The 40,582-nt window shown below is 54.2% G+C and carries 49 protein-coding genes and 3 pseudogenes; 3 read left to right on the forward strand and 49 right to left on the reverse strand.

Annotation, left to right across the window (positions count from 1 at the left end; all coding sequences use genetic code 11):
- From OCV64_RS06680 to OCV64_RS06745, 14 genes and pseudogenes are all read right to left on the reverse strand, one after another.
- A pseudogene (locus OCV64_RS06680) lies at nucleotides 1-531 on the reverse strand (DKNYY domain-containing protein); the annotation flags it as partial.
- Nucleotides 528-1,082, reverse strand: coding sequence for an SUKH-3 domain-containing protein (locus OCV64_RS06685; RefSeq protein WP_006876749.1), 555 nt, complete (start codon nucleotides 1,080-1,082; stop codon nucleotides 528-530). The gene OCV64_RS06685 and the pseudogene OCV64_RS06680, both read right to left, overlap by 4 nt.
- A gap of 22 nt (nucleotides 1,083-1,104) precedes the next feature.
- Nucleotides 1,105-1,701: a hypothetical protein gene (locus OCV64_RS06690; RefSeq protein ID WP_006876750.1), complete on the reverse strand. Its 597-nt coding sequence runs from the start codon at nucleotides 1,699-1,701 to the stop codon at nucleotides 1,105-1,107.
- 55 nt (nucleotides 1,702-1,756) lie between these two features.
- Nucleotides 1,757-2,167, reverse strand: coding sequence for a hypothetical protein (locus OCV64_RS06695; protein ID WP_155817720.1), 411 nt, complete (start codon nucleotides 2,165-2,167; stop codon nucleotides 1,757-1,759).
- A 16-nt stretch (nucleotides 2,168-2,183) separates the two neighbouring features.
- Entirely contained in the window at nucleotides 2,184-2,687 is a 504-nt protein-coding gene (locus tag OCV64_RS06700; protein ID WP_040343324.1) for a DUF2004 domain-containing protein, read from the reverse strand.
- Between the two features lie 13 nt (nucleotides 2,688-2,700).
- On the reverse strand, nucleotides 2,701-3,540 hold the full coding sequence (locus tag OCV64_RS06705; RefSeq protein WP_262669632.1) for a DUF2262 domain-containing protein: 840 nt from the start codon (nucleotides 3,538-3,540) through the stop codon (nucleotides 2,701-2,703).
- Between the two features lie 12 nt (nucleotides 3,541-3,552).
- Nucleotides 3,553-4,173, reverse strand: a complete 621-nt coding sequence (locus tag OCV64_RS06710; RefSeq protein WP_262669633.1) for a hypothetical protein — start codon at nucleotides 4,171-4,173, stop codon at nucleotides 3,553-3,555.
- Nucleotides 4,174-4,177: 4 nt separating this feature from the next.
- Nucleotides 4,178-5,257: an ankyrin repeat domain-containing protein gene (locus tag OCV64_RS06715; protein WP_262669634.1), complete on the reverse strand. Its 1,080-nt coding sequence runs from the start codon at nucleotides 5,255-5,257 to the stop codon at nucleotides 4,178-4,180.
- A 16-nt stretch (nucleotides 5,258-5,273) separates the two neighbouring features.
- Nucleotides 5,274-5,861 (reverse strand): hypothetical protein, encoded by a 588-nt coding sequence (locus OCV64_RS06720; RefSeq protein WP_262669635.1) that lies wholly within the window; start codon nucleotides 5,859-5,861, stop codon nucleotides 5,274-5,276.
- A gap of 40 nt (nucleotides 5,862-5,901) precedes the next feature.
- On the reverse strand, nucleotides 5,902-6,102 hold the full coding sequence (locus OCV64_RS06725; RefSeq protein ID WP_262669636.1) for a hypothetical protein: 201 nt from the start codon (nucleotides 6,100-6,102) through the stop codon (nucleotides 5,902-5,904).
- Nucleotides 6,103-6,115: 13 nt separating this feature from the next.
- On the reverse strand, nucleotides 6,116-6,349 hold the full coding sequence (locus OCV64_RS06730; RefSeq protein ID WP_262669637.1) for a cytochrome D ubiquinol oxidase subunit II: 234 nt from the start codon (nucleotides 6,347-6,349) through the stop codon (nucleotides 6,116-6,118).
- 12 nt (nucleotides 6,350-6,361) lie between these two features.
- Nucleotides 6,362-7,744 (reverse strand): DUF6138 family protein, encoded by a 1,383-nt coding sequence (locus OCV64_RS06735; RefSeq protein ID WP_262669638.1) that lies wholly within the window; start codon nucleotides 7,742-7,744, stop codon nucleotides 6,362-6,364.
- Between the two features lie 16 nt (nucleotides 7,745-7,760).
- Nucleotides 7,761-7,934, reverse strand: coding sequence for a hypothetical protein (locus OCV64_RS06740; protein ID WP_262669639.1), 174 nt, complete (start codon nucleotides 7,932-7,934; stop codon nucleotides 7,761-7,763).
- 50 nt (nucleotides 7,935-7,984) lie between these two features.
- On the reverse strand, nucleotides 7,985-8,473 hold the full coding sequence (locus tag OCV64_RS06745; protein ID WP_262669640.1) for a hypothetical protein: 489 nt from the start codon (nucleotides 8,471-8,473) through the stop codon (nucleotides 7,985-7,987).
- A 193-nt stretch (nucleotides 8,474-8,666) separates the two neighbouring features.
- On the opposite strand from OCV64_RS06745, the gene OCV64_RS06750 reads away from it, so the two are divergent.
- Together OCV64_RS06750 and OCV64_RS06755 are read left to right on the forward strand one after the other, a co-directional pair.
- Nucleotides 8,667-8,990 carry a helix-turn-helix domain-containing protein gene (locus OCV64_RS06750; RefSeq protein ID WP_087303449.1) on the forward strand — a complete coding sequence of 108 codons (324 nt, stop codon included), beginning with the start codon at nucleotides 8,667-8,669 and terminating at the stop codon, nucleotides 8,988-8,990.
- 192 nt (nucleotides 8,991-9,182) lie between these two features.
- Nucleotides 9,183-10,325: a DUF4317 domain-containing protein gene (locus tag OCV64_RS06755; RefSeq protein ID WP_262669641.1), complete on the forward strand. Its 1,143-nt coding sequence runs from the start codon at nucleotides 9,183-9,185 to the stop codon at nucleotides 10,323-10,325.
- Between the two features lie 180 nt (nucleotides 10,326-10,505).
- Here the strand turns inward: OCV64_RS06755 and OCV64_RS06760 are convergent, their stop codons facing one another.
- The 3 genes from OCV64_RS06760 to OCV64_RS06770 are packed head-to-tail and all read right to left on the reverse strand — an operon-like array spanning nucleotide 10,506 to nucleotide 12,823.
- A complete protein-coding gene (locus OCV64_RS06760) occupies nucleotides 10,506-10,727 on the reverse strand; it encodes a hypothetical protein (protein WP_006876437.1) in 222 nt (73 codons plus the stop codon).
- Nucleotides 10,728-10,739: 12 nt separating this feature from the next.
- Entirely contained in the window at nucleotides 10,740-10,994 is a 255-nt protein-coding gene (locus OCV64_RS06765; RefSeq protein WP_040343177.1) for a helix-turn-helix domain-containing protein, read from the reverse strand.
- Nucleotides 10,995-11,008: 14 nt separating this feature from the next.
- Complete coding sequence (locus OCV64_RS06770; protein WP_394803820.1) at nucleotides 11,009-12,823, reverse strand: type IV secretory system conjugative DNA transfer family protein; 1,815 nt, start codon at nucleotides 12,821-12,823, stop codon at nucleotides 11,009-11,011.
- Nucleotides 12,824-12,917: 94 nt separating this feature from the next.
- Between OCV64_RS06770 and OCV64_RS06775 the strand changes: the two genes are divergently transcribed.
- Complete coding sequence (locus tag OCV64_RS06775) at nucleotides 12,918-13,085, forward strand: hypothetical protein (protein ID WP_006876434.1); 168 nt, start codon at nucleotides 12,918-12,920, stop codon at nucleotides 13,083-13,085.
- A 28-nt stretch (nucleotides 13,086-13,113) separates the two neighbouring features.
- On the opposite strand, the gene OCV64_RS06780 is transcribed toward OCV64_RS06775, so the two are convergent.
- The 32 genes and pseudogenes from OCV64_RS06780 to OCV64_RS06930 all read right to left on the reverse strand — a co-directional run.
- Nucleotides 13,114-14,559 carry a DUF3991 and toprim domain-containing protein gene (locus OCV64_RS06780; RefSeq protein WP_006876433.1) on the reverse strand — a complete coding sequence of 482 codons (1,446 nt, stop codon included), beginning with the start codon at nucleotides 14,557-14,559 and terminating at the stop codon, nucleotides 13,114-13,116.
- A gap of 200 nt (nucleotides 14,560-14,759) precedes the next feature.
- Entirely contained in the window at nucleotides 14,760-17,528 is a 2,769-nt protein-coding gene (mobP3, locus tag OCV64_RS06785; RefSeq protein ID WP_262669642.1) for a MobP3 family relaxase, read from the reverse strand.
- Nucleotides 17,529-17,541: 13 nt separating this feature from the next.
- A complete protein-coding gene (locus tag OCV64_RS06790) occupies nucleotides 17,542-17,949 on the reverse strand; it encodes a hypothetical protein (RefSeq protein WP_006876430.1) in 408 nt (135 codons plus the stop codon).
- Between the two features lie 449 nt (nucleotides 17,950-18,398).
- Entirely contained in the window at nucleotides 18,399-19,442 is a 1,044-nt protein-coding gene (locus OCV64_RS06795; protein WP_262669643.1) for a hypothetical protein, read from the reverse strand.
- On the reverse strand, nucleotides 19,442-19,702 hold the full coding sequence (locus OCV64_RS06800; protein ID WP_262669644.1) for a DUF6103 family protein: 261 nt from the start codon (nucleotides 19,700-19,702) through the stop codon (nucleotides 19,442-19,444). Before OCV64_RS06800 ends, OCV64_RS06795 begins: the two co-directional genes overlap by 1 nt.
- 11 nt (nucleotides 19,703-19,713) lie before the next feature.
- Nucleotides 19,714-20,415, reverse strand: coding sequence for a hypothetical protein (locus OCV64_RS06805; RefSeq protein ID WP_262669645.1), 702 nt, complete (start codon nucleotides 20,413-20,415; stop codon nucleotides 19,714-19,716).
- Nucleotides 20,416-20,432: 17 nt separating this feature from the next.
- Nucleotides 20,433-20,969 (reverse strand): hypothetical protein, encoded by a 537-nt coding sequence (locus tag OCV64_RS06810; protein WP_262669646.1) that lies wholly within the window; start codon nucleotides 20,967-20,969, stop codon nucleotides 20,433-20,435.
- Nucleotides 20,970-20,973: 4 nt separating this feature from the next.
- Nucleotides 20,974-22,059 carry a M23 family metallopeptidase gene (locus tag OCV64_RS06815; RefSeq protein WP_262669647.1) on the reverse strand — a complete coding sequence of 362 codons (1,086 nt, stop codon included), beginning with the start codon at nucleotides 22,057-22,059 and terminating at the stop codon, nucleotides 20,974-20,976.
- 12 nt (nucleotides 22,060-22,071) lie between these two features.
- Complete coding sequence (locus OCV64_RS06820; protein WP_262669648.1) at nucleotides 22,072-23,922, reverse strand: VirB4 family type IV secretion system protein; 1,851 nt, start codon at nucleotides 23,920-23,922, stop codon at nucleotides 22,072-22,074.
- 96 nt (nucleotides 23,923-24,018) lie between these two features.
- Nucleotides 24,019-24,609 (reverse strand): hypothetical protein, encoded by a 591-nt coding sequence (locus tag OCV64_RS06825; protein WP_262669744.1) that lies wholly within the window; start codon nucleotides 24,607-24,609, stop codon nucleotides 24,019-24,021.
- Nucleotides 24,610-24,613: 4 nt separating this feature from the next.
- Nucleotides 24,614-24,895, reverse strand: a complete 282-nt coding sequence (locus tag OCV64_RS06830; RefSeq protein WP_262669649.1) for a hypothetical protein — start codon at nucleotides 24,893-24,895, stop codon at nucleotides 24,614-24,616.
- Between the two features lie 11 nt (nucleotides 24,896-24,906).
- A complete protein-coding gene (locus OCV64_RS06835) occupies nucleotides 24,907-25,473 on the reverse strand; it encodes a hypothetical protein (RefSeq protein ID WP_262669650.1) in 567 nt (188 codons plus the stop codon).
- A gap of 24 nt (nucleotides 25,474-25,497) precedes the next feature.
- Entirely contained in the window at nucleotides 25,498-27,048 is a 1,551-nt protein-coding gene (locus tag OCV64_RS06840; RefSeq protein ID WP_394803821.1) for a DNA cytosine methyltransferase, read from the reverse strand.
- Nucleotides 26,984-27,358, reverse strand: a pseudogene (locus OCV64_RS16175) (DNA cytosine methyltransferase); the annotation flags it as partial. The pseudogene OCV64_RS16175 and the gene OCV64_RS06840, both read right to left, overlap by 65 nt.
- Nucleotides 27,358-27,747, reverse strand: coding sequence for a DUF7768 domain-containing protein (locus OCV64_RS06845; RefSeq protein WP_262669651.1), 390 nt, complete (start codon nucleotides 27,745-27,747; stop codon nucleotides 27,358-27,360). The gene OCV64_RS06845 and the pseudogene OCV64_RS16175, both read right to left, overlap by 1 nt.
- The gene (locus tag OCV64_RS06850) at nucleotides 27,744-28,652 is read right to left on the reverse strand and encodes a conjugal transfer protein TrbL family protein (protein WP_262669652.1); all 909 of its coding nucleotides are present in this window, start codon (nucleotides 28,650-28,652) and stop codon (nucleotides 27,744-27,746) included. Before OCV64_RS06850 ends, OCV64_RS06845 begins: the two co-directional genes overlap by 4 nt.
- A 129-nt stretch (nucleotides 28,653-28,781) precedes the next feature.
- Complete coding sequence (locus OCV64_RS06855) at nucleotides 28,782-29,210, reverse strand: hypothetical protein (protein WP_262669653.1); 429 nt, start codon at nucleotides 29,208-29,210, stop codon at nucleotides 28,782-28,784.
- Between the two features lie 18 nt (nucleotides 29,211-29,228).
- Complete coding sequence (locus OCV64_RS06860; RefSeq protein WP_262669654.1) at nucleotides 29,229-29,747, reverse strand: hypothetical protein; 519 nt, start codon at nucleotides 29,745-29,747, stop codon at nucleotides 29,229-29,231.
- A 36-nt stretch (nucleotides 29,748-29,783) separates the two neighbouring features.
- On the reverse strand, nucleotides 29,784-30,125 hold the full coding sequence (locus OCV64_RS06865) for a DUF3852 domain-containing protein (RefSeq protein ID WP_262669655.1): 342 nt from the start codon (nucleotides 30,123-30,125) through the stop codon (nucleotides 29,784-29,786).
- 103 nt (nucleotides 30,126-30,228) lie between these two features.
- Nucleotides 30,229-30,765 (reverse strand): hypothetical protein, encoded by a 537-nt coding sequence (locus OCV64_RS06870; RefSeq protein WP_262669656.1) that lies wholly within the window; start codon nucleotides 30,763-30,765, stop codon nucleotides 30,229-30,231.
- A 93-nt stretch (nucleotides 30,766-30,858) separates the two neighbouring features.
- Nucleotides 30,859-32,556, reverse strand: a complete 1,698-nt coding sequence (locus OCV64_RS06875) for a hypothetical protein (protein ID WP_262669657.1) — start codon at nucleotides 32,554-32,556, stop codon at nucleotides 30,859-30,861.
- A gap of 65 nt (nucleotides 32,557-32,621) precedes the next feature.
- Entirely contained in the window at nucleotides 32,622-33,179 is a 558-nt protein-coding gene (locus OCV64_RS06880) for a DUF6550 family protein (RefSeq protein ID WP_262669658.1), read from the reverse strand.
- Between the two features lie 194 nt (nucleotides 33,180-33,373).
- The gene (locus OCV64_RS06885; protein ID WP_262669659.1) at nucleotides 33,374-33,919 is read right to left on the reverse strand and encodes a hypothetical protein; all 546 of its coding nucleotides are present in this window, start codon (nucleotides 33,917-33,919) and stop codon (nucleotides 33,374-33,376) included.
- Nucleotides 33,916-34,311, reverse strand: coding sequence for a DUF4320 family protein (locus tag OCV64_RS06890; protein WP_394803826.1), 396 nt, complete (start codon nucleotides 34,309-34,311; stop codon nucleotides 33,916-33,918). The genes OCV64_RS06885 and OCV64_RS06890 overlap by 4 nt, the downstream gene beginning before the upstream one ends.
- Nucleotides 34,308-34,904 carry a DUF3848 domain-containing protein gene (locus OCV64_RS06895; protein ID WP_262669661.1) on the reverse strand — a complete coding sequence of 199 codons (597 nt, stop codon included), beginning with the start codon at nucleotides 34,902-34,904 and terminating at the stop codon, nucleotides 34,308-34,310. The genes OCV64_RS06890 and OCV64_RS06895 overlap by 4 nt, the downstream gene beginning before the upstream one ends.
- Nucleotides 34,905-34,916: 12 nt before the next feature.
- Nucleotides 34,917-35,789: a secretion protein F gene (locus OCV64_RS06900; RefSeq protein WP_262669662.1), complete on the reverse strand. Its 873-nt coding sequence runs from the start codon at nucleotides 35,787-35,789 to the stop codon at nucleotides 34,917-34,919.
- Nucleotides 35,790-35,793: 4 nt separating this feature from the next.
- Nucleotides 35,794-36,723, reverse strand: a complete 930-nt coding sequence (locus tag OCV64_RS06905; protein ID WP_262669663.1) for a type II secretion system F family protein — start codon at nucleotides 36,721-36,723, stop codon at nucleotides 35,794-35,796.
- Nucleotides 36,720-38,144, reverse strand: coding sequence for an ATPase, T2SS/T4P/T4SS family (locus OCV64_RS06910; protein WP_455429793.1), 1,425 nt, complete (start codon nucleotides 38,142-38,144; stop codon nucleotides 36,720-36,722). The genes OCV64_RS06905 and OCV64_RS06910 overlap by 4 nt, the downstream gene beginning before the upstream one ends.
- Before the next feature lie 287 nt (nucleotides 38,145-38,431).
- Entirely contained in the window at nucleotides 38,432-39,253 is an 822-nt protein-coding gene (locus OCV64_RS06915; RefSeq protein ID WP_262669664.1) for a P-loop NTPase family protein, read from the reverse strand.
- Nucleotides 39,253-40,107, reverse strand: a complete 855-nt coding sequence (gene cpaB / locus OCV64_RS06920) for a Flp pilus assembly protein CpaB (protein ID WP_262669665.1) — start codon at nucleotides 40,105-40,107, stop codon at nucleotides 39,253-39,255. The genes OCV64_RS06915 and cpaB overlap by 1 nt, the downstream gene beginning before the upstream one ends.
- Before the next feature lie 37 nt (nucleotides 40,108-40,144).
- Nucleotides 40,145-40,267: a hypothetical protein gene (locus tag OCV64_RS06925; protein ID WP_262669666.1), complete on the reverse strand. Its 123-nt coding sequence runs from the start codon at nucleotides 40,265-40,267 to the stop codon at nucleotides 40,145-40,147.
- Nucleotides 40,264-40,582, reverse strand: a pseudogene (locus OCV64_RS06930) (prepilin peptidase); the annotation flags it as partial. The gene OCV64_RS06925 and the pseudogene OCV64_RS06930, both read right to left, overlap by 4 nt.

Raw genomic sequence — 40,582 nt, forward strand, 5'->3', positions numbered from 1 at the left:
CCCGCTGGTGGTGTAGACGGCTGTTTTGTCCATGGCATAGGCATAGTTTAACACCCGAAACGATGCCGGGTCTGCTCCACGAAGGCGAATCCCGCCGAGAAAGCAGGCCGTAGAGGATTTACCCCAGTAATGCCAGCAGCAGAAGTCTTTGGGCGCAACACCCTTCAACAAGCCGTTTTCATATAGGCCGGAGAAATAGACCGCTCCATCCCGAAGGAAAAATTCGTTGTCCACCGGCTCTGTGTTGGTGAGCGGTTGGAGCATTTCTCCGTGCTCGGCTGTGATGCTCAACTCGATCTCATCGTCGCTGTAAACTAAGTAGAGTTCATGAGGGTCCTTTCTATCGAAATGCAGTTCAATGTCACAGTATTTGAGGATCAAAGGTTTCCCGTCGCTTCTCATGGTGGAAACGGCATCGGGATTCCCGAAGATCTCTATGACCTCATCCTGCGACATTCCAAATTTTAGCGGTAAAATGTCCCGCGGATTCTGCAATATTTGATTGCGCCAAATAGTAAAGTCCTGTTTCATAGTTTTCCGTCCAGTGCCTCCACAGTTTTCATGGCAGCGGAATCAAATTTGCACTGCCGCAGTTCCCGTTCGATTAGGGCAAACACATCGGGGAAGCACTCGATCTCGTCCTGATACTCATATTTCGCATACAGTTTCCCGTACTCCGAGATCCAGACCTCTGCCGGGTAGTAGTAGCCGATGTGACCGATGGGCTGGCACTTCTGACCGGCAGCCTGTTCGATCTCCGCCAGCTCACAGCCGGACATATCCCGGAAATAGGCTTCTTCCAAATGGTTTTTGATCCCGTTGACCAGGTAAGGGAACAGAGCAAACTCAAAGTCAGCCGCCCATTTCAGCTTTTTCTGCGCCAAGTACCACTCGCAGCACAGGCCGAAATACTTGCGGTAAAATCGTTGGGTGGTCTTCATCATCGGGACGCCATGATCGGCGTAATACTTCTCCGCAATGGAAATATCCACACTGCGGCCTTCGTACCATCCGGCGTACTCCATCAGCTGCTTGACCTTGCTGCCCAGATCGCCGGAGATGGGGATGCGTTCTTTCATCATGGTAGTATCCTCCTGTTTTTCATCACCACAGCCGGTCGATCTGGGTATATATCTTATTCGGTTCTCTGTCCATAAAACTGGTCAATGAGTCGGTGGACTCCGTAAGCGGCATCACATTCAAAATGTCCAGCACATAATACCAGATCCCGGTGTCCCAGTCTCGGAACCTCCCATTGCAGACAGCCCGACCATAATCACCAGGAATCAAATCCAGTGCCAGCTCATTGAGGGGCTGTTTTTGCCCGGTCTTATCGTAGGTATATCGCTCCGGCATCGCACCAATATGCCAATCATAGCGGTAACGCATCTGGATTCCGGACTCCTGCTGAATCAGTTCAAAAGGATGAAGCCGCATTGTGCCATTAGGTTTCCATTCCATCAGCCTGCGACAGTCCTTATCGATCTGAAATCCATCGGGCCTCTGTAAGATAGATACAAAGTGTGTAGGCAGGCCAAAGGAATAATAAGAGAAGAAGTCTTTCGGCAGCCGCATGGCTTTGGGATACTGGTTCCGTTGTGCGGCGGCGTTTCCGCCCCGACAGTCTTTATACCATTGCAGGCGGATCTGCTGGATCAGAAGCGTGGGCAGATATTGTGGCCAATTGCTATTCTGTTTCATCGCCGCATCTCCTTCCTGGCTTAATCCTTCCAATGATGGTTCATGTTTCAGGCATTTACAACTCTGCCGCAAACTCATAGGAAACCGCAATGATGTTGTAAACATCATCGTATGTAAACAGCCGATAGTGCCGATAGATGTTTTTATTAAAATCCTCCCGCACTGGCAAGGACTTTAGCCAGGTGCTATCCTCGATCAAGTCAAAAGAACTGCCATCCAGACGCCCCGTCCCAGCCAGATTTTCATAGGTGTCCAATTCACAGGCAAAATAGGCCAGTACTCGCCGGAAGGTAAGCGTGTAGGGAAACCAGTCTTTTTCGTCCCTGTGCTGGGAAATCAGATGGCCATTGATGTCCCCCATAAAGGTCAGATTGTTCAGATCATCCTGTTTCACCTGATCCAGATAGATGCAGTCCCGTCCCTTCAAAACACCTAAACAGGTATTAACAGCGGTCGTTTTTTCCATAGGTAACGCTCTTTCCTCAGCTCTCATGAGTAATACAAAAAATCTCCTTCTTCAAATCAAAGTAGATCACCATCAGCTCATCGGTGATCTCCGGGTTGAAGGACAGATCCAGAATGAAAACTTGCTGGTTCATCTCGCTATCCACCAGGCTGCCAAACCGCTTGAGCCGCAAAAAGTCCACCATCTCGGCAAAGGACAGCTTGGCTGGGTCGGTTCCCGGAAAGAGTTCCGCCGCAATATCCGGGCCTACATCGTCTCGGTGGAACTCCATGAAAAATGTCACAACGCTATGGTAGCGGCTGTCCTCGTCCGCCAGCGCCGCTTTGATGGCAGTTTTGGCCTTTTCTGCCAATTTCTCCGCCTCATCCAGCATTTCTCCCACCGCATCCATAGCGGCAGGATCAGCCGTCAGTTCTTCCTCTACATCGAAAAGAAAGGGCAGTCCCGATTCATCGGGAAAGCTGAAGATTTCCTCGCCGGGTGTATATGTAAAATCAATGCGTTTACAGTTCAGTTTCATAATATTATCCTCCTTACCCCTCAATGTTGGCAGTTTTGAGGCCCTTTTTCAAGGAGCCGTAGACCGTCACCGCATGGTCGGTGAACATCTCGTCGCAGTCAAACCAGGCCGTGAAGCTGCCACCGGAGGTGACGGACAGGCTCGTCATGCTGATCCGCCGGGCCAGTTCTTCCTCTGTGATGGGGTCGGTTTCCGGGTTACGGGGATTTTCTTCATCTTGGGAGAGCCAGTTGTTGGCCAGCTCGGTCAGGTTCTTGGCCGCAAGCTCCCGCATGGCTTTGTCCCAGGTGTCACAGTCGGCCAGCAGCTTCTTGGCGGCGCTGCGGGCGCGGGTCCAGGAGGGCTTGCTCTCGGCGTTGACCTCCAGAGAAAGGCTCACATCCTTTCCGCACCATGGAATCTCCCCCTCAAAGGAACCGTAGTCCTTGTCCAGTGTTGGTTCTCCCAGAATCTGGTCCTGGATCACCACCGGCTTGTGGTATTCCTCCAGAACGGCCCCGAGTTCCGGGCAGTCCTCATGGACCTTGACCACCTCGGAGATACACCAGGGCCACGCCACCAGATCTTTTGCCCATTCTTCTTTCATCCGGCGGATCTTCAGGCGGCAGATCTGCTCGTTATGAAAGCGTCCCCAGCCCTTTTCACTGTTGCGCTCCTCGTCGGTGACCGGCCACTCCAGCCGCTCCTCTTTGGTGCTGACTTTGCCGGTGTCACAGAACACCATGCCCAGCGTCACAACGGTCATTTGCCAAAAGTTGCCCCTGTTGTTATATCCGCCCCCGATACAGCGATTGATCAGAGCGACTACTTCCTGCTCCTCGGGCTCGTACATCTCATAGAATTCTTCAAACATAGATCATTCTCCTCATCCCTCTATATGATTGCGGTATTCATTTTCAAGCTGGGTGTACCACCGTTTCAGCATGGTTTCCAGACTGGTCTTTCCGTTGCGATCTGTAAAAACAAGAAACTTTTGCAGCAGTCTGGGGAACAGATATTTGCCCGCTTTTGTTAGGTCCTGATTGAGATAGACCATCCGCAGGATACGGCCCTGTCGGTCCAGAGGGTCCTTTTTCAGCAGCTCCTTTTCAAAGCAGAAGCGCAGGAATACCACATTCTCGTCGTAGAAGTCCTCCACCACAGCCGCGCCAATGCTGGTGTAGGTGATGTCGTACACTAAACGGCTCCAGTCGAATTTCTCGGCATAGAGCAGTTTCAGTGCCTTCTCCCAGTGTTCCTCCGGGATCACCAGCATCCTGTGCTGGGCGGTGCTGGAGTAGCCGCGGTAGACGGGTTCCGGCTGCCCCAGCAGTTCGCTCACACTGTCGGCATAGACGAAGCACAACTCCTCATCGAACAGGCCGCCGATAAAGTTGCCGTTGCAGTACAACATATAATTCTTGGACTTAGCCGGAGAATAAGAGAGGTTATATTCCTGCGAGTCCAGGCTTTTATGTACCTTATTCAAAAAGTCTATTGATGTCATGGCTTTACTCCTCAAACTCGCCCTCGATCATTCCGTTCAAATACCGGCCAGGGTCTGCGATGAAGTCATCCCATTTGGCCAGAGGGTGGAATTCCTCATGCTCGATGTCCAGATACCACAGTTTCTTGTCCCTGGGGCTCCACAGCAGCAGATAGTCGCTGTAATTGTCCATCTGCACCATCAGGGAGAGCAGCTTCTTCCGTTTCCAGGTCATCTCCTGCACATCCATGTAGGAATACAACTCTGCCCACTTCACCCACTCCTGCTCCGGGAACTCCAGCCGCAGGGGGCCGGTCTTCAAGTATTCCACCAGCTTGGCGGGCAGCTTGTAGGGCATGAGCTGCCGGACTTTTTCCTGTTCGTTGTGCCAGTCCTCCGGTTCCAGGGCTTTTAAGTAGTCGGCCAGCTCCTGATTTTTGTTCTGCACCGCCACGGTGTAAGGCCGGTCACCGTATTTGTCAGCAATGGTGATGTCGGCTCCTTGCTCAATGAGCCAGCGCACCATGGGGAGATTCTTATGCCGAGCCGCTTCGGTGACAGCGGTAGAGGCGTTCGGAAACACCATGTCCGGCTTGTGGTAATTGATGTCTGCCCCTTTTTCCAGAAGCAGTCGGGCAAGTTTGGTATTGCCCTCGGACACAGCGGCCCGGAATGCCTCGCCGCCAAACTTGTCCACTGTGATACCGGCTTGCTCCAGCACCTGGATGTTCTCCGGGCGCTTGCCCCAGCGCACTTCCTGGAAGGCCCGCTCTTTCTGCTTCGGGGAGAGTATTGCGGCCTGTTCAGCAAAGAGCGCCACCACCTCCGGCCCACAACAGCGGGCGGCGGTGAGCAGCAGGGGCTGTTCCTCTGCCAGACCGGGATCAGCTCCATGCTCCAGCAGGAAGTGGATCATGGGCACATCATTCCGAAAAACCGCAATCTCCAATGGCATCAGCTTGATGTATTCGCTGAGCTGGATGGGAACATCTAAATCCAGACCGCCTTGAAGCAGCGCCTCCAGCTTGGGAGTGTCATGGTCACAGATGGCGGCAGCCGTTTCCGGGATTGTCTCCCAGCGGCCAATATATGCAATTTGGTACATAAGGCACCTACTTTCTCTATCCTACAATAGTAGTTTCCTTTATAGACAGATTGTCGTAATCCATGGCGATCAGTTTCCCGGCGGCCTCTGTGGTACACATGAACCAGGTGCTCACGCCCCAGGCGTCCATCCTTGTAACGGTGAAAAAGTCGGTTTGGGCAGAAGTAGGTTCTCTTGCGTCAATATAGTAGTCGGAGTAGAGATACACCAGATCCACCTCCCGGTCCGGCAGCCACTTGGCCCGGCGCGCACGGGGCTTTCCGCTTTTCAGAGTCTTTTCTCTGGGGGTCTCAAACCACGCCAACTCCTTGAGCTTGAGACCAGTGAAGGTATCCATCAGCCGCTGGGCGATCTCCCGGTGGGTAAACACGCCGCAGTTCCAGGAGCCCATCAGCCATGTCTGTATAAAATCCCCCACCTTGCTGCCGGGGGCAGGAGGTCCATAGACGCTCTCATCCGCCCACATGACTTCCATCTTTTCGCACTGATCCGGTCGGGGGCAAGATTGCTTGTTGCCATAACGATACATGATATTCACATAGCCGAAGTCCTTGCCGGTTCGGTCGTGGCCGACGGCTTCTATTTTATAAGCAGTGATCGACATTGTAGTTCCACCTCCTGAGCCAGTACAAAGTCATTGGGCGTTAATCTGCTTCAAGTTGTTCCTGCACCTCTTTGGGCAGGTCATTCCACAAAATATCGTATGTAAACTCCCGAATCTCCGGGTAACACTCCCGTGCGGTCTGTTCCGCAATATCTCTATCCAGGTAGTACATCTCCTGGTGAAAAAACCAGTTGAGCTTTTCCATCAGTCGATAGAGTCGGATCTGTTCTTCTTGGGTCATGAGATTGCTCCTCCTACTTCAATTTCAGCACAAATCCCCAGATACTCACTATAATCAGGAGGACGCCCAGCAGGAAGAAAACCACCTGCCGGTATCCTCTGCCGTGGCGGTGGGCATCCCGCGTACCAGTGGGGTCGCAGAGCCAGTTCCAGTTGCGGATCGCCCCAATTAAAATCACAGCCCCGATGAGCACCGAGGCAATGTACCAATGCTCTTGCAAAAATGCTGTGATCTGTTCGCTGTTCATTCTACTTCCTCCTCACGCAAATACCTGCTGATATTTCTCTTTCAGTTCCTTCGGTGCTGTCTTGATGACCTTGCTACCACCATTTTCGGAATTCTTTCCCCAGATGGCCCAGAGCAGGCTTTGCCAAGCGATGGCCCGGAATTTCGGGTCTTTGTTTTCTTCCAGCAGGAGATAAGCGGAAAAGCGGCGCTTGACTGTCAGCAGCGCATCCAGGCTTTCCGCATTGGCAATCAGGCTGCGAAATTCCTTGGCAGGCTCCAACCACTGCATAGACAATGCGCCCCGCACCAATACCCCCAGCGTCCATGGTTGAAAACCAAACTTCCGGATCAGGGCATGGAGGAATTTCCCTTGCAGGGAGGAGTGCTCGTCGTCGCAGAGGTCGAGATACTCCGCCACCAGTGGTGCCCACGGTTCTCCCTCCAGCCCCAGGGCGAACACGGCGAAAGAGCCGGGCATGGCACTGGCTTCGTCTGTGAGGTTTTGGTACCACTCAAACTCCCGCATAGCCAGACGAGCGTATTGCTCCATAGCCGGATGAAGATTGGGGTGCTGCACCGCACAGGCAAAGAGCTGATGGACGCCCTTTTTAGGAAGTCCAGGAATGGGCAGATAGAGTTTTTCCTTTCCACGGAACTCGATGGAGTAGCTGCGGGGAAATTCCGGCTGCTCCAGCACCGCACACAGGTAGTCCAGGATTTCCGCATAGCACGCCTCGGTGGCGTCCTTAGCTGTGATGCGGATGGTGGCAAAGGCGTCATTGGCCGTTGCGGTGAAATGCTCCGTCTTACGGCGCTGGATGTCCTTTGGCAATTTGCCGCTGCCGGCTGTTTTCAACTGCTTCACCAGATCCGGGCGAAGCTGGGAAACCAGGCCGAGGATGTGTTCGGTGGTAAGGGATTCAAAGCTCTGCCCGTACACCGTATAACAAACAGCCACATAGCAGGCAAAGCGCAACAGCCCTTCGTCCACATTCTCCGGGCGCAATTCCGGCCACACCGTGCAGGGGGGAAAGACAGTAAACCCATCGTCCCGCTCTCCCACAAGGAAGAACCGCTCCTGCACCTGCTTTTCTATGTACTTCTCCAATGTATAGCGGATCTCTTCCCAGCCCACCAGCCGCCGCAGGGCATCGCAGAAGATGACCGCTTCCTCGTAGGGGAAGCCCTGCAAAGGCAGTTTGGACAGATACCGCTCCAGCAGCTGGCTGGGAAGAAAGGGGGTTCCGTTGTGGTTTCGCACCACGGTCGGGTAGGCAGAGTGATTTTCACGGGCAGTGCCGTTCAGCACATCCTGAATGCAGAGATCTGCCTCCGCCAGTACCTCCGGCGAAGTGTCCGGCTTGTGGATCAGATAGTAGCGGTCATGCACGCCGTCGCGTTTTGGCAAACTCATGCTTGATCACCTCTTTTCAGACAATAAAAAAGCCCCGCGACACCCTGTCACTTGGACAGGCTGACGCAGGGCGTGAAAAGGCCGCAAGAGAGACGCCACATCCACCAGCGGATGTGGTTTCTTCTTCAGCCAAAATCAATTTTTCATATTTGAACAGAACAGCCGTGGACTGTCCCAGTTTTTCTTCCATAGCAAGACCTCGGGTTACAAATTTCTAAATGGGTAAACTTCTTTATTTTATTATATCACATCATCTGTTTTCTTTGGAAGAGAGATTTGCTCCTCAGCCAAATTTGTGATGTGGATTTTTCCTTTTCTCTTTCCCGTACCAGCATACTCCAGCAGTTCTCTGGCGTTGCTGGCCGGATGCCACACATAGGCGATGAGAAAATCGCTGCGCTCCACCATATATCGGTTTGCGCGGACGATGGCAAGCCGTTTGGGGACCGTTTCCAGATTCGGCGGATAGAACAGGGCGTCGAACGCCTTTGGCAGATCCACCTTTCTGTTGACTGGGTAATATGGGGTCATCAGCATCAGCGTAATATCCGGGTGCGCTCGCTTAACCTGCGACAGTGCCCGGATCACCAGACGGTCGAAGTTTCCATACTGCCCCACCACAAATTCAGATACGCCATATTCCGCGATATGGCGCTCTATGGTTTCAATCAGGGTTGGGTACACCCGATCCGGCGTCTCCCTATGCCCTATAAAAAAGCAGCTTCCCATCTGACAGCCCTCATACACAGTCGCAGTCATATTTTATTGATTGTGATTCATAATAGAAATATAAAGCTCGCGCCCATTTTAATAATTATATCACTAATTATTCGTTGTGTGAAGCGAAAGTTGATGATTTAAGTGCGAACCCGCAACACTCCCTTATATTAAAATAATAAGCAGAGATTGGAGGGAGAGGATCATGGACGACAACCGCCGCTATGAAGCGTTTGTGCGGAACCGCATCACAGAGCTGCGGGAACAGAAGGGTATTTCTGAGCATCGGATGAGCCTGGAGCTTGGAAAGAGCGGCTCCTACATCAGAAGCATCACCAATGGAATTTCTATGCCCTCTCTCCGAGAACTGTTCAACATCATGGAATACTTTGATTTGACGCCAACTCTTTTCTTTGCTCCTATGGACGATCCGGATTCCCTGCGTGGGATCATAGGCAAGAAGCTGCTTGCCCTGCCGGATGAAGACTTGGAGAAAGTAGCTGTTTTTCTGGACTGGATCAGAAAATAACCGCTCCTACTGGCGTTTGACATGAAAAATATGCCGCTCAGTCAGTTTCTGATAGTTTCTGACATGGGCGGTTTCTTTTTTGCGCTCTTTGGGGAAAGAACTTCCAGCTATTGAAATTTCAAGCTCTTTCCACTAAAATGGAATTCATCGTCTGTTACCAACCGTTCCAATTACAAAGCGAGGTAGGAAAAAATGAACCAAAAAGAAATCAATGAGCTGCGGCGCCGTTTTCGCCCGGAAAAAAGCGCCATCAGCCGTGTTTATGGATGCTATGTCAACAGCAGTAAAGAGATCGTTTCCGATCTGGACGAATCCCTGGGCATGATGCCGCAGGAGGAGTCCGAGAAGTATTTGAGCCTTTTGAAGAAGGGACTGTCCGGCTCTCTTGGGAAAAACCTCATTGATATCGTATTCTCCACTCAGCAGGTAGTGGACAGTGAGGAACACCGCCTGCTCACCACACTGCGGGATTCCCAGCTGAAGGACAACGAGGCTCGTCAGACCTTTTACCGCAAGGTGATCGATAGTCTGGACATGGGGGACAGCAGTTACCTGTTGCTCCTGGTCTGTGACAGCTACGATGTTACCCATCGGGGTAAGGATGATTCCTTGCAAGCGGATGCCTCAGATGAGGTGTTCACCTATATCGTCTGTGTGGTGTGCCCCATCAAGGAGGGCAAGGTAGAGTTGGGATATTTTCCCGGTGACAATGAATTCCACTGTGCTGCCGGGCAAACCGTCGCTCCTCCTGAGCTGGGTTTTCTGTTCCCGGCATTCGATGACCGGGCAGCAAATATCTATAATGCTCTCTTTTACAGCAGGAAGGCCAATGAAATTCACCAGGAGTTTATTGACGCGATCTTCCATGTGGAAGCGCCGATGTCTGCCGTTGAGCAGAAGGAAGCATTCCAGTCAGCTCTGAGCGATGCGTTTGACTGCAGTCTGGAAGTGATGCAGACTGTTCATGAACAGCTGCGTGAGAAAATCAAGGAGCACAGGGAGAGCAGGAGTTCGGAACCTCTGGAGATGAGTGCCTCAGAAATAGGGCAAATCCTTCAAAGCTGCGGGATTGCGGATGAACAGGTGGCAGCATTCCAGGAAAACTGCGGCGAGCAGTTTGGTTCGGGGGTTGTCCTGAATCCGGCAAACCTGATCGACAGCAGCCGCTTTGAGATCAAGACACCTGAGATCACCATTTCTGCTGATCCAGAGTATAGTTACCTGGTGGAAACTCAAATTATCAACGGGCGCAAGTACCTCCTGATCCCCGCAGAAGATGGCGTGGAGGTCAACGGTTTTGCTGTCGGCATTACAGCTGCACAGAAAGACGATTAAATTTCAAAAGCCGGACACAACGCAAGGCGGTATAACCTTTAAGGCCAGATGTTGTTTGTTATTTTCTGTCTTAAATAAAATCCTTAGAGTGGGCGCTTCTGGTTGGTTCATTATGAACCGGGACTCGGTTCACATGATATGTAGACCCTCCCCTTGGCGGGAGGGTTTGCTTTTTACAGGCTATCTCACCAGACGGTTCCTTGCTTCCAGTGCTGATGCGCAGTCATGGCCTGTCAAATACTGTGCCGCATCCAGCCATTCCCGTTCGCTGCATGCACCTAAAGGGATCGCGGCAGTGAGCCTGTGCAGCCGTTCACTTTGCTGGGACAGCCGAAGATCAGAAAGAACTCCGCATCCCATTTGATAAGCCAAATAATCCAGCAGATCGATCTCAACCAGCATTGGACACCTCCGTCATACCACATGATACAGATTGGAAGTAAGACTCCCGTTTTCCCGCCAGCGTGGGTCCTTTTGCAGCAGACCGGTTTTACAGAGGTCATTCAGCGCCCGCTTGACCGTAGAGCGGGAAAGCCCCAACTCCAGAGCAATTGTTCTGATGGCCGGCCAGCAGCGTCCCTCGCTGTCTGCCCGATCCTTGAGGTACATATAGACGCTCCTGGCTCTGTGGCTTAGATTGGAATTATAGATATTTCTAAAGCTGTTCATTCTGTTTCCCTCCGTCAAGGCCGAAATACCGTTTTGCGGGAATCCGGTGCGGCCTGAATTCCCTGAGCTATACCGCCAGCGGATGTGCCGCCTCCCTGCGGCTGCTCACTATCCATTACAATCGTCCCATAGTGGCGGCGGATGATGGACTCCTCCAACTCCTGCTTGTCAGCATAGGCAACGGACCGCTGGGCCTTCTCCGGCACTTCATAGGGCTTGCGGAACCGGATGCCCCAGTCGAGGAACAGCCGCAGCTTGACCTTCATGGGGTGGACGCCGGTCTTGGCCACAATGAAGCTGCCCTTGGGCATGGACTTGAGTTCATCCGGGGTCATGAGGGGACGCTCCATCATCTGAAGGGACTGGCTGGGATCGTTTTTTCCGCGGGAGATACTGCCGCTCATCACCGTCCGGCTGCCCAAAGATTTGGACAGTTCCACCGCGGTCTGACTGGCCGGGGCGAAGCCGCCGTAAAGGTTGACCTGGCAGTTGTCCACGATGATCTCAGAGCCCTCTTTTCCATAGTTTTTCTGCAGCTGTCCCGTAATACTCTGGACGATAGGCACCAGCATGAGTCCTCTGGACCGGGAGGCGGAAAACATCAGCTCCAGCGACTGGATGGGCGGGCATGTCCCAAGCTCATCTGCAAAGAAGACCACCCGGTTCTTGAGCCGCCCGCCGTTCTCATCGGCCACGGTGAGGATCTCCCGGTACAGGTTTTGGAGGATCAGGCTGACCATGAAATACTTGGTCTGATCCTCCTCGGGCAGTACGATAAAGATGGCGGATTTCTCATTGCAAAACTTCTCCGCGTCAATGGCGGTGTCAAAGCAGAGGATCTGCTCCATCTCCGAGTCGAGGAAGGCGTTTAGGCGGGACAGTACCGTTGAGATCACGGAGGCCATGGCCTGCTCCGCCGTGTTGAGGGCGGACCCGGCAAACCAGCGGGCCTTATGATTAGGCGGGAGCTTTTCCAGCAGAAGCTGGAACTGATTCTTTCCCTTCACCCGGCTGGGAGCCAGCAGTTCCTGCACCAGCTTGAACACCGACACGATGTGGCGCTTTTCAATGGGATTGCCGTCCGCGTCCTCGGTGGGCAGATACTCGGCCACCAGCAAGAACATGGCAGTCAGCAGGCCCTCGGCGGAATCGTAGAAAAAAGCATTCTGCCCATACTGGGCGCTTTCGCCGCCGCTGGTGTTGATGAGGGTCTTGGCGAGGATCTTGGAGTATTTCTCCGCCTTAGCCTTTGCTGCCAAGTTTTTGGGGTCGGCCTTATAGATATCCATGTACTTATTGATCAGGTGCAACAGGTTGTTGCCGTCCGACCGGGTGGGATTGCGTAGATCCAACACGGCGATTTGGTATCCGTAGCAGTCCTTGGCAATACCGGCATAATTGCGGAACAGGTCGCCCTTGGTATCCGTGCAGAGGAAGGACATCCCGCTGGCGAGGGCATATTCGATGTTGGGGTACAAAAAGAACGCGGTCTTTCCGGCGCCGCTGGCGGCGGTGACCATAGCATGGATGTCATCGGTGTCCACCAGAGCTGTGACATGGTCTTTGGGACCTTCGCAGCCAAGGACAAGGCCCTGCTTTTCCGGCAGATGCTCTCCCTTGCGCCACAGCTCTGGTTCAAAAGGGACATGGGCATAGGTCTGCCGAATCTCCTGTTTGGTAGCCCAGCGTGCGGTTCCATGCTGGCCGTCACCCACAGTCTTGGATTTGATTCCGTCAAGGGTATAGTAATGGGAGAGAAACGCGAGGCCGCCGATCACGAGAAACATGATGGCGCCTACCACGATAAGTGTTATAACTTGCGTTGGCACATGATCCTCCTTTTGATATCTACGCCTTAATATCAGAAGGGGATGTTCAGTTTTCGCTTTGTCTGCTATAATAAATTGGTATGAGGTGATTGCTTTGATTTGCGCATGTGACCATTGCTACTATCTGTTTGAGACGCCGGAACTGCCAGAGCAATGCCCGGACTGTGGGAAGCAGGCAACCCGGCCAGCCAATAAGCAGGAGCGGGCAGAATATCTCAGCAGACAAACAAGCATCCAGGAAGAAGCGGAGGAGTGGGACTGAGCCATTCCTCCGCTTTGCTGTTTCAGGCTTAGGCCATCACTGGCTCAGCTTCCCTCTGGGTCTTTTCCTCTTTCTGCCGCCGTTTGATCTCGTCGGCCTCGTACTTGACCGGCACCTTGGCACAGGAGATGGCCAGCTCCAGCCATGCGCTGGCCACCTCTTTTTTCTCTGCCTGGGTACGGATACCCTGGCACTTGTTCTTGGCCAATACGCTTTGGAATTGCATGGCGATCTCGTCCGCCCGGTTCTTGAGGATACCCCGGTTCTGATGAGGCAGGATGTGGCTTTCTAAAAACCGGACACCCTGCTCAGTGGTCAGCGCGGTACCCATCTGTTTGCACTCCCGCAGCACCACCGAGAGGGCCAGCGCCGCCATCGTTTCCATGCGCTCCATCGCCTGGTCAAAGTGTCCCCAATGGAGGTCGTTCCGGTACCGCAGGAGCAATCCGGGGAACTGATAAACCGCCCGATCCGGCCGAACTTCCTTGCACCTGGCTCCGATTCGCCGGCAGACAAGCCCCGCCACCGCAAACTGCGGATGATCCTCGGCGGGCTGGGCCTCCAGTCCATGCCGCGCTTTCAGATCCTCATCCCAGTCTTTATATTCGGATTGCAGCGGGGCAATTTGAGAATAGCCATGCTCTCGGAGAACTTCTGAGAGCCGGCCGACGGCCTCGATTCCGGCGGCATCATGATCCAGGCAAAGGATGGCTTTCCGCAGATTTGGATTTTTCTCCAGCATCCACAGCATAGCATGTTCCGCCGTACCACAGAGAGCCACATAGCTGTGCTGCTGCCAGCCGTCCGGGTACAGGGTGAGAAAGGCAAGCAGATCGATGGGGGCCTCGAATACATAGAGGCGGTCGCTGGTACCGACCCAGTGGAAACTGCACCGCGGATCACTGCCCTCTATGTTGCCCCGGTAGCTTTTTCCTTGGGTATAGAGGCCCCGCTTGTGGGCATGACGGGCAACGCCGCGTTCATCGAATCCGACGAACACGGCGTTGTGATACACCTTTGTCTGATCTATGGACAATTCCCGGCTCTCATAGATCAGTCCCTTCTGTGCGAAAGTGCTGAGCACCTCCCGGCTGATGTGTCTCTGCTGGAGCAGATAAGCATATACCCGCCGCAAGGTCTGGTTTGCGGGAGGCAGGGCAAATTCCTTTGGCGGCCCTTTTTCTTTTTTCTCCGCCGGTACATACACTTCCCCCTGTTCACCGTTGAGCAGACGGGTCACTGCTTCAGGGTAAGTCAGGCCGTAGAAATTTTGGACAAAGGAGATTGCGTGGCCACCCCTCTCTGCAGCATGATCGTACCACTCATTCCCACGCACGGTAATACTGTGATCCGAGGCGAGGCGTTTGTCCCGACCGGAGGGGATGAGTTTCTCTCCCTGCCGGCGCAGGAACTCCACCAGATCAACTGAATTTGCCCGGAGCTTTTGCTCCTCCGTAAAGTGGATGTATGGCATCCTGCACCTCCCGCAATAATCATGCTGCCTGTATTTTACACAGTTCATCTTCTCATTGATTTCTCCCCTTGAGCTTCCTGTGGAACAGGATGGGCCTACCGGGGATCAGTTTTCTCTTTTTCAGCCTTTGAATGTCCTCAGCATGGGATAACAATATCTGCTGTCTAAATTTCCTTTTCTGTTTCAAAAAAGAGTCTCCCTTACAATTTCATCTCCGGCTCATGGTCATCCGCCTTGTGGCCCTGAGCGATCTTCTTCGCCTTGATTTTTCGCAGGAGCTTCCGGTCCACAGCCACTCGGATACCGTCAGAGGGTGGCTGGCTCTGCTCCTGAAAGATGTTGGCCAGATGGTGGAGCAGTGAAATGACTGCCGCTGCAGGCGGCTGTCCCAGCCAGTCATCCATGTGTTCCAGAAAGTATTGAGCGTACTCACTCCCCTGATCCGCCGCCAGTTGGAACCACTTGGTCGCGTTGCTCTTGTCTTTTGGAACCTCTTTCCCAAGCAGATAGAGTTTGCCGAGGGCATACTGGGCGTATTGATTGCCCTGTTCCGCCACAGCGGTGAGCCAGCGGATGGCGGTTTCCGTGTCTTTCGGTACCTCCTCGCCCTGGAGCAGCAGCTTTCCCAACCGGTACTGGGCGAACTGGTTTCCAAGTTTCGCAGAGAATGTGAGCCACTTCAGCGCGAATGGCGGATCTATGGGCAGACCTGCGTCACCAGAAAGGTACAACTTGCCAAGGGTAAAAGCGGCGAAACTGTTTCCTTGCTCCGCCGCAAGTGTGAACAGATTCACCGCCTTTTGAATGTCTTTTTCTATTCCTTGACCATCCCGATAGATTTTGCCGAGCGCATATTGCGCGCAGTCCTGGCCGGTTTCCGCTGCCTTTGTCAGCCACTCCAATGCCTGAGCTGTCTGCTCTGGTGTTGAGGATGGGGCGTCGAGGATCATTTTGGCCAGTTGGTACTGTGCATGGGGATTGCCCAGTTTGGATGCCCGTTCAAACCACCCCCTGGCTGCCGCTTCATCCTTTCCAGTTCCTACACCATGGAGGAGCATCCAGCCGATACGGTACTGCAATTTATCGTCATGGCTCTGCTGCTCCAACTCAAGAAATCCGGCGAAGGCTTGCTGGTACCACTGTTCCGACACTTCAGTGTCCTTCTCACAGCCAATGCCATCCTGATACATCTTTCCTAACTCGTAAGCGGCATAGGGGAAATCCTGGTGTGCAGAGGCTGTGTATAATTCCAGCGCCCGCACATCGTCCTGCTCCACACCCTGCCTGCGGCGAAACAGACCGGCAAGGGAATATTGCGCGTACTTGTACTCTTTGTCTACGGAAAGTTGGAACCACCGGGCGGCTTCACCATAGTCCTGCTCACAGCCGAGGCCCGCGGCATAGAGTTTGCCGATCCGGTACTCCGCATAGCGGTTTTTCTTCTGTTCCTCCACAGCATGGAACGCAGCCAGCGCCTTTCTGTACCACACATGGGCAGCCTGTATATCAATCTCCTGGCCCAGCCCATCCGCCAGCATCTGTCCCAGGTCGCACATGGCCAGTGCGTTGCCTTTTTGCGCCCCCTCTTGGAACAGTGAAAATGCCTGCTCAAAGTCCTGGGGCTGATTCTTATCGCCAAACAAACAGCGGCGTGCCAGACGATACTCCTTACTCCATTCCATGTGTGCTTTGGCAGATCCCGATTTCTCTGGCGGGGCTTCTGGTGGAGATTCCACAGGATCACCACAGTCATCATCGGGCTGGGTCAGCTCCGGCAGCGACGGATCTCCTGGAGTTGCCGCAGAGACACCGTCCTGCTGGTCATCCGGATGGAATACCTGCTGATGCGCCCCAATCTTCACCGCCTCCTCAATAACAATATTTTTGATCCGCTTGAATTCCTTCTGCTGGGAAAGGGGAAGGCGTGGGGGCAGATCGTCTCTGTAGGTGCGCAGTACATCTTCCCGCAGTTCATGCCACAGGGCATAGGCCGCAGCGACACATGGGTCTTTGGCCAGCTCGTCCACAATCTCATCCACCACAGCCTTCAGCGGGGCTTTGAGGTAGCCGTACTGCTTCTTGCCTCCAGTGTGCCGCAGGCGCTCCGCCAGATGCTCCATGAGCTTCTCCATGCGGTGGTTGACCGCAGTGCCGCTCCGCATCTGTTCGATCAGCTGCTCCAGCACAGAACGGGCATCTTCATTCAGTGCGTTGCGGCTTTTGGTCTGCTTTTGATAGAGCTCCGTCAGTTCCTGCCGGAAGATGTGCTTCGCCAAACCAGATTTGATTTGGGCGATCCCAGTTTTCGTGAGGAAGCCCTTGGCAGGATCTGCACTGTAACAGACCATGTGGATGTGCGGATGGTGCGACTCATTGTGGAAGGCTGCGTACCATCGAAACTGCTCCCAAGGGATTTTCATGGCTGTGGCCATCTGCATGGCATAAGAGGAGAGAAAAGACTTCCAGTTCTCCGCATTGTCATATCCCAGTCTGGCAGCATCCTCTCTCCGCAGGGAAATGATCGGCAGCCACACATTGCCGGGATATTCTGCTATCGCTTTTGCAGTCTGTGAGAGCACCAGAGAATCTTTGTCACCGGTAAACAGACCGTGAGCGCCAAAACGCTGGGCGCGGGGCCGCTTGGCGATGTATTCCAGATATTTCTCCCGGCGGATGAGCTGGCTCAGATTCTGTTCAATGGCCATAGTGATAAAAGCAGAGGCGTTCCCTCTGTTGGGGGCGGAGAGATAGTCCTCATATTCAAACAGTTCCATGCTCTCCGGAAAACTCTGGACGAGCTGATCCACCAGCTCTTTCTGCTTGTTGGTTGCTGCCAGTTGCGTATTACCGGGGTCAATTTTCTCAGCGCCATCCCTGGTAGCGATGTATCCTACAAGATTTTTTAGGTGAGCCGTCACAGTGGGGGAGCCGCCTTTCAGATACGGGCACTTGAAAATAATGCGGGGCATTTTCAGTCACCGCCTATTCCTGCCCCTTTTGGTATTTCACTGCGTCCTTGAGGGAGATATTGCCGTTGGTCTGCTTGACCTCCCGGACACATCTGGCGCGAAGCTGCCGGAGATCCTCCTCGCTGATCTCCATACCTGCCGCCAGCACATTCATCATCATGCTGGTTTCCACGGCCAGCTTGAAGAGCAGCCGCGCAATGCGGTGTTCGCTGTCCTCCACCGTTCCCCGCAGGGCGGCCACCAGTGCGGGCGGCAGATAGTCGATGGCCTCGCCGCTGGAAACATATCCGGCGTAAAAACGAATGGCCTTTTCAATAAACTCGTTTTGGCTCTGGCAGTTGTCCCTTGCACAAAGGTCCTTGACCAGCTGCTGAGTTTCAGGCGCAATGCGCAGAGCGAACTTGATCTTTTCTCTTGCCATGCTTTCCTCCAATCAAATAAGCCCCAGCCATACTGTACAGTGACTGAGGCAATCCTCTTTTTTCTGGCTTATCCCTGCTTTGATTCCAGATAAACGCTGAAATGATGGGTAAATCCGCCCATCATAATCCCCAACATGACCCCATGCCCCAGAAAGTGACCCCCGCAAAACCGTTCCCCGACCCGCATTGCGGGGCGGTGTGAGCTGTGTGGGGGGCGCTCTGCGACCCCCGCGCTTTATCCCGCACCATTTTCAACCCCTCGGTTCACACCCCCAATACAGAGCAGAACCCGGCCCGCATTTCAGGGCTGCCTGCCATCCCTGCCAACGCTCCGGCACAAAGCCCGCACACGGCGCTCCCAGCGGCCAGTGGGGTACACGGATGCCACCCCGGCGGCAAAGCGGCCCACAGGGGCGCACAGCGGGCCAAGAGGGCGTTATCAGGCCGGTTACATCTGCGGCGTTTCCATCGCTGTGATCTCCGATTCCATCTCTGCCGCAAACTCCAGCAGAGATTGCCCGTATTTTTCTCGGCAGTACTGATCCATCTTGTCCAGGATCGCACTCTTTTCCGCGGCATTGAGCTGGTAAGCCATCTCGTAATCAAAGCCATCCTCACGGCAGAGGATGACTTTGAGAGCGTCGCATACCTGGCTGTTCTCCAGGTCATATTCGGCATAGATATTGAGCCAGTTGTTGTTGTCCGCCGAATCTACATGGGTTCCAAAGACCTCATCGGGATTGAAAGAGCAGTCCATGTAGAAGTTCAACCGGCCGTCGAGCTCGGAGACCTCGTCAGAAAAAGTGACCTCCTCTGGCCGTAATCTGCGTGAGCCGTGGAGCTCGACCGGGGCTTGCGTATGGCTGGTGAGCTGCTTGCCCTCCAGCCGGGAGAGGAAAATATTCCAGCGAACCTCCTTGTTCACGTGGCCGCTCTTGTCCGCAAAGTAGGCGGCGGAGGATACATCTTTGAGCCGGAAGCTCTGCCAGCCATCCATAATGTTGAGGGCGGAGAGCAGCCCCTTGTCGAAGTCGATCTCCACCAGGCCGGTGACTTTGCCGAGGTTCTCCAGCCTCCATGCGGCCAGCTGCTCAAACCGCTGGGGTGAGATCTCCTCTGCGCCATAGATGCACTGGGCGAATCCCTTTGCCTTATCACCGAATGTGCCGCGCACATAGCGCCGTATGAGGAGCGCCATGTCCAAAAATTCCTGGCCGCTTTTGGTGGAGAGATAGTGTTCCTGCCCGTTCTCTGTGATGTGGAATCCGGCGTACCGGGTGTTGGCTTCGACGCTTCGCTGGCTTTCAAGCTGCTCAGCATCCAGTTCCTGCTGGATTTTTTCTTGCTGCTCGGGCGGAACACGCTGGGCGTAAAGTTCATCGAGGCGCTCCTGCATGATCCTATCGACGGTGGTTCCGTCTTCGGCCAGAGCCTGCTCCAGCGCGGCAAGCTGGCGCTTGTCCAGCCAGAGTTCGATAGAAACAGAGTCCATTACACCGCCTCCTCGCTCACCGCAGTGGGCGTATCGACCGGAGTGCGGGGCTGCCGTTTGGTGCGGGGGCGTGGAGGTTCAGCTGGTTCCTCCATGCTCTCGATATACTCACGGGTCTGAGATGGAACATACTTTTCGTAGAGCTTGGCAAGAAAATCCTCCAGCTCCGTTTCCAAAGTCGTTTCCTTCTTCTCTGTATAGAACCGGAGCGCCCGCAGCTTTTCCGCTTCCATGTCGATGCTGATGCTTGTCTTTTTCATATACATCCTCCTCACATAAACAGTTTCATGGCACTCTCTGCTTTGGCACAGTCCGCGATTGCCTGGTCATACTGGACCAACAACTGAGGGTCTACACCATCAAGAACCAGTTCTGTCCCGTAGGGACCGGGGCGTACAGCGGAGACCTTGGCATCCAGGAGTTCAGCAAACTGCTCTTTTCCACGGTCGCTCAGCTGGGTCAGATCTGCCGCAGGCACCCATCCGACATCGGCAGTGGTGTGGACCAGATACACATCATGCTCCGGCAGGCCGAGTTCCAGCAGATCCCTCAGCCGGATGGCAGGCTCCTGAGCGAGCGCTTTCAGTTCCTGTTCGGGCAACGGTTTTGGATCGAGGAACACCCTGGTCTGCGCGTGTTCGCCGCATTCGTAATCGATGCGCCGCCACTCACCGCCGCTGGCAACCTGCAGCTCGCCCAAATGGCTGTACCGCCAATCACGACCAGTTTCCTTGCACCAGCGGATCACATGATCGCTGACGCTGCCTTCCGTCCATTCAAAATTGAACAGAGTTTCACCCTGTTTTTTCAGCAGGTCCGTCCATTGGTTCCGGTCGGTAAACCCCAGACTATGCGCCACAATGGCCTGACACATGCGAATGGCCCAATCGGAAGGCTCGCTTTTACTCTCGTGTCTTTTTCTGAATTCCTCCAGTTGAGAGAGCAGGGCCAGCTGTTCCTGTGTGATTTTCATACATTGCCTCCCATGTGTTATAGTTTCATTTCCGACTGGCCACCTTGTTCCAGTGCCGGATTGTTCCCAAAGGTTTTGGTTAAGCATTCGTAGATACTCTCTGTATCCCAGCTGCCCGTGGCGGCCAACTGACTGGCAATCTCATGCAAATCCTGCGCGCAGGCGAGCATCGCATCGCCTGTGATGGCCCAAGGCCATATTATGGAGGTTTCCTGCTCGAAGCAGATGTAATCCACAATATCTCGATATGCATCATCGCTAATCGTTTCATAGCGGTGCGCAAGACTAAATCCCATGGCCTCGATTTCCGGGTTGCTCAACCCAAGATCATTGTGCAGGAGCTGATATAGCTCCGCACTTCCGTCGTGCTGGGCGAGATATGCAATCAGTTTGGACAAGATCTCCCGTGCTTTCTCCGGGTCTTCCAACGGAGCCAGAGCGCCCTTATCGACAAAACTACCGCAAGAAGCTGGAGCCAAACGCATATTCTCGGTCTCATGACCCGCACTGCGGAGTTCTCTGGAACTTGTTGGCGGCTGCATTTTTGATTTCATGATTTTATCCTCCTGCTGTAGGTAGATAATCACGCGGATTAGTTCTCTCCCCATTGACCCGTACCTCAAAGTGCAGATGGGGACCCGTGGACCTGCCGGTGGAGCCGGAGAGTGCGATGATGTCTCCAGCTTCTACGGTCTGGCCCACCTGAGCGAGCAGCCTGGAGTTATGACCGTAGAGTGTTGACAGCCCATTACCGTGATCGATCATAACATAGTACCCATATCCGCCTGCGTTATATTGTGATACGGTGACAGTCCCCGGCAGAGCCGCCCGGATGGGAGTGCCGGTAGGAACGGCCAGATCCATCCCAGTGTGTCCCCGTGTCTCACCTGTGAACGGGTCACTGCGGTATCCAAACTCCGAGGTCACGATGCTTTCCCAGTTTGCACCCACTGGTGAGCAGAAGCCATCTACACTGATAAACGGAATATCCGCACCAGGAAACCATTCGCCGGTCCCCGCAGCTGTGCCGTACAAAACGATGTTGTAAATGCTGTCGGCGTTACTTTGATTCTCCGGGGTGACTGTGGTCCCCATAGCCGCCTCGATTCGAGCGTAGACTTCGTTCATACCAGTAACAGGAATGGCCACCGTATAGGTTTCCTCAACCTCCACTTCGTTGCCTTCCTCATCAGTGGTAGTCACTGTGCGAGTCCTCTCCTCGTAGTCTACAAAACAATCTGTAAACGCACGAATGCCACTGTCATCAGGGTGTTCTGCCGCAAAATACAGAGCATAAAAAACAGCCTTGACGCGCGTATCATCAAGGCTGTTTCCGTCCTCGCACTGGGCGTTAATTTCCTCTATTGCTCTATCCAGCTGGGCAAAGCTGCCTCTCATATCTTCGATATAGCCTCGGTACTCTGGAGTAGCGCTGGAGGAAATTGTACCGCCGTGGAAACATAATTCCACGGCGGATACATTGTGCTGCGACGAGCCGGAGAGAACAGCGCAGATCAAAACCACCAGCACGATCAGCGGAGAGAGTATTGCAACAATGACCCACCCCAATGCCTTGCGGGTCTTCTCGTTTGAGAGGACTGCGACGGCTGCCTTGGCAATGGCAGCAACAGTCGCTGCGCTCATGCCGCCACCTCCTTACCGGCCGCCGGCGGAGCCGTACAGAGCTTCCTTGTAGGCAGGCGCATGCACCTCCAACAGATACCGCTCGTTGCCGCACTTGAATAGGCACACGCCGCGCTGGGGGAAACGGATGAGATTGTATTCCGCCTCCTCCAGCTGAAGCAAGTCCATATAAAACCGCTTGTCGATAGACCCGCAGTTGAAGATGAACTGGTGGGGCGGAATCGCAAACAGGGGCTTGGTCAGCTCTCGGATACCCTCTCGGTCGAAGTCCTCCAGATTCTGTGAGGCCATGATGAGGTTGGACTCTTTCTTTCGCACCCGCTTGAGGATGTTGCGGATATACTCGATGATGGTGGTTCCCACCGTGATGTTATCTGAGAGCCAGACATAGAGCTCGTCCAGCACCGCAGTGGTGTTGCCGATGGTCAGCAGGCGGTCGGACATAAAGGACAAGATATTGAAAAGCATGGCCCCGCGAACGCTGCGATTGGCCTGCAGGAGTCCTTTGACGCCGAAGACAATGAATCGGGACGAGGTCACATTGGTATGGCCGTTGAAGAATTTCGCCTCCGCGCCCTTACACATGGAGTGAAGACCGAGGAGGATCTCCTGCAGAAGTTCTGCCGTGTACAGCTGGTGAGCGTCTGCATCATACCCCTGATACTCCTCCTCAATAAGGTCATAGAGGTCGGAGAGGATAGGGTAATCCTCCGGCTTCAGGCGGCCAAAGTCGGTAGTATCACTGATGCTCCACTTTTCATACAGACGGCTGACCATAATCTCAATGGCATCGATGTGCCGGTCACTGAAATCTTTATAGGCCCGGAAGAAGTCCTTGAGAAAGGAAATGTGCTGGCTCAGGCGGGTGGATTTGCGGAAGGCCTCGGGGGCGTCGGTATCTTCCGGGTCTCCACCCTCATCCCAGCATTTTGGCTCCAGAGGGTTGATGCGGTACACACCGCCCATCAGATCCATGAAACAGCCGCCGACCCTCTCGCACATATCCTGCTGCTCATGTTCGGCATCCAGCGATATGACGGATTTGCCTGTCTCCAAAAAATTGAGCAGGAGCAGCTTGAGCAGGTAGCTCTTGCCTTGGCCGCTGTTGCCGAGGATCAGAATGCTGGCGGAAGTCTTATCGTCATCCCGCTTATCAAAGTCTACCAAGATATTGGCACCGTACTTGTCCTTGCCGATATAAAAGCCGTGGGGATCTGTTTTTCCGCTGTAGTTGAACGGGTACAGGTTGGCCACCGAGCTGGCCGGGAGGACTCGCTCAAACTGCTCACCGAAGTGGTTCCAGCCAGACGGCATGACAGAAACAAAGCCCTCCCGCTGGCGGAGAAGCAGCCGGTCCACATTGAGCTTGCTCCGCACCAGCTCCGTCAGCACATCAGTCTGGAGCAGTTTGAGGGCATCATAGCTGGATGCGGTCAACTCCAGAAAGACTGCACAGTGGAGGAGCGGCTCACGGTTACGATGCATGGTAGAGACCAGGGTGACCACATCCTGCAAATTGGCTTCCGCCGTGACTGTCTGCTGGAGATCCTCCGTACTGGAGCGGGACATCCGGTTGCGGTTGGCCGCATTGTGGATGATCCGTTTCTCCTCGCTGGCGGTGACCTGTCGGGTGTAGATCCGGATGGTCACGCCGTCCATCTCACCCAGGTGGCGGAGGATAGCCTGTTCGTCGGTAGAGGTGGGGTACTCCCGCAGCGCCCAGACACAGCGGTAGGTGTTGCCACAGAGGAAGTGGTCGACCTTGAAATCAATGACAGAGGGGGCGATCATATCAAGGAAGTCTTTGATGCCGCCCGAGTCTGTCGAGGGTGCGGGACTTCTTTTCTTTCTGGATTTGTTCATGAGATACCTCCTGTCTGTGGCCGTGAGAGGTATCCTGTTCCGCCAGATGGCCGTCCAAGAAATTACTCTCACGGCCAATTGGCATTTGCATGAGCGTCAGTCGTTCAGCACGATCCAACGCTCCCCGTCAAAATCTTCGTACTTTTCGGTGGTAGCATTTTGCTCAAAGTACACTCCCAGCATGCGCTTGGCGTCCTCTTTACCAGCAAGGCGCACCTTGAAGCCTTGGTCTTCCAGGCTTTTCTGGACCCGTGAGAGTTGGGTGCGGAAGTCGGCGTCCTGATCATCCCGGAAGCGGATCAGGACAAAAAACTCACGGGCAGTCGCCATTTGCACCTGCAGCCGGTCCAGGGAACGGGCATCCGCCTCCAGCAGTCGGCTGATCACGGGAAGTTCCTCCATGGCCGCGCGTTCCCGATAGTAACGCTTGTTATCCTCGAATGACTCCTTAGAGTTGAGGGCCAGCATCTCGATCTCTGTCTGCCCCTTGAGGACAGTCATCAGGGCATAGATCCGTCCGCCCACTGCTTCCGGAGGTTGTACAGAGAGGTTTGTCGGCTTCACGGAAAAGAAGGCCAGCATCCCATGGGATGTCTTGAGTCCGTAATCGCTGATGTCGTTGATCCCAATCAGCTGGCGGGTCGTTTCTTTTTTCTGTGCCGCTGCCTTTTCTTTTTTTCTGCTCATCATATCACCTCTGCTCCTGAATCGTCTTGGTCATCCCCCAGGAGTAGTTCTGCTGCTGGAGGATAAAATAGCGCACCGCATAACGCAGAAAGTCCAGAATGCTGGTGTCGTCCATGCGGATGGAAAGGAATGCGTATGCGGCAGTCAGTACGATGGGGACAAAGAAACCGAGCTGTGAGAGCGCAAAGACAGAGATCAAACTGCCGATTCCGATGATGGCGAGATCCCGCAGCGTCCACAGCCAGAGCGTGGCTTTGGATTTCAAGTTATCCGGATAGATATACACTTGCGCTCACCTCACATCGTCATGCTCATCCCAAAGCCCTGTTCATCCTGCTCCAGGTCAAGCTCTTGATCTTGCGTTTCGTCCTGCTCCTGCGCTTCGCCCTCATATTGTTCCAGCTCCCAGGATCGGAGTTCCTGCGACACCAGGCCCACGACGAAGGCCCGCTTGGATACGCCATTGTGCGCCTCGAGATACTGCTCAACGCGCTGGAAAAGAGTCTCAGGCATGGCGATTGCCAGCGTCCGCTCTTTCTTGTTGTCTTGAAGCGTGGCATCCTGGAGCGGCTCCTCACCCTGTTCCCACTGGTCCAGTGCCTGGTTCAAAAGATTCTGGACAAGAGCCTTTTGCGTGAGGGGCGAATGGGCATCCAGGTAGGACTTCAGCTGCTGAAACATGTCCTCTGAGATCTGAACGGCCAGGGTGCGCTGATCCTGCTTCGCCGTGGTAGGCTGATCCAAGTGAGCAGTGAAAACCTTAGTGAGGTACTCACCATTTGTCATTTCAGGCCCTTTATCTGCCATCACCCGCATATGGATAGATTCAGGGATCAAGCCACAAAAGTTTTTCATCGGTTCCATGATCGTATCTCCCTTCATAATATTTCAAGCTGTTTGCGCTGTGATGGCCCATGCGATCCCTCGTAAAACATAGTCGACACAAGGAATCGCCACAGAGTTGCCCAGCGCTTTATAGCGGGCGGAATCGGAGGCACCCTCGATATCCGTCCAACCATCCGGGAATCCTTGCAGACGCTCGCATTCCAGCGGGGTCAGGCGCCGAATCAGGAGAACCAGTGTTTCATTTTCCAGTATCGAATCATCCTGCGCCTCGTCAAGATCCACGACCAGATCGGTCGCGTCCTTGTGTTGCCGTGCGCTCTGTGTGCTGGCCACATCATCATTTTTGAATACATCCACACGCTGTCGGCTGAACACAGCGTGGTGGTCGGTGGCGGTGAGGGTATAGGCGATGCCCTGTTGATACCCGATCCCGTTCCCGCCGTTCAGCGGCTGTCGGTCTATCGCATTGCCGGTGATGCAGAAGGTGTCATCCCTCTGCGCCACCAGCGGGACATTGTTCCCACCAGTGCCGTAGCGGGCTGACATTGTGGGCGCGACTTTGTGAGGCCCCGTGTACCGTGCATCTATCCCATGGTTTTCAAATACCAACGGTTGATGGCCATGCTCCTGTGCGCGAAGTGTTCCAGCAACATCCTCACTGCAGCCCATCGCACTGCCGCCCTGGTCGTTGAGGCAGAGGATCGAGGGCATGCAGTTTCCACTGGCGCTTCCTTTTAAGGTTGGGGCTACTTCCTCGCCATATCCGATGCTCCCCGCTGAGGAGCCTGCCCCTGCGGAGAAGCCAGCTGTCAGAATGCAAGGATATCCTTGTCCAGCTTGACCTCCGCCGCCGCTGAGCGATGTGTGGCGTTCCGGTGAGAGGAAGCAATCTCCGTTGCCTTTGGCGGTTATGCCTGCAACAAAGGTCTGCTGTTTCATCCCCGGCTGAGCGCCAAGTGCTGCGGCCACACCATGGAGGTCGCGCACCTCATCTCTCTGATTTGCGGCAAAGGCGACCACAGGCCCGCCTGTAACAAAAGTCTGCATCTGCATATTTGTCGTTGCCATAAGCGCGCCGGAAACGCCATGCAGGTCAATACCTTCATCTCTTTGATTGATGTGGTAGGCTTTTAAATCAGATATTTCCTGGCTTGCTGTCATCACTCCTGCCTGTATCTGCAAAGCCTGTTTGAGCTGGAATGGGAGTTCCTTTCCCCTGGCATCCGCTCGACGCAGGATTCCCAAGCAGGCTGTCCTGCTCAAATAGTATTTTCGGGGCGGATCGGCCTGCAAAATCTGCGACAAGGAACACTCTTTTACGGCGTTGGGCGACACCCCAGTACTGAGCGTCCAGGACACGCCAAGCCAGGCTGAATTGATCTCCCAGAATGATTGCCCCAGCAGATTCCCATGTCCCGGAGTCAGGTCGAGGCACTGAACAGGTACGGTCTTTAACTCTAACGATTTCCTCCAGGACAATGCGGAAGTCCTCGCCTTTGGGGGTTCCGCTGGAGAAGGCTCCGGGCACATTCTCCCAGCACATATATCGAGGTCGAACAGTGTGAGCTGTTCTACCGCGTCGCTCATCTGCATCCCTCATTTCTTTTACAATTCGGATCTGCTCCATAAACAGGCCGGACCGAGCCCCAGCAAGACCGGCTCTGGTCCCCGCCACGCTGAGATCCTGGCAGGGCGAGCCGCCAGTGATGATGTCCACCGGTGGCAGGTCGGCACCATTGAGTTTTGTGATATCCCCGACATGGATCATGTCCGGAAATCTCAACCGAGTGACTTCGATGGGAAATGGTTCGATCTCGCTTGCCCACAGCGGGGTGATGCCGTTATGGATCGCTGCCAAAGGAAAACCGCCGATCCCATCAAAGAGACTCCCCATGGTGGGCATCAGATTATTCCAAGCGCCTGCCCTGAAGCAGTGACCTGCTCCATCTCAGCGGGCAGTTGCTCTTTCTGAATGTCGTGAGCGTCGATGTTCTTTACTGGGATGCTCAGCTGATTGGCTTCGGAAATTTCCCGGGCCATGCCGGAACTGATCCTGTCACCGCACACCCACAGTTCATCACACCGCCGCAGAAGCTGTTGTCCAAGCTGGAGCCCAAGCTCTCGCTCGGCGGGATCACCATCGTCCAGCATCTGCGGGTACAGAAGGTGGACCGCAATTGGAATATATCCCTGGTGGATCGCATAGCGGCAGGCTCTCTGTGCGAAGGCTACATTTTTTTCGATATCCCCGGCATAAGGCGAGGCAATATAGATCAACTTGCTTTTTTTCATTTTGCCGCCGCCCCCACTGTTTGAACAACTGTCCGAGTGGTGTTGACCGCTGTCTGCGCGGCATAAACTGCCGACATGATGTTGGCTCGGGTCGAGGTATCCAAGCCAAACGCACCACAGATCCGAGGCACCTCACCGGCAGAAAGCATGAGTCCCAAGCCGAGGAGCGCATGGTCTTTCAGAACCATAAGCCCGGCAGTGAGGATCGTTGCCTGGAGGAAGGTGGTCAGGCACAGGCCAATGATCTGCTTGCACCACTGCACAAACCCATCCATGTAACCACGAGGTACAGAGAACATATAGAGTGACCCGACCGCGATCTGGATGAGCAGGATGCCGCCGCGCTTGAGGTTGGAGAAAAAGCACTTGATGATGGCGTAGCCCATCATGATAATGATAAAGATGACCATGATAGGGCTGGTGATGCTTCCGATCCCGCCGAAGACACCGGAGGATGCTGCCGAGCCTATATCAACTCCCTGCAAAGAAGTGATGATATCAGTGGAGAGTACATCAAATCCCTCGCCATATCCCGTGATCCCAGCGGTCAGGCTGGCCTGCAAGGTGACAGAGAGTTTATAAAGCTCCACTGGCACCAGCGTAAAACAGCCCACAGCCAGAAACCCCTTGATGGCATTGAGGGCGGCATCCTTGACATTCGCTCGTCCGGTTTGGCACTCGATCCCCACTTCGAATACGGCGACTACCAGACCGACTCCGTACAATGCCCAGCCCAGATAAGAAAAGAAGAGAACGATGGACTGCACCCACGGCATATCAAAGAGTTCCACGCCCATGTTGCCCATCGCAGAAAAGAAGTTGCCAAAGAAGCCCACGAGCTGGCTGTAGATCCAGTCGATGAGCTGATCCATCAGTCCACCAAGGAAAAAGTCTAAAATAAACATCTGGTCGTATCACCTCTTTCTGAAAAAGAGAGGCCGTGCCAGTGGTGAATTTCGCCCCCCGCGCAAAAGGCACAGGGGCCGTGACTGAGCACGGCCCCTGGTTCTGTTTGTTTCCCTGAGTTTTAGTGGTCAGCACATTTGAGGGATATGCCCCTGCGCTTCCTCCTGGCTCTGGAATATCTGCAAGTACTCATCTACAACGCCAGCCAACAACTTGTAATCCGCCTGGGTCGGCTGGTACACATACCAGCCGACCTTCCCATAATCGTCCCAGAGGTGGGGCATCACCCCGTCTGAAAAATTGGGGTTGCTGACCATTTTCTTTCCCAGCAGATCACCAAAACGGAGAATGTTGATATCCACCGCGCCATCGACCCGGTTAAGCACAGTCAGTTTGAGCGCATTATACTGATTGGCGATGTTCAGAGAAACAAATTCCAGCTTGGCTCGCAGCTCTGGGGCAACCTGGATATATGCGGCCCTGCCCACATAGGTGGTATGCGCTGATTCCTTACTTTGCGAAAGTATTTTCCTCAGTTCCATCTCGAATGCATTCAAGTTCGATCATCCTCTCCTTTACGACAGTGTCATGGAGCCGTTTCTTTCAAGGTCAGTATCCGCATGCTCTGCCGCATAGGCTGCATGATCTGCTGACCCACCTGCGTTCATATATGCAATAACACGGCAGAGCTCATCATGGGTGGAGTCTGCTCCAAAAAAGCCAGCGGCGGCCAGGTCTGCCAGTGTTTCCTCATTTCCACCACAGGACAAGTAATGGGCAGCGCACCCGAGTTCCGATGGAAGGACAATGGTTTGCGTGTTATAGAGATACTTGGCAATTGCCCGGCCATACACTTGATCGGAGTCCTGAATGGCCTCACATATCTCATTTGCCACTTTGTCAAACCGCTGCTCAAAATCTTCGTTGAGTTCATAAGCGATCCGAAGCCACTGTGCAAACGCCCCCGGCCGCCCTTGGATATGATTCTCCAGTGCATAGAGCTGCTCGGCGGCAGAGGCCAGGTCTTTCGAAAAGCACCGTTTATTCTCTGCCACCAATGCTTCCAGTTTGGTGGAGTTGATAGCATTGGACATGGTTTTCACCTCCTTTTTCCGCCCTGTCCTTTTGGGTTACATGCCCAAAATGCTCCACACATAAGTGGGGGCAGTAAGGGTGAAGATCAGGCAGGCAAACAGGATGGCCGGTGCAGTCCATTCAAACTGGCCGTGCTTCCTATAGTCAAAGTAGGCCATACCCAACTTCGCAAAGAAAAATACCGCCAAAATCAGATCGATCACGGGAAAGACCACGTTGTTGACTACAGCTTTAATCTGGTCGGACGCATCGTTCCAGGTGCCCTCGATAGCACCGGCCACATCGCCGGTGCCGGCGGCAAAGGCCGTGGTGCTGAGCAGACAAACTGCCAGCAGGAGAATCAGAAGCATACAGAAGAACTTTTTGTACTTGAACATAAAAAACCACCTTTCTTTTAGCAAGAAAGGCCGTAGAATGCAGTCCAAGACATTAAGTTTTAAGCAGGCTGTGGAGCTGCATTCCACGGCCCGCTTTACAGAATTACATGGACATCGACATGTCTTTGCCTATTTCATTTACAGCATTTTGCTCATCCTCCTTCTGATGTTGATCCTCGATCTCTGCAAGCCAGTAAGTCAACCAGTCCACACCACGGTCGAACTCTTGAAAGGTGCTGGCGTATATCGTGTTTTGCATTTCACTGTTCATGGCCGGATCAGGATCGTTTTGAGCAGCGTGATGGTACTGCTCCAACTTTTCCAGCAGATCTACCGCCTGATCCAGAATGTCGTACAGCGAAATGGCTTGGGTCTGTATTAAGGGCGGCAGTACAGAAGGTGCATTTTTCTGATACACACCTCGCCGTGCTTTTCCATATGGGGTGTCAGTAGTCTTAACCAGATCATCCAGCACATGCCAGACATTGTTGACCTCGACCTGGCCTTCCCAGTTAGTGCCTTCCGCCCGTCCCCGAATGAATTTCACGATCTCACCATAAGAATGCGGCTGGCCATCTTCAAGAAGCTCCTTTGCAGCTTCTCGAAGGAACTCCGATTTATCGTGTGCCTCCGGCTTCATGTTTCACCTCCTTGGCATGTGAAAAGCCAGTCCTGATGACAGTTTGCTTTTCATTTTCTCGGGGCTATAGGTCATCCAAGGTCATGCCTTCTGTTATCGCATCGGCGCTATATGCCAGTCATCCCAGAGATTCCCGCTGATCGTGAGCGTATCGTTGAGATTGACAGAGAGCATCCCGACCGGTGTCCAGCAATCGATGACCCATGTGTTAACGGTATAGGCGCCGTCCGGGTACCAGATAGGAGTAAAATGTGTGCGCCGGTCGTAGGTGCTGTACTCATTCATCTGGAATTCCAGGCGGGAGGAGGAGGGACTGACCGAGATGCGATCCAGCAGCCGCCAGAACAAATCATAGCCAAATTCCGGGAAATAGCTGACCGCATTCTGGAGGGCAGTGGTGGCCGAGCGTTGGGAGCTGCTGACTCTGGCGGTGACCACCTCGTTGAGACCATAGCCAGATTTCATTGTGGTCCCGCTGGCAGTGGGATTCTTTTCGTCCGGGGTGATCTCCATAGTAGCGGAAAGACTGGCAGTGTAGCGGTCCAGGTCAAATTCCCACCATCCATGATCACACCAGTATCCACTATTCTTGCCAGTGCTATGCCACACCCAGTACGCATACCACCAAGGGCGCCAGATGCTCCACTGAGCTGTTGTTTTTTCTGCTCTGGAAGGGAGTGCGGCTGGCGAAAAAGAGTCGTTGCGGTCATCCGCAACCGGATTCGGGGGCGGGTTCTGGTTCAGGTCAACGATCTTGCAATGGATTGTGGCCTGTGCCGAGCCGGGGCCGGACACATCCACATCAATGGTCATATCCTGCGCCTCATCCGGTGTGGTCCAGCGCACCCAGGCCAACTGGGAGTCGCCGTCCGGGTAGTAGATGTTGCTGACCGTATAGGTGGTTCCATTGATGTGGAACCGCACAGTGACCGGATTATCCGGGTCACTCTGCCCGCCGCTGACCTCCACCGCCGTAATGACCTCTGTGTTAGTCCGGTACTCGTAGTCGTAGGTGGTGATGACTGGCTCCTCCGGCCGCTCCTCGAACCGGACGATTCCAAGGCCGAGGGACGACTTGATGTCGGAGTTGCTCACCTTTGAGGTCGTGGAGCCGGACCATGCCGGATAGCCCAGATCCGGCGTTTCCAGGAACATAGCCAGCGGCAGATTCTTATGCGTCAGGCTCCCCATCCATGTCCGCAGATGACCGCTGACCACCTCGTCATAAAGGGCGGCCTCCGTTGCAGTAGTGGCGATCATGACGCCTTCATATTTGTAATAGGCGATAGGCTCAAGAAGGATTTTATATTCACCGCCGATGAGTGTTTCGTAATCCATGCCGGTTTGTTCTGCAATCAGTTTTACAGCATATTCGGAGCAAAAGTATCGTTTGATTGCCTCGATATTGTTGTTTCCGTTGGTGCTGATAATCCTGGGGATCGGTTGAGCAGGGTTCTTGTAAGCATATCCGCCTTGAACTGGTGATAAAGCAGTCCCATTGTTATACTGGATCTTGCTTACTTTTCCAAAATGATAGATCCCCGCAGCAGGCTGCTTATTTGTCAGGTCGAAAGGCGTGGTCACGACAGCATGATTGCTGGCACGAACAACGGTAATGCGCACACCCTCATTTCCAGGATTCCAGCTGCCATGGCTTGTAGCATCGCCCATGGAACCGCCACCGCCATCAATATTTCCAGAGCCTCCTGTTTCACCTTCTGCAAAGGCAGGGATGCAAAGGGCAGTCAGCATGATGGCAAACGACAGCAGGACACTGATGATTCGTTTCATTTTGCCTCCTTTCAGGCAACAAAAAAGCACAGCCGAAGCTGTGCTTTTCTGCCATATTGATTGGATCAGCCCATTGTGCCGACCTGCTTGTTGATATCGCCATCACTGTCGATTGTGCCGCCCTGGTTCCCGCCGGCGTTGGGGACATTATCGAAACCAGGCAGCCCACCTCCGGTATTGGTGGAGGGCGGCTCGGGGGGCTGGTAGGTATCATGGTCTTCAGGAGTAGGCGTTCCCTCGACCGGCGTACCGTCCGGCTTTTGGCTGGGGTCAGTCAGCGTCTCCTCGTCAGGCTCCTCCGGCACCTCGGGATCTGCCTGGATGGTCTGCTCTGTCCCGCTGGAGACAGCGCCGTTTCCAGCATTCGAACTGGTATCGTTAGACGGAGTCTGGGGATTGACCGTCAGGTCATTTTCATTGATATCGGAAGAAGCATCAGGATCGGTGGTGGGGATGCTGCCGTCAGGGTCAACCACGACCTCTCCCTGCTGGGAGCTGTTGACGGGAGGCAGATCGTCAGTAGGCTTATCCTTTGTGAACTGCTGGGAGATTACAAACACCAGGATCGCACAGATCACAAGTCCTCCAGTAATGGTCAGCCACTTTTTGGTGCTGTCTTTCATTGGTATCCTCCTTTTCTGTAAGTCGGCGCTCAGGTCGATTCGTCATGCGGTTGTTTTGGCGTAGCGGCTGATCGATATGATCTTGATACTATTTTCCTACGCCACTTGCCTCTTGTCAACTCGAACCCTACCACAAAAGAGTGCGGAAGTCTATAATTGCAGTGGTTACAAAAGAGACTTTTTTGATGGCTCAGTCAGAAACGGGGCGTGTACCCGGCGCTTACCTTTACAGTCATCCGCATGGGCGGTAAAAGCCTGCCTCCAAAGGAGACTGGCACTTCCAGCTCGATTTCACAGTCGGCAACCAGCCGGTTGCCAGCACTGTCGGCCGACGCGAAGGATGCGTTCCGAAGGTCGACGCTTAGATTCCATACACGGAACTCCATCTTGCCATCCTCGGTATATTGCACATGATACCCACCATGACTGCGCAGGTTCAAAAGGGAGTCCAGCCGGCCATAGATGTCGCCGTAGTCCAATGATTCTTCAAAATCTCCGGCCATAGGCTGATAGGCGCCGGAGTAACCCTCCCGCACCCCATGGTACACATCGTCATAGTTGTCGTTGACCGTAGAAATGACCGCTTCCTGAACAGCATCCCGAACCCCCTGCGCCACAATGAGGAGCCGGAGGTACTCGCTTACGCCGCACAGAAGGATCACAAGGGAAAGGGTGACGGCAACGATCAGCGGGAAGGAAACACCCCGGCGATCCCTGATCGCTTGCTTGAATCGACTCATTTCCAATACACCTCGCTTTTCCCCGTTGCCTCGGAGCGGAGGGTGATTGGAAAGCTGCCAAATCCAGCAAAGAGGCCCAGGTTGGTTTCATAGGTCAGGACGACAGTGACCTCCTGGTTGAGCTGGATGCGGCCCGTGCTGCTCCAGCTAATATCCGGGTCCAGACCTGTCTGCTCCCGCAGTGACTGAGTCCGGCGTGTGGTTTCGGTCCCTACGCGGCCATACAGCTCTGCCTCACGCACAAGCTCTGTGGCAAAGGTGTCCAGCTGCTGTTTGGCGATGTAGACAGGCATGATTTTAACGGCCAGCGCAATGACCAGCATGGCGCATATCACCAGGACGCAGACATCAATGTAGCCTTCGCCGCGGCGGGAGCGCAAGACTCGTTTCAGCACATGTTCACCTCCATTTCTGTGGGACTCTGCGTCTGCTCAGGGAATTCCGTCATGAGATACCACACACCGTTCTGCCGGTTTGCCGATATGACCGTCTGTGTGAGGATCTCGTCGGCAGAAACTTCCATAGAAGCATCTGCCACACCGGGGTGCGACCTTATCCTGTGTCCGTCGAGCAGGCTTTCTGCCTGTGCTTCCGTCAGAGAAACATAACCGCAGGGTGTCATCAGCGAAAACACTCCGCCCTTGTGATCCATCAGGAAATCTCGGACAGTCGCGGGGATCTGGACATCGCCAAAATCCTGTTGCAGCGTCCACACACAGTGCTGAAGTTCTTCTTTGTGTGAGCTGTCCGCACCGTTTTCCGAGATCCAGCGGTCGGTAATATAGCCCAATGGATCATCCAGGCCGAGCAGAAACTGTGCATCGTGATCGGTAACAGCTTCGTCGATGTTGTCATGGATCAGCCTTGTGGCAGCAATCACTTCAACGGTGTCCATCAACTGCGCAGGATCTGAGGCCATCCACTGCTTGACTCGCCGCTCATAGTCTGCATTGATTTTTTTCTTCAGTTCCTTTTTATAATTCATAGTGCGGCCTCCTCAGAACATTCCGCTAAGGGAGTTGAGGATCTGGAAGATGATGATGGCCAGATAGGTCACCAAGAAGCACATGAGCAGGATGAAGGAAAACACCCGGATTTTGGGCGGTATCTTCATCGCCTTCGCCTTTAGGCGCTGGAGTTCCAGCTGTTTCATATCATGGGCGAGCATTTGAAAGTAGTGGACGCCATCGTCTCCTCGCAGTACACCGATGAGCCCTCGAACCACATCGGAGAGGAGCGGAGAATTGAAACGGGCCTCAAAGCGGGTCAGTGCTGCCTCGTAGGAGCCGGAGCGCATATCTGCGGTGAGAATATCCAGTTCAGCGGCAAAGGTAGCACCGGCGTTTTGCTTGTAATGCTCCACCATGCTCAGCACATCACGGCTGTTGGCCAGCTCCTGGGTGATTGTGGCCACAAAGCGCGGCAGCTCGGATTCAATCTCATCCCGCTTGCCGCTCAGCTTTTCGTCTGCCCGGCGGATCTCTTTGAAATAGACCATCACGGCCAGAAGGATCACGACCAATGCCAGCAGAGGAAACAGAAGCAGGCAAGGGAGAATGCCAAGCATCACCGCTGCGGCTTTCACGGCAGCAAAGGCCGTATATTCCTCTGGTGTCATGCCAAGGCCAGCGGCATTCAGCGTGTTTTTCAGGCGGCTGTGCTTGTATTCGTCCATGTGAATGTGCGGGGCCAGCTTGACGGCCCAGCCCATAAGGAGTACATCTGTGGTGCGGGCCTGTTTCTTTTCCTGACGGCCGGCAGAGAGAAGCGCCTTTTGGGTAGCGAGGCGAGGCAGTTTGAACAGATCCGCCGCAACGAAAAAGAGGCCAAGCGCCAGAAACACCCCGCACAAAATCAGCAATAATTCCATAGCGTCACCTCTTGTATTCAATGGGCTGGGTCAGCTTGATGACCGCTGCTGTGCTGATAAACAGGACAGCCGCACAGACTGCCAGAATAATCTGTCCCATCGGCGTGTGCATCAGGATATCGTACCATTCCTGATTGAGAAAATAGAGCAGCGGGATGTTGCCAAGAACGAGGATCTGCATGACAATAAACTCCTTGCGGGGTTCAAAGACCATGTTTTCCAGTTCACCATTGACGATCCGCATATCGCTCAGCTTGGCGACAATAGGCGTCAGGGTGGTCTTCATACCCCGATCATAGCGGCAGGTCAGCAGCGCGGCCACCCATTCCCGGAATACAGCGTTGTCGATCTTGGTGCTGAGATCCCGCAGGGCGGCATCCACATCTGGATCGACCAGCTTGATCCTGGTCAGAAATTCCGCAAAGGCGCTTTTGACTGGCGGATTGAGGTATTCCAGATTCTCCTCAACTGCGGTCTGGATGTCCTCGTTACGGAGATAAGATGTGGTGATGATGGATAGTGCCGTTTCCAGCTCTGCGGAGATCGCTTTCTTAAAGTAGGCCGCAGTCAGCCTGATGTACCAAAATGGGATGAACATCATGCCAGCGGCCAGGACGGGAACGAGGAAGAAGTTGCCGATGAGAAAAGCGAACGACGCCCCCACGAGAAAGAGCAGCAGCGACATGGCGCAAATGGCCGGAAACTTTGCCTCCCGCCCTGTCATGCGAAGAATGTTTTGAGTTTCCTCGATCTCACGGCGTAGGATGAATTTTTTCTTGCGCTGTGTGGACTCGTTGATCTCGTCCCGGATGTTCTTGGGCTTGCTGGTGATCTGCCGGAATACCCCCTCGGTAAAATCCGAGGGGGTGATGCCCAGCAGTACAAAAAATCCGACCACCATGCCGAAACAGGCCATAAGCTGTATGGTCGTCACACAGGTTCACCTCCTTGTTTTTGATGGAAGCCTGCCAGCAGCTTGTCCAGCTCCTGCTGTGGCATTCCGTTGTCGATGAAGTGTTTTTGAAGATTCGCGGAGATTGGATGGACCGGCTCATGGCGCCCATTGATATAATATTTGCCATCTTCCAGCCGGTTGTCCTCGATCGCAAAATGATAGAGAGTGTTGTACTGGCGGGAACCATCCGGCTGGATCACACATTCCATGATCTCCATGATTTTGCGGCTCTTGTCCTCCAGCTGCTTGGCAAAGGCCACCACAGGAAATGCCTCGGTGACCAGGTCCATGAGGGTGTCGTCGGACATCTCATGCTTGCGCTTACACAGCGTGACCATGCGCCGCCAGGTGGCCTGTGAGGAGTTGGAGTGGATAGTGGTCAGCACACCGTGGCCGGTTCGGGCAGCTTCCTGCGCCGCATACGCCTCGGCGGAGCGCATCTCGCCTACACAGATAATGTCGGGGTGGTAACGCAGCGCCATATCCAGCAGCATATCCTGATCGATATTCTGCTTGGCGTTCTCAGATTCACGGGTGAGGGTGTGGATGACGCTGTTGCAGACCTTTCCATCCTTCTCGCGGACCAGATCCAGTTCGCGGGAGCCATTCTCAATGGTGAACACACGCTTATTGTCGGGAATTGTGGTCAGCAGCCATCCAGCCACTGTGGTCTTGCCGCTGCCGGTGGCTCCGGCCACACAAACGGAAACTCCGTACCGCAGGCAGGCGGACAAAAAGTCCAGCATATCCCCGGTAGCGGTGCCGCCACGGACAAAGTCATCCTTTTGCATGTTCTGCGGGTTGACGATTCGAATGGAGGCGGTGACGCCCACATCCTCATCCACCAGCGGCGTCTTGAGCACAGCAATACGGATATTCTTGCTGAGGTGGCCCAGGACGGCGGGACTGGCGTTGTCCAGCACCATACCAGACACATGAAGCATACGGCGGATCACATTGATGGCATGGCTGGGACTGTCGAAATGTTCATCCAGCTTGACCATCTGCCCATTGGAGTACAGCACCTCGATGTCCCGCCAGGAGTTGATGTTGATCTCCTCAATGCCGGTCCCGAAGATATACTTGGTCAAAAGGCCAAATTCCGCCATTTCTGTGTAGAGGGCATCCACCAGTCCATCTGCGGAATATCCTTTGACCGCAATACGCTGGTCCTGCACATACTTGGTGATATACCGCTTGATCTGGCTTTTCGCATCCTCGTCCCCACCATCGGTGATCAGGGAGGAGTATTTGCCGGAGATATACTCCTGCACTTCCTTGAGAACACTGTTGAAGTCCCGGCTGTCGCCCTCCGGTGCAAAGAAAAGTGCATGAGTACGGTTGGCCACCACAGTATTGCTGGCCAGCGTTCTGCGGGGCGAGTCATCGGGATACTGCACATCTGCGTCCGGTGAACTGTCGGCTGTGCTGGCGGGTGTATCCTGCGGTGTAGGCTCAACAGGAGCCGCTTCTTCTGCTTTTTCCGCTGTGCCCTCTGCTTGACAGGAGGGCAGGCCGTCACTGGGAGAAGGAACAGTATCACCAGTGCCATTGACGACAGGCCAGTCCGGGCCGAAGTACAGGGGGATATCTTTCTTTTCGCCGTCACGGTCTACGGTGATGTGCTTGACTTGCTTCTCCTCCTGGGCGGGCTGGGAACCAAAGAGGGACAGGTTGCGCTTTTCTCCTAACACCCAAACACCTCCTTGGCGATCTTCTCAATCTCCTTGCGGAAGACTCGGCTATCCTTCATGGAGAGTTCGCCCAGCAGGTCACCAGCCAGATACAGGGACTCCACCTCAGCAGAGTACGGCAGCGTAAATGCCACCGTACCCAGTGCCCTTGCCATGTGGTCACCAGCCTGCTGGGGTTTGACATTGCTGGCGGTCTTATACTGCTTATCCAGATCCCAGCCCGCGTCCTTCAGGAGCGGGAGCTGGCTGGACAGGTAGCTGATGGATTTCAGGTCGGCGTTGGCGAGACGAAGGACAGCGTCCGATTCCATCAGCGCCACAGCTGAGAGGATATCGTTGGCGATATAGCTCCCGCAGTCGATCACCACATAGGGCGCGATGTTCCGCAGGCCGTCGATGAGCTCACGGGCCTGCACATCGCTGTAGGGCGGGTAGGTGTATTCCGACTCGCCCTTCACCAGCCCCAGCATGGAGAGATACCCCAGCCGCCTGTGGGTGGTGAGGTTGTTCCGGATCAGACTGTCGGACACATGGGCGGCAGCCAATACGCTTCCCAGAGAGCCCTTGTTCTCCAGATCTCTGGGCGGACAAATACAAGGCAGCATGGGGGCGGACATATCGCACAGGAGCAGGATCGTATTTTTGTGCTTACCGGCAAGGTGCTTTGCGATCCGTGCGGCGACGGTGGTCTTGCCGCTGCCGGGGCTGCCCCAGACTGCCAGCACGCCACCCTGGTCCTCCTGCTCATATTCCTCATAGGCATCTTCATTTCCCTCCGAGCGGGAGAAGATGCTCCCTTTCTTGAAGTTCAGCATCAGGCCACCTCCTCGGACTCGGCGGGAGTTTCCACCTCCGTTTCTTCAGGATCTTCGGTCCCTGCGGGAGTTTCCTCCTGCGTAGTTTCTTCCTGGGGCGCTTCCTCGGGATCAGGCTCGGGGGGATAGATCTCCAACAGAACATCATCCTGTGCGGAGAGGAACTTTTCAGCATTCTCCTTGCTCCCGCGGTAAACCAGAGTCAGATGGATGGTACCTTCCTCCTCCAGCTCGGCCAGCACCTTGCTCTGTTCAGGCGTGACCAGCAGGGTGACCGTGCTGGGCAGCTCTTTTCCATCCTCATCATCGGTCTGAGCCTCTCCGGTGTTGGCATCATACCCGGTGGACGCAGTCACGCTGATCACTTCCACATACTGAAGCTCAGGCGGGATGACAGTCTGGCCTTGCTGTTTGTAGTCAGGGGCAACAACAGAAACGATATCGCCGCTCTGCAGCTTGCCAGACAGGCCATTGGCGAAGGAGCGAATCGTGACCGAGATAGCCTGCTGGCTGCCGTCGAGGTCATAAAGATAGGCATTGTCAGCTGCCGGAACATCAGAGATCTTGGTATTGATGATATAATCACCAACGGCAAGATCGGCCGTAGCGTATTTGCCTACGGCGTTGGCCTTCTCATGCAGGATATTGTCAGGCAGATTGTACCCGCCGACCTGGACCATCTGAACCATGTCATCGGTGATCTGCTCGCCGGCACGGACGGGCTGGGTGACCCGGACGATCTCGACCTTCTGGGATACCACCCGGTTGAAGAGCGGAGTCAGCCCGAAGCAGATGAGGACGGAAAGCAGGATACAGAACACACCGATCACGGTGCGGTTTCTCAAAAAGCTCATACGGGGAATAACCTCCTTTAAATTGGGATCAAAGTACTTAGATGCGGTTCATCCGCTTGCGCCGAAACACCTTGGGTACGATGACAGCGGCGGCAGCCAAGGGAGCCAGAATGCCGATGCATTTGAGAGCAGTCTTTTTCTCAATACGAAGCTTTTTCATCTCACAACCTCCAAAACATAGAATGTGGCAAAACCAATGGAAAGAAAGGGGGCTAAAGGGATCGCTATTTGGCCGATTGGCGTTGGTGTTGATGTGCAGTGCTTTTCAATGCCAGCCCGTGCGGCAGCGTATCCGATGGCAATGGCCAGCCCCAAAATGCTGCCCCACAATGCTGGGAGCAGGCCCAGAACAAAGCCTGCGGCGGCAACAAACTTGATGTCGCCTCCACCGGCTCGGTCTGGGAAAATCATTGCAACTCCGAGGAATGGCAGCGCAGCTAAAGGTCCGAGCATTTGTCCAATAAAGCGGGCGGGG

It is taken from the genome of Muriventricola aceti, from assembly GCF_025567565.1.
In the GTDB taxonomy this organism is placed as follows: domain Bacteria; phylum Bacillota; class Clostridia; order Oscillospirales; family Oscillospiraceae; genus Lawsonibacter; species Lawsonibacter aceti.

Excerpts from the sequence above, each read along its gene's own strand:
- OCV64_RS06900 (WP_262669662.1), bottom strand. The coding sequence starts at position 35,789 with ATGGAATTATTGCTGATTTTGTGCGGGGTGTTTCTGGCGCTTGGCCTC.
- OCV64_RS06765 (WP_040343177.1), bottom strand. The coding sequence starts at position 10,994 with ATGAACAGCTTTAGAAATATCTATAATTCCAATCTAAGCCACAGAGCC.
- OCV64_RS06735 (WP_262669638.1), bottom strand. The coding sequence starts at position 7,744 with ATGAGTTTGCCAAAACGCGACGGCGTGCATGACCGCTACTATCTGATC.
- OCV64_RS06805 (WP_262669645.1), bottom strand. The coding sequence starts at position 20,415 with ATGAAAATCACACAGGAACAGCTGGCCCTGCTCTCTCAACTGGAGGAA.
- OCV64_RS06760 (WP_006876437.1), bottom strand. The coding sequence starts at position 10,727 with ATGCTGGTTGAGATCGATCTGCTGGATTATTTGGCTTATCAAATGGGA.
- mobP3 (WP_262669642.1), bottom strand. The coding sequence starts at position 17,528 with ATGCCCCGCATTATTTTCAAGTGCCCGTATCTGAAAGGCGGCTCCCCC.
- OCV64_RS06720 (WP_262669635.1), bottom strand. The coding sequence starts at position 5,861 with ATGTCGATCACTGCTTATAAAATAGAAGCCGTCGGCCACGACCGAACC.
- OCV64_RS06915 (WP_262669664.1), bottom strand. The coding sequence starts at position 39,253 with ATGCTGAACTTCAAGAAAGGGAGCATCTTCTCCCGCTCGGAGGGAAAT.
- OCV64_RS06810 (WP_262669646.1), bottom strand. The coding sequence starts at position 20,969 with ATGAAATCAAAAATGCAGCCGCCAACAAGTTCCAGAGAACTCCGCAGT.
- OCV64_RS06780 (WP_006876433.1), bottom strand. The coding sequence starts at position 14,559 with ATGCCATACATCCACTTTACGGAGGAGCAAAAGCTCCGGGCAAATTCA.
- OCV64_RS06815 (WP_262669647.1), bottom strand. The coding sequence starts at position 22,059 with ATGAGCGCAGCGACTGTTGCTGCCATTGCCAAGGCAGCCGTCGCAGTC.
- OCV64_RS06710 (WP_262669633.1), bottom strand. The coding sequence starts at position 4,173 with ATGACATCAATAGACTTTTTGAATAAGGTACATAAAAGCCTGGACTCG.
- OCV64_RS06925 (WP_262669666.1), bottom strand. The coding sequence starts at position 40,267 with ATGAAAAAGCTTCGTATTGAGAAAAAGACTGCTCTCAAATGCATCGGC.
- OCV64_RS06750 (WP_087303449.1), top strand. The coding sequence starts at position 8,667 with ATGGACGACAACCGCCGCTATGAAGCGTTTGTGCGGAACCGCATCACA.
- OCV64_RS06820 (WP_262669648.1), bottom strand. The coding sequence starts at position 23,922 with ATGAACAAATCCAGAAAGAAAAGAAGTCCCGCACCCTCGACAGACTCG.
- OCV64_RS06705 (WP_262669632.1), bottom strand. The coding sequence starts at position 3,540 with ATGTTTGAAGAATTCTATGAGATGTACGAGCCCGAGGAGCAGGAAGTA.
- OCV64_RS06695 (WP_155817720.1), bottom strand. The coding sequence starts at position 2,167 with ATGGAAAAAACGACCGCTGTTAATACCTGTTTAGGTGTTTTGAAGGGA.
- cpaB (WP_262669665.1), bottom strand. The coding sequence starts at position 40,107 with ATGAGCTTTTTGAGAAACCGCACCGTGATCGGTGTGTTCTGTATCCTG.
- OCV64_RS06725 (WP_262669636.1), bottom strand. The coding sequence starts at position 6,102 with ATGACCCAAGAAGAACAGATCCGACTCTATCGACTGATGGAAAAGCTC.
- OCV64_RS06870 (WP_262669656.1), bottom strand. The coding sequence starts at position 30,765 with ATGAAGCCGGAGGCACACGATAAATCGGAGTTCCTTCGAGAAGCTGCA.
- OCV64_RS06700 (WP_040343324.1), bottom strand. The coding sequence starts at position 2,687 with ATGAAACTGAACTGTAAACGCATTGATTTTACATATACACCCGGCGAG.
- OCV64_RS06800 (WP_262669644.1), bottom strand. The coding sequence starts at position 19,702 with ATGAAAAAGACAAGCATCAGCATCGACATGGAAGCGGAAAAGCTGCGG.
- OCV64_RS06715 (WP_262669634.1), bottom strand. The coding sequence starts at position 5,257 with ATGTACCAAATTGCATATATTGGCCGCTGGGAGACAATCCCGGAAACG.
- OCV64_RS06850 (WP_262669652.1), bottom strand. The coding sequence starts at position 28,652 with ATGTTTATTTTAGACTTTTTCCTTGGTGGACTGATGGATCAGCTCATC.
- OCV64_RS06690 (WP_006876750.1), bottom strand. The coding sequence starts at position 1,701 with ATGAAACAGAATAGCAATTGGCCACAATATCTGCCCACGCTTCTGATC.
- OCV64_RS06865 (WP_262669655.1), bottom strand. The coding sequence starts at position 30,125 with ATGTTCAAGTACAAAAAGTTCTTCTGTATGCTTCTGATTCTCCTGCTG.
- OCV64_RS06845 (WP_262669651.1), bottom strand. The coding sequence starts at position 27,747 with ATGAAAAAAAGCAAGTTGATCTATATTGCCTCGCCTTATGCCGGGGAT.
- OCV64_RS06795 (WP_262669643.1), bottom strand. The coding sequence starts at position 19,442 with ATGGACTCTGTTTCTATCGAACTCTGGCTGGACAAGCGCCAGCTTGCC.
- OCV64_RS06895 (WP_262669661.1), bottom strand. The coding sequence starts at position 34,904 with ATGAATTATAAAAAGGAACTGAAGAAAAAAATCAATGCAGACTATGAG.
- OCV64_RS06825 (WP_262669744.1), bottom strand. The coding sequence starts at position 24,609 with ATGAGCAGAAAAAAAGAAAAGGCAGCGGCACAGAAAAAAGAAACGACC.
- OCV64_RS06885 (WP_262669659.1), bottom strand. The coding sequence starts at position 33,919 with ATGAGTCGATTCAAGCAAGCGATCAGGGATCGCCGGGGTGTTTCCTTC.
- OCV64_RS06740 (WP_262669639.1), bottom strand. The coding sequence starts at position 7,934 with ATGGAAGAAAAACTGGGACAGTCCACGGCTGTTCTGTTCAAATATGAA.
- OCV64_RS06745 (WP_262669640.1), bottom strand. The coding sequence starts at position 8,473 with ATGGGAAGCTGCTTTTTTATAGGGCATAGGGAGACGCCGGATCGGGTG.
- OCV64_RS06880 (WP_262669658.1), bottom strand. The coding sequence starts at position 33,179 with ATGAAAGACAGCACCAAAAAGTGGCTGACCATTACTGGAGGACTTGTG.
- OCV64_RS06685 (WP_006876749.1), bottom strand. The coding sequence starts at position 1,082 with ATGATGAAAGAACGCATCCCCATCTCCGGCGATCTGGGCAGCAAGGTC.
- OCV64_RS06840 (WP_394803821.1), bottom strand. The coding sequence starts at position 27,048 with ATGCAGATGAGCGACGCGGTAGAACAGCTCACACTGTTCGACCTCGAT.
- OCV64_RS06875 (WP_262669657.1), bottom strand. The coding sequence starts at position 32,556 with ATGAAACGAATCATCAGTGTCCTGCTGTCGTTTGCCATCATGCTGACT.
- OCV64_RS06860 (WP_262669654.1), bottom strand. The coding sequence starts at position 29,747 with ATGTCCAATGCTATCAACTCCACCAAACTGGAAGCATTGGTGGCAGAG.
- OCV64_RS06755 (WP_262669641.1), top strand. The coding sequence starts at position 9,183 with ATGAACCAAAAAGAAATCAATGAGCTGCGGCGCCGTTTTCGCCCGGAA.
- OCV64_RS06835 (WP_262669650.1), bottom strand. The coding sequence starts at position 25,473 with ATGGAACCGATGAAAAACTTTTGTGGCTTGATCCCTGAATCTATCCAT.
- OCV64_RS06790 (WP_006876430.1), bottom strand. The coding sequence starts at position 17,949 with ATGGCAAGAGAAAAGATCAAGTTCGCTCTGCGCATTGCGCCTGAAACT.
- OCV64_RS06730 (WP_262669637.1), bottom strand. The coding sequence starts at position 6,349 with ATGAACAGCGAACAGATCACAGCATTTTTGCAAGAGCATTGGTACATT.